Raw genomic sequence first — 57,671 nt, 5'->3', positions numbered from 1 at the left:
TGTCGGCGACCGCCGGTTGGGTCGGCCTCGTCGGCGGCACGCTGTCTGCCGTGTTCGTGTTCATCCTCGCCGAAACCGGAGTCCTCGACCTGCCCGGCCAGGGTGCCGCATTCCTCGCGGCCAGCACGGCGTTCGTCGTCGACATCGTCCTGTCGGTGATCGTCACCCTGTTCACCACGCCGAAGCCGGCTGCGGAGCTGCGCGGACTCGTCTACTCGGAGACCCCGAAGTCCGACTTCGAGGACCTCGGTGAACCGAAGGCGCCGTTCTGGAAGCGCCCCGTGCCCGTCGCGGGTGTCGCCCTGGTGCTCGTCATCATCCTCAACGTGACATTCGGCTGAAGGAGCCCGTGATTCCCATGAGCAATTCTAACGAACAGACCAAGACCGCTGGCGCCTTCGACGTCCGCAACTTCATCGGAGCGCTGTTGGCGATCTTCGGCATCATCCTCACGATCGCCGGAATCGTCGGCTTCACTCCCGACGAAACCGAGCGCACCGGCGGGGTCGATGCGAACCTGTGGACCGGGATCGGTCTCATCATCGCCGCGGCCGTCTTCCTCATCTGGGCGCGGATGCGTCCGCTCCGCATCGTCGAGACACCCGACGACGCCGCAGGCGCGGCTGGCACCGACTGACACCCGCCCTCTCCTTTTGAGGTCGGAACACACCTGCGACGTCGCGGGCCTCCGCGGGTTCGTCGCCGAGGATCTTCGCACCTTCGACCATGAAGTCCGCCACCGAGTCGACGTCTGTCCAGTCCGGCTGCGGTCGGGCGAAGAGCGGGCCCATCGTGGCCTGATCATGATCCGGCAGATCGTCGTCGACGGGCCCGGGTGCTACCGGTCGGGTGCCGATGAGAGTGAGTGCCGAGAACGCATCCGGATGGTCGAGAGCCGCCGTTGACGTCGCAGTTATCCACGCCGCTCCCCCACCCCTCCGAGTCCATCCTCACCTGAGGTTCCAGCATGAACCGTGGAGGTTCTCGTGGTCAACGCCTGCCCGGACCACGACAGCCAGCGGCCCCGAAGGATCATCGCTCAGTCGAAACGGGCAGCGCCCCGACCCGCGCTGACGGCGAAGATGTCCGGCGTCCGGTAGCCGTGTTCGGCGAATGCTGCGGTGACGGCGTCGCCGACTGCGTCGACCCGGTCCGCGTGGATGAGCGCGATCGCCGAACCGCCGAAGCCGCCGCCGATCATCCGCGCCCCGATCGCCCCCGCTCCCATCGCGGCCGCCACCGCCACATCGAGTTCGACACAGGAGACCTCATAGTCGTGTGCGAGGGATTCGTGGGAGGCCACCAGCAGGTCGCCGAGGGCACGGATGCGCGCGTCATGTTCGTCGCCGGTTGATCGCTCGTTGTCCTCGAGCAGTTCGACGGTGGATCGGACTCGCGCGTTTTCGGCGATGACGTGTCGCACGCGCTTGCGCTGCTCCTCGGTCAGCTCGCTCAGGTCGACATCGTCGGCGAGTTCCCGCAGGCTGTCGACGCCGAAAATCGCGGCGGACTCCTCACAGGTCTTCCGCCGGGCGCCGTACCCGCTTTCGCTGTGCGAGTGCGAGACCTTCGAGTCGATGACGAGGAGTCGCAGCCCCTCGGCGTCGAGGTCGAAGGGAATCTGGCGAGCGCTGAGGTCACGGCAGTCGAGGAAGAGCGCATGCCCGGCCTCGGTCATGATCGACGCAGCTTGGTCGACGATTCCTGTCGGCGCACCGACGAAGTCGTTTTCGGCTCGCTGTGTCAGCAGGACTTTCTCTCGGTCGTCGAGACCGAGGCCGAACACCTCGTCGAGGGCGATGAGCACCGCGACTTCGAGTGCGTGCGATGACGACAGTCCGGCACCGACGGGCACGGTGGATTCGATATAGAGGTCGACTCCGCCGACGATCGTGCCCGTGGTCTTCGCGATCTCGTCGACGACGCCCGCGGGGTGGCTCAGCCAGCCGGGCAGGGCACCGGGCGCGAGGTCAGCGGCCGCGAACTGGCCGGACAGACGCTGGCCGGTGTCATCGCGATGGTCGGAGACGATGCGGATGCTCTCCCCGCGCCGAGGCGGCTCCACGGTTCCCGTGTCCTCTATTGCCTCGGCGCGCCGCCCGGCCACGTCCACGCCTCGCCCGTCAGCACCGTTGGCGGGTCGCCGGCCGATGGCGACGTACACGGCCCGGTCGATGGCGATGGGCAGGACGAAGCCCAAGTTGTAATCGGTGTGTTCGCCGATGACGTTCACCCGCCCGGGTGCACGGAAGGATCCGAGCGGCCGGTACCCGAACAGGGCCTCGAACTCCTCGGCGAGGTGCTCGGGGGTCGGCGCGGCCACCGTCCTCGACGTCTCGGCGTTCATCGACCGGCCTCCGCCTCGGCGAGGGAATCCGCGGGTCCGGAGAGGGGTCCCGGGGGCACCGCGCGCAGCCTGGCTGCGGTCTCCTCGGCGGAGACGTCGCCGACGAAGGCACCCATCGCTGCCTCCGAACCGGCGAGGAACTTCAGCTTGTTCTCAGCCCTCCGCGGGCTCGTGATCTCGAGGTGGAGCCATTCGGCCAGGCGGTCGGCACTGTTGACCGGTGCCTGGTGCCAGGCCGCAATATACGGTGTGGGGCTCGGGTAGAGTCCGTCGATGCGTCTCAGCACCTCCGGATAGACGCGCGCCAGGTCGTCGCGTTCGGTCTCGTCGAGCTCGTCGACGCTTCCCACCTGGCGGTGCGGAACGACGTGGACTTCGATCGGCCAGCGGGCCGCGAAGGGCACGAAGGCCGAGAAGTGATCGGTCTCAAGAATCATCCGCTCCCCCGCCTCGCGTTCGAAGGCGAGCACATCGCCGAGCAGCGGTCGCCCGGTCCGGCGCAGGTGGTCATGCGCCCGCGCCGAGGTGATCGCGGTGTGCGGGGTGACATAGGGGTAAGCATAGATCTGTCCGTGCGGATGATTCATCGTCACCCCGATCTCCTCCCCGCGGTTCTCGAACATGAAGACCTGCTCGATGCCCGGCAGGGCAGAGAGTTCGCCGGTCCTGTCGGCCCAGGCGTCGATGACGGTGCGGGCACGTGCGGTGCCGAGTCCTGCGAAGGAGCCGGTGTGCTCCGAGGAGAAGACGACGACTTCGCAGCGTCCGTACCCCGGTCCCGACAGCGCAGAGGTCACGGTATCGGCGGAAGCGGCGGCCGCCTCGGCGAAAGTGGTGTCCACCTCCTGAGGGGACGGAACATCACCGAGGCCAGGCCCGAGGGAAGGGAAGCGGTTCTCGAAGACGGCGACGTCGAAGTCCGCGGCCGGGATCTCCGTGGGACGGTCGGGCGTCGACGGGCACAGCGGACAATCGGCGGCGGCGGGCAGGTGGGTGCGGGTCTGCCGGTGCGTGGCCACGGCGACCCATTCTCCGGTGAGGACGTCGAAGCGCAGGGTGCCGCTGTCGGGTCGCGAATCGTTCGGCCGGGGGTCAGCGACAAGCGTCGGCGCAGGTGAGTCGGGGTCCCGGAAGAACAGGATCTCACGACCATCGGACAGGTTCGCCTTTTGATGCGACGCCGGCATCAGACCTCCCAAAAGTTATCATTTTCGATCATAATGCTAACATCTGCCGACTCGGTTGGGCGCGGGCGGCGTACAATAACTGCAACCGCACCTCCCGCACTCGAGCCCCTTCGGAGACCTATGGCCGCCACCATCGAACTCGCCTGTGGCGAGTCAACGGCGGTCATCTCCCCCATCGGCGCGAGCCTGGTTCGCTTCAGCGTCGGCGATCGGCCGGTCGTGGTGCCGATGAATGCCTTCGACGGGGCCGTGCTCGCGCCCTGGCCGAATCGGATCGATGCCGGCCGTTTCGACTTCGCCGGCGACAGCCACTTGCTGCCGATCACCGAGCCCGAGAGGGATACTGCTCTGCACGGCCTCGTCGCCGACGTCGAATGGTCCGCGGTCGAGCGCACCGAGTCGACGGTCAGTCTCGAATACTCGCTGGAGCCGACAGAGGGGTATCCTTTCGCGTTCGATCTGCGGGTGGATGTCGAACTCGCCGAGGCGGAGCTGCGCATGGGCGCACGTGCCCTGAACACGGGGACGGCTCCTGCGCCGTTCGGTTTCGGATTTCATCCGTGGCTCTCGGCAGGGAATGGTGAGCTCGTCGACGAGGGTCAACTCGTCATTCCCGCTGCGCAGTGGTATGAGACCGACGAGCGGCTCATTCCCACGGCAGTTCGCCCCTTCGATGACGGCACCGCGGTCCCGGCCGACCACGTCTCCGATGATTCCGCGTGCATGGTGTGCAAGGACTTCCGTGCGCTGCGCCTCATCGGCGGAACGATCCTCGATGATGCGTACGGCTTGCCTCGGCGCGGGGACGATGGGTGGTCTCGAGCACGGCTGAAGGGTGCCGATCTGCGCGAGGTCGTCGTCGGGATGGGTCCCGGTTTCCGCACCTGGCAGGCGTGCACGGGCGACGGCCTGGATGAGGATCTGGCTCGTCGGGCGATTGCCATCGAGCCGATGACGTGCCCTCCGAATGCGTTCGCCGCCGGCGAGGACTTCGACGTCATCGCCCCCGGTGACGAGCTTGCCGTCGAGTGGAGCATCGCTTTGACCGGGGTCGACGACGGGATTGCCGATTCGGCTTCGTCCGTTTCCGACAATGCTCCCGCTGGCTCAGAGGACGCTTCGTCCGACCTCGCGGATGCTCCTACTGACTCCAACACCTAGCACCTCCCACCTCAGCCTGTGGCTCCGGGCCTAGTCAGCACTTCGTACTTCCTCCCAGAATTACAGTCACCCTGCCGCGAGTCAGTGAATCCTGATAGGTTGCGATGACAGGCAGATATCAGGCGAGCGCACCCAGAGTGCGTTCCATTCTCGAGAGGGACACCATGTCGACACCGCAGAACCCGAACGACCCGAACAGCAACTCGGCTGAGCAGAACCTCGACGGCCAGAACCCCGGCGCGGGAGACCAGCCTGAGAACGCCCAGCCCGACCAGCTAGGCCAGGACCATCAGACAGCGCAACAGGGTCAGAACGCACAGTTCCAGCCCGACCAGCCCACCTATCAGCAGGGCACCTACGATCCCAACGCCTATCAGGCACAGGGTCAGCAGTACCAGCAGGGCGGGTATTCGCAGCCAGGCGCGTATCAGCAGGATCCCTACCAGCAGGGCGCCTACTCGCAGGGAGCGGCACAGCAGCAGGCCTACGGCCAGCCAGCGTATGGTCAGGCTTCGCAGTCGACACCCCAGCAGGCCGGGTTCTTCAGGTCGCTGTTCGACATCCGCTTCGACAACTTCATCGCAGTCAAGTGGGCAGGCTTCATCTACATCATCGCGATCGTGGTCGCGGTCCTGTCCTACCTCGGGACCATCATCGCCGGCATCAGCACGGGAATCGCAGCAGGTACGGCCTCGGCATATATGACCGGCGGCCCGAGCTTCAGCATCTGGCCGCTGCTGATCGCCATCATCTTCGGCTGGATCATTCCGACGCTGTGGGTCATCGGCGTCCGTCTCGTGCTCGAGCTCATCGTCTCCAACATCAAGACTGCCGAACATACGAAGCGCATCGCCGATTCAATCAGCCGCTGACGCGGTGCGCCCTGTATTTCTGGCGCAGGAGCGGCTTCAATGTGCAGAAGTGGTGATCTCAATCAGTGCATATGAATCTTGAACCCGCGGATGCTGACACGGTGCATGAAAGCCCGTGAATTAGAGTGAGCCCCGCACCGAAATTCGATGCGGGGCTCAACCGTACCCCCGAGCAGATTCGAACTGCCGTTACCGCCTTGAGAGGGCGGCGTCCTAGGCCACTAGACGACGGGGGCCAGAACAACACTCCTGGACTGATCCAGACTGTGTCCGCTGGGCTACCAGGACTCGAACCTAGACTAAGTGAACCAGAATCACTCGTGCTGCCAATTACACCATAGCCCAATGTTTTTCAAGGTCATTCCCGAGGAGATTTCCCTGAGCAACGAGATATAACTCTACACAAGCACCCCGCCTCCGGACAAATCTCAGAGGGTCATTTTCAGTGTGACCTTCTTAACACATCACGCTCATCGCAATCGGTCTGCCGGCAGGCTCAACTCTCCCCTGCCGCCGGGCCCCGGCCTCAGCCGCGGGCGAGGGCGATGAGCCGGTCGAGGACTCGGTAGCCGTCGGCGCGCAGCCCGTTGTGTTCGTACTCGTTCGTCACCCACGGCTGCACTCCGGACAGGTGCTCGGCCGTGGCCAGCGAATATTCCACCGGCACGTAGGCGTCGTCGAAGTAGACTGCCGCAGCACCGCGCACCGCGGCGGCCCGCAGGGCGTCGACATCGTAGAGACTGGGCCACTGACGTGCAGCGACGAGCTCGGCCACCTCGGCGAAGGGGGCGAGTTCCGGGTCTTCGTGCAGCGACTCCGGCCCGGCGTGTTCGCCGGCCAGCAGGGTCGGGTCCTTGACCACGGCATCGGGCATCGCTCGCCTGGCCGCCCAATTCGTCACTGTGCCGTCGGCCCAGCAGGATTCGTGGATGACGGCATAGAGCGGATTGCGCCCCGAGAACGGCAGCGACGCGGCGAGGTCGTGCCGGAATGCTGCCGAATTGAAGTCGAGGTCGAGCAGATAGTGCAGCTTCTCCGGGCCATCGGAGGCACCGAGGAAGTGCCCGAGCAGACGGATCCGCTCCGGAGTCGCACGCGCACCCCCGGGCAGGGCGAGCCCGCCCCCGACGGATGCGAGCTCGACGAGACTGCGCATCTTCTCACGGTCACCGGGGAATGCCGCATAGTGCTGCTCGGACTTGCGGATCATGCCCTCCCACGTGCGTCCGTAGACGGTCGCCGGGTCGAGGCCGATCGCCGGCAGACCGCCGGTGAAGTACACCTCGTGAAGGGCATTCGAATGCGCGGAGATATAGCGCAGAGTCGTGAATCCGCCGAAGGACTGCCCCAGCAGGGACCAGGTGTCCGCGCCGAGGTGGGCGCGCAGGATCTCCGCGTCCTCGACGATCGAATCGGCGCGGAAGAACGACAGCGCCTCGGCGATCGCGGTCGTGTCCTCCCCCACTGTCTCAAGGCCGGTGATGGCCCCATCGACAGAGCCGATCGGGTTCGATCGTCCGGTTCCGCGCTGGTCGAGCATGACGACCTGGAACTCCTCGAGCGCCCGCTTCACCCAGCCGCTGGGTCCGCCGGCGATGCCCGGGCGCGGGGCTTCCACTCCGGGCCCGCCCTGCAGGTACACGAGGTAGGGTTTCCGGCTGTCCGCCTCGGTGGCGATGATCCGGGCGAACACGTCCACCGTGTCCGGCAGGTTCACCGTCGCCGAGGCGGCTGACGCGGCGTTCTCCCCCGCCGAGGCGGCGTCCCCGGCCCGTCCGAAATGGTCGAAGGGCACGGTGACCGTCACGTCACGGAAGTGCAGTCCCCCACGCGTCCAGTTCTTCTGCTCGACCATGGTCACAGCTGCGCCGCGAGTGCCTTGAGGCGGGTCAGCGAGGAGTCCTTGCCGAGGATCTCCATCGACTCGAACAGCGGCGGGGAGACCTTGCGTCCGGACACGGCCACCCGCAGCGGGCCGTAGGCCAGGCGCGGTTTGATCTCCATCTCGTCGACGAGCTTGGCTGAGAGCACCTCTTCGAGCTTGGACGTCGTCCACTCGTCGAGGCCGTCGAGGACCTCGATGGAGGCGGCGAGCACCTCGGGGGCGGAGTCCTTGAGCGTCTTCAGCCCGTCTTCGGCCATGGTCAGGTCGTCGTCGGAGGTGAAGAGGAACGCGAGCAGATCGGGAGCTTCGCCGAGCAGCTTCATGCGGGTCTGCACGAGCGGTGCCGCTTGGTCGAGGACCTGCAGCTGAGCATCCGTCGGGGACTCCGGGAGCACCTCGGCTGCCTGGAGGTAGGGCACCAGACGGTCACGGAAGTCACCCGGCTCGAGGAGGCGGATGTGGTCGGCGTTGATGGCGGTGGCCTTCTTCACGTCGAAGCGGGCCGGGTTGGGCAGGACATCGTGGATGTCGAAGGCCTCGGTGAATTCCTTGACGCTGAACACGTCGCGGTCGGGTCCGATGGACCAGCCGAGCAGCGCGAGGTAGTTGATGAGCCCCTCGGGGATGAATCCGTTTTCGCGGTGGAGGAACAGGTTCGATTCGGGATCGCGCTTCGACAGCTTCTTATTGCCTTCGCCCATGACGTAGGGCAGGTGGCCGAATTCGGGGGTCGCCTCGGCGATGCCGATGGCCTTGAGGTGTTCGTAGAGAGCGATCTGGCGCGGGGTCGAGGACAGGAGGTCCTCGCCGCGGAGCACATGGGTGATGCCCATGAGCGCGTCGTCGACGGGGTTGACCAGGGTGTACAGGGGCTGGCCGTTCGCGCGGACGACGACGAAGTCGGGAACGGTGCCGGCCTTGAAGGTGATGTCGCCGCGGACGAGGTCGGTGAAGGTGATGTCCTCATCGGGCATGCGCACGCGCCACACGGGTTCGCGGCCCTCGGCGCGGAAGGCGGCCTTCTGCTCGTCGGTGAGGTCGCGGTCGTATCCGTCATAGCCGAGTTTCGGGTCACGGCCTGCCGCCTTGTGACGGGCTTCGACTTCCTCGTTGGTCGAGTAGGACTCATAGATGTGGCCGCCGGCCTTGAGCTTCTCGATGACCTCGGCGTAGATCTCGCCGCGCTGCGACTGGCGGTAGGGTCCGTTGACGCCGCCGACCTCGATGCCTTCGTCCCAATCCAGGCCCAGCCATTTGAGGGCCTCGACGACCTGTCCGAAGCTCTCTTCGGAGTCACGTGCTGCGTCGGTGTCTTCGATGCGGAAGACGAACTTGCCGCCGGTGTGCTTGGCGTAGGCCCAATTGAACAGGGCTGTGCGGACCATGCCGACGTGCGGGGTGCCGGTGGGTGATGGGCAGAAACGAACTGTGACGCTCACGATTGTCCTTTGCGTGATCTTCTCGGGTGTGAGTCTGTGGTGTGCGCGGTGCTTACGCGTCCATGACGGGGTTCGACAGGACGCCGAGCCCGTCGATGGCGATGTCGACGCGGTTGCCTGACACGATCTGGCCGACGCCGGCCGGGGTGCCGGTGAGGATGACATCGCCGGGCAGAAGGGTGATCGTCTCGGACAGGTGCTCGATGAGGGTCGGGATGTCGAAGATGAAGTCGGCGGTGGTCCCGTCCTGCTTGATGTCTCCGTCGACCCAGGAGCGGATGTTCAGGTCGTCGACGTCGAGTTCGGTTTCGATCCACGGGCCCAGCGGGCAGGAGGTGTCGAAGCCCTTCGCCCGCGTCCACTGCTTGTCGGCCTTCTGGATGTCGCGCAGGGTGACATCGTTTCCGGCGGTATAGCCGAGGACGTGGTCGTTGGCGTTCTCGGCCTTCACACCTTTGGCCACCCGGCCGATGATGACGGCGAGCTCGGCCTCATAGCTCACGTATTCGCTGATGGCGGGCAGGCGGATGGGGTCGCCGGGGCCGATGACCGCGGTGTTCGGCTTGAAGAAGGTCAGGGGGGACACCGGCACCTCATTGCCGAGCTCGGCGGCGTGGTCGGCGAAGTTGCGGCCGACGCCGATGACCTTCGACCGCGGCAGGATGGGGCTGACCAGACGCACATCGTCGATCTTCAGCCTCTCCCCTGTCGATTGGGCCGGAGAGAAGAATGGGTCGGAGTCGAGAACGGCGAGTTCGAGACCCGACGTGTCCCAGCTGCCGTCGATGATCGGCGGGACTTCACCTTCGACGACTCCGTATTTGGGCTCGTCCTGATGGACAAATCTGGCGATACGCATGTGCCCCAGTCTAGTCAGTGCCTGGTGCCTTCCGCGCGTCGGTGCACCTCGAACCGTGATCGGGTCCCGGCAGATCCTCAGGCGGCGTCCCATGTGCGGGCCTGACCGCACTGCTGAGAGACTGGTGTCATGCCCGATCCGCACGACCCGCACACCTTCGATCTTGCCCGCGTCGGGGCCGGATTGCCCGCCGCCGCGCTCATCGAAGAGCTGAGCCTCGTCGAGGCGGCCCCCTTCCCGCGAGTGGTCGTGGAGGCTCCTCCCGGAACCGGTAAGACGACCGTGGTGCCGCCGATGATCGCCGAGCACGTGGCCTGGTTCTCCGAAGGTTCGGCTGGTGCCGAACTCCCGGGCCGCATCATCGTCACCCAACCGCGGCGGATGGCTGCCCGCGCCGCGGCCAGGCGGCTCGCATCGTTGACGGGGACCCGCCTCGGCGAGGTGGTGGGTTTCACCGTCCGCCGTGAGTCGCGGACAACAACCGCGACGCGCATCGAATTCGTCACCACGGGTGTGCTCCTGTCACGGCTGCTGCGCGATCCGGAACTGACCGGCGTCGCGGCAGTGATCCTCGATGAGGTGCATGAGCGGCAGTTGGATACGGATCTCGCGTTCGCGATGTGCCGGGAGTTGGCAGATCTGCGTGAGGACCTCGCTGTGGTCATCATGTCTGCGACCTTGGATGCGCGACTGTGGGCTGCGCGCCTCGGGGACGGGCCGCAGGCACCGGCGACTCTGCTGTCGGTGGCCGCCGAGACTCATCCCTTGGAGATCCGGTGGGCACCGGCGAAGGAACGGCCACTCGATGCGCGAGGCGTGACCTGGGATTTCCTTGATCATCTGGCGGCTACGACGGTGCGCGCGGTCGAGGAGAACGCCACCGGGGACGTACTCGCCTTCGCTCCCGGTGCACGTGAGGTCGACGAGGTGGCCTCCCGGGTGCGACGTCGAGTGGAGTCAGGCGGCCGGTCGGGTGCCGGTCTCGGTTCGGATTCTGCTGCGATCGAGGTGCACACTCTCACGGGCCGAACGCCTGCGAAGGAGCAGGATGCGATCCTGCGCCCGATCGATCCGGGCTCGGCCGGCGTGGGGCGGAACCGGCGGGTCATCGTCTCGACGTCGGTGGCCGAATCGGCGCTGACGATCCACGGAGTGCGCATCGTCGTCGATTCCGGGCTCTCCCGGGGGCCGCGCTTGGATACACGGCGGCGCATGTCGGGGCTGGTGACGATGCGCGAGTCGAAGGCTTCGGGCACGCAGCGTTCCGGCCGTGCCGCTCGGCAGGGACCGGGTGTTGCGTATCGCTGCATGTCAGAGTCCGATTGGGCGAGTCTGCCCGAGCACACTCCACCCGAAATCGCGACCTCCGATCTCACCTCCGCCGTGCTCGCGCTCGCCGTGTGGGGCGGCGACGAGGACCTGCTGCCCGAGCCGCTGCCGGCCGGACCGAAGCGGCAGGCGATCGACAACCTGGTCGCGTTGGGAGCCGTGGAGGCAGATCACGTCACGCAGACGGGGCGGGCGATCGCGGCGATTCCCGCCTCGGTGTGGTCAGCACGTGGTCTCCTCGACGGGGCAGCGCTGCTCGATCCTGCTCGTGCGGCCGAGGCGATCGCCGTCATCGAGTCCGATCAGCGGGCTCCCGGCGCCGATCTCTCCGCGCTGCTGCGGCACCTGCGACGCAGCAAGGACACCCGCTTCGCTCAGGACCGCAGACGGTTCGCGTCGATCGCCCGCGAGTTCGCCTCGAGCGGCGATGGCGGCGACACGGGAGACGACGGCAGGGCCGGTGGAATCGCCGACCGAGGCGAGCTCACCCGCGTTTCCGGCACATCCCTGACACCCGAGGACCTCGGACTCGTCACGGCGCTGTCGTATCCCCTGCAGATCGCACGGCTGCGCAGCGCCTCCGATTCCGAATACCTGCTCGCCTCAGGCACGGCGGCGAGCCTGCCCCGAGACTCCTCACTGCAGGGCAGCCCATGGTTGGCCATCGCCGAGGTGGGCCTGGCCGGATCGCGTGCGATCATCCGATCTGCCGTGTCCATCGACGTCGACACCGCGGAACTCGCCGGAGCCGGACTGCTGCACACGGTGGAGACCGCAACATTCGAGTCCGGGAGAGTCCGCGCGGTTCGGCGCAGCCGCCTCGGCGGGATCGAACTGACGTCCACCCCGATCCAGGCCGGCCCCGAACTCGCCCGCCGTGCCATCGCCGCATCGGTGCGTGAACGAGGTGCCCGCGAGGTTCTGCGTCCCTCCGAGGCTTTCGAGTCGCTGCGCGCCCGGCTCGGACTGCTCCGCGCGATCTACGGGGGCCCATGGCCGGAGGTGACGTGGGAGCACCTGTCCGCCACGCTCGATCAGTGGTGTCCTGATGCACCCGACCGCATCGCGAAGGGCTCCGATCCTGCCCGCGTGGACCTCGTCTCCGCCCTGCGCGGCCTGCTGCCGTGGCCCGAGGCTGTCCGGCTCGACGAGCTTGTGCCGACCCATATCGAGGTGCCCAGTGGGTCACACGTCCGCCTCGAGTACTCAGACCCTGATCTCATCGAGCCGCGGGCCGCGACCGGAGCGGACGACGAATCCCGAGCGGACGATGAGTCTGCGGCCGCATCCCAGCGCACTGAGATCCCGAGCCCGATCCTCGCGGTCAAACTCCAGGAGTGCTTCGGCTGGACCGACGTGCCGCGCATCTGCGACGGACGGGTTCCGGTCACCATGCATCTGCTTTCCCCGGCGCGCAGGCCCCTGGCCGTGACGACCGATCTCGCATCGTTCTGGGCGAACGCGTATGCCCATGTCAGAGCCGAGAACCGGGGTCGTTACCCGAAGCACCCGTGGCCGGAGGATCCACTGAACGCGCCGGCCGCGAGAGGCACGAAGCGCTCGGGCCGCTGAGCTGGAGCCCGATTCGGCCGTCTGGGACAATGGTGCGGTGACCTCCGCACTCTCGACCACGACTCCCGCCCCATCCACGGCGGCGACCGAGCGCACCGACGCGTCGTCGGGCCGCCTCGGTGCTGGCGTCGTCCCTGCCACAGTGTGGGTGTGGCGGGAATTGCGGGACAGTCACGAAACGGCGATCGCGCGGCGCACCGACGCACATATCGAACGGCGGATGCGACAGGAGACCCACCCGGTCGAGGACTTCCTCTTCACCTACTACCCGTTCAAGGTCGGGCAGCTGAAGAAGTGGCATCCCGGACCGGGGGTGCGCGTCGCGCTTGAGACGGCCGAAGATCGTCGGTATTTCGACCGTCGGTGGTATCGCATCGACGATGCGCAGAATTTCGCCGAGGTGGACCTCGAGTCCTGGCGCACCGACCGTGGGGACGGGGCGAAGTTCATCGCCTCCCTGCTGGCGTCGACATTGGGTCGGGAAGCGAACTTCGGGTGCTTCGGCATCCACGAATGGGCGATGGTCTACGGTCTCACCGACGAGCAGCGTCGCCATCAGCAGGTGCCGCTGCGGCTGAGCCACGCCGAGACCGATGCGGTGGTCGAAGGCCACCGCATCCAGTGTTCGCATCATGATGCGTTCCGTTTCTTCACCGCACCCGCCCGGCCGCTCAACACCTTGCAGCCGGACCGCGAGGGCATGATCGCCAACGAGCAGCCAGGGTGTCTGCACGCTGGGATGGATCTGTACAAATGGGCGATGAAGATCTCGCCGATCGCTGATTCGGACCTCGTCGTCGACTGCTTCGATCTCGCCCTCGATATCCGCACTCTGGACATGGAGGCCTCCCCCTATGACCTGCGCGGATGGGGCTACGGGGTCGTCGCGATCGAGACCGCCGCGGGCAAGGCCGAGTACATGGAGCGGCAACGCGCGTTTTCGGTCCGGGCGCAGGCGCTGCGGGCTCGGCTGCTCGATGCTTTGGCGGTCGCGGGAGTTCATCCACGCTGAGGTGTCGGCGGCACCCTATCATTTTGGCCGCCACAGAGCGGACACACTCGGTTCCCGCCGGGCACGCGCCCTATGATCGACGGTATGCGTGCCATCGTCTTCGATCAGTTCTCCGTCCGCCCCCAGCTTCAGGAGTTTCCCGCCCCCACGGCACCCGATGCCGGCGTCGTCATCGACGTCGAAGCCACCGGGGTGTGCCGCAGCGACCATCACGCTTGGGCCGGCCACGATGCGACGATCACCCTGCCCCACGTACCCGGGCATGAGCTGGTCGGTCGGGTCGCCTCGGTGGGTGGTGACGTGCGGGAATTCCATGTCGGCCAGCGAGTGACCGTTCCTTTTGTGTGCGGGTGCGGGAGCTGCCGGTGGTGCGTTTCCGGCAATGCGCAGGTGTGCCCCGATCAGACGCAGCCGGGATTCACGCATTTCGGGTCATGGGCGGATCAGGTCGTCATCCACAATGCCGATGCCAACCTCGTGGCCGTGCCCGAGGACCTGCCAGCCCCAGCCGTCGTCGGGCTCGGGTGTCGATTCGCCACGGCCTTCCATGGTCTGCGCGTGCGAGCTCGCCTTGCCGCGGACGAGACTGTCGCCGTCTTCGGCTGCGGCGGGGTGGGACTGTCGACGATCATGATCGCACGGGCTCTCGACGCGAAGGTGGTCGCCATCGACGTCAGCGATGCGGCCTTGGAATCCGCCCGTGAGTTCGGCGCCGCGCGGACCATCAACGCTCGCGATCTCAGTCCCGAGGAGCTGAGCGCCGAGGTGGTCGCGCAGTTCGCGTCGACCGATCCTGACGGGGTGGCCGTGACCGTCGATGCGCTGGGCCGGGAGGACACGATCCGGGCGGCGATCAGAGCTCTGGCGCCCTTGGGCCGGCACGTGCAGATCGGTCTGCTGCCCGACCAACCGATCGTCGATGTGCCGCGCGTGATCGCTCTCGAGCTCAGCGTGCTCGGCTCGCACGGAATGGCTGCGGCCGAGTACCCAGAGCTCGTGGACCTCGTCGTTCAGGGACGATTGCGACCGCAGGACCTCGTCAGCACTGTCATCGGCCTCGACGAGGCGCCCGCGGCGATGGAGGCGATGGGGTCACCCTCCGCCTCGGCGGGGATGACGGTCATCGACCTGGGCAGGTAAGTCGGCCGGTGGGTCGGCGGCGATCACGGCAATGCCTCACTGCGCGTCGAGCGACTCCCGCATGCTCGCGGCCAGGGATCCGATGAGCTCCTGATTCCCGCGGATGCCGGGTTCGAACGGCAGCCGCAGGCGGTCCTTGTCCTTGTCCCGGTAGCGCGGAATGACGTGCATATGGAAGTGGAAGACCGTCTGCCACGCATCGTCACCGCAGCAGTTGAGGAGATTGACGCCATCGGCTCCCCACGCGTCGAACGCGTGCTTGGCGATGCGCTGGGATTCGAGCGCCACCGCAGACAGATCCTCGGCCGGGATGTCCCTCAGGTCCGTGCTGTGACGTTTCGGCACGACGAGCAGATGCCCGTGAGACCCGGGTTGGATGTCCATGAACGCGAAGGTCGATTCGGTCTCGGCGATCGGCGCACTCGGTGCTTCACCTGCGACGATCTGGCAGAAGATGCAGTCGCTGCTCATGAGTTCCGATTCCTCCCCTGCTGTCAGTCGATTGTCCTGTCGGTGCTGGGTCGAGTCCCTCAGATCGTGCTGGCACGCCCTCAGACCATGGTGGCGAGGACGACGTTCGTGTCCTGACCGTCCCAGCGGCCCAGCAGCAGACCGGCGTCGGACTTCTCCGCCGGCGAATCGGGCGACAGGCGGTAGAGGATCTCGACGTCGCCGGCGCCCGGCAGCGGTCCCGTCCCGAAGGCGTGGGCCACCTCGGTGATCTCTTCTCCCCGGTTTCCCTCCTCGTCGACGCGGTACTGCTTCGCCGCGGGCGATGCGGTGGCGATGGTGTGGTCGAGGCGCTGCCGGAACAGCGGGTCGCCCATGCCGGCGTACACCCACCGCTTGCCGAGCACCGAATGCTCCATGTTCGCCACGAATGCTTCGTCGGCGCCCTCGAGCGGAGCCCCGCGGTAGGTCAGCGGCACCTGCAGCAGCTGGTCGCCGCTCTTCACGATGTGCACCTCGATGCCCACCTCGCCGGCGGGGTCGTCGAAGCGATACGCGGTGACGGCCTCGAGCGGATTCGCCGCGAGGTCGAGCTCGGCGACCCAGTCCTGCTTGGCCACCCAGTCGGTGACGACGTCGAGTTTGCCGGGATTGAGCTGAGCTGCGTAGATATCTGCCATGAGGGTACCTCCTGAAATCTGTTTGACGTCGGCGTCAGGTGTGGCTGATGGTGGCAAGGCTCAGGCCTTGCGGGTGCCGGGGATCCATTCTCCGTCCACGACCTCGTAGTCGGCGAAGACCGCCGGAGCCTCCTCGCGCATGACCTCACCGATCTTGTTGAAGATCAGGCGGATCTCCTCTTCGGCGCCCTTCGCAGTGCGCATCTCGACGACATGGCGCAGAGAGCGCAGGTTCGCGGTGTAGACGATGCCGGTGGCCAGCCCCTCGGGGGCGAAGCGGCGCATGAACGAGGTCATGTGCTTCTTGTGCGAGAACTTCGTGCCCTCCTCGTCGAGCTCGAAGTGCTCGGCCATCCACTTCTGGTGCTCCTCGAGGGTGTCGAGGACCTGGAGGCTGCGTTCCATGAGTTCGGGATCTTCGCGGGCCCACTCGGGGAACCAGAACGGGATGTCGGTGAGGCGGACGTAACGCAGCGATTCCTGCGAGAACGCCGACCCCGCGCGGTGGCGGATGAGCTCGTGGGTGAGCACGCGTGAGACGTTGTGGAGGACGAAGGTGAAGTTCGCGTGTTCGAGCACGGATCCGTGCTGGGACTTCACGACATTGCCGAGGTACTGCGCGGAATCGGTGCGCACCCGCGAGACGTTCGGGTTGAGTCCCGGCTCCCATGAGCGATAGCACATGCGTCCGGAGAACTCGAGGAGATCCTCGGCGTCGGGAGATTCCGCGTCCTCGACCCGGTCCGCCCAGGAGGTTCCGCCCACCTCGTCGAGGTAACTCCTCATCGCTTCCCAATCGATATTGGGTTTGGCGAGCAGTTCAACGGACGGTTCGACCTGGCGCATGGCTCTCCTTGTGCAGGGGACGTGATTGATTCCCAATCCTACAGACCGCCGCCGCCCGGATGGTCACCCGTCCGTCCTGAAACTCTTCTCGATTCGTCAGTCAGCGGTGGCAGCCGGAAAGCCCTCGCCGTTCATTCCCCGGCGGCCCGCGGCCGTGCGTGGTCGGTCATGGTTTCCGGAAGGAGGCTTCCCGGCCGGGTTCGCCGTGGCGATGCGGGCAGGCGCTCCCCTGCAGAAATCCGAGCCCATCGTCCAACGGTGACAGCGGACCGAACGAGTCCGTCGAGGATGCCTCGAACCAGCAGTTCGCTCCGGCGCTGATGCCGGCGAGGATCGTGCCGTCGGCAGCCGCTTCTCTCATCCGTTGGTCGACGCCGTGCCTCCGCCACAGGCTGAGCAGGTTCGCCGTCGAGCCACCGCCGACGTAGATGAGGTCCATGTCGAGCACCATCACCGGATCGTGGTAGTCCCACGGAGCCTGCCCGAACAGGGAGAGGACATGGGTTCGTGCCCGCGCCTCGAATGCCGCTTCGAACCGCTCGATGTAGTCGCGGCTGTCACCGGATGCCGTCGGGACGAAGCAGACATGCGGGAGGTCAGATGCGGTGCTTCGCCGACTCGCCATCAGCAGAAGTTCGTCATCAATGCCCGATTCACCGGTCTCGGACATCGAGAACCCACCGCCGCCGAGAGCGACGATCGTGCCGCGGAACTGCTCGACCGCCTCGGCGATCGGGCCGGGGCCCGCCGTCACGGCACTCGGTGCGTCCACTTCTCAGTCCCGAACTTCTCATCGACGAGTTCCTGAGCCCGCTTGAGCTCCTCCTCGGTGTAGGTGCCGTAAGTGGCCCCGTACCGGTTGGCGAAGGTGTCCGCCATGACATCGATGATGTCCTTGCGTGCCTCACCGGTCTGACTCCGCAGCGGATCGACGCGTTTCTTCGCACTCGCCACTCCCTTGTCGGAGATCTTCGCTTCGCCGATGCGCAGCACCTCGACCATCTTGTCCGCGTCGATGTCGTAGCTCATCGTCGCGTGGTGGAGCAGTGTGCCGTCGCGATTGCGCTTCTGTGCGGCACCGCCGATCTTGCCTCCGGTCGAGGAGATGTCATTGATCGGTTTGTAGAACGCCTCCACGCCCAGAGTCTTGAGAGCCGCGAGCACCCACTGGTCGAGGAACACATACGACTCCTCATAGTCGAGGCCGGCGACGAGAGCAGGCGGGACGAACATCGAATAGGTGATGCAGTTGCCGCCCTCCATGAACATCGCACCTCCGCCTGAGATGCGACGCACGACCTGAACGTCGTACTTCTCCACACCTTCGGGCCGCAGTTCGTTGACGTAGGACTGGAAGGCCCCGATGACGGTGGCCGTGTCCTCCCATTCCCAGAACCGCAGGGTCGGCTGTCTGCGACCTGCTGCGACTTCCTCGAGCAGGACCTGATCGAGTGCCACATTGAGCTGAGTGGGCAGCACCTCGCCGCGAATGACCTGCCAGTCGAAGTCAGTGAAGTTCGCCGCCGAACCCAGAGCCCGTCGCACGACGGTGGCGATATCGGCAGTGGAGAAGCCGTGCATCGCCAGATCCGTTCCGTAGCCGGCCAGAGCCTCGTCGAGGCGGCCGCGCAGTGCCGCATTATCGGCAGTGACGCTGGCGCCGACGAGGGCCGGCGCCAGGTCGAAATAGGCTTCCTCGGGTTCGAGGAAGAAGTCACCGGAGATCTTCACCTCGGTGATGGTCCTACCATCGGTGGTGACATCGGCGACGACGAGTTTGCCGCCGATGACCTTGTACTCGCCGTGGAAGTGCTGCGTCTCGTTCGTCATATCTGCCAACCTACTCCCCTGTCAGTGCGTTCCACATGAACCGGTAGCTCAGCGCCCGGGTGAACGCGGTCTGCTCATTGTCCGACGCGGCGGAATGTCCGCCTTCGGTGTCTTCGAAGAACCACACGTTCTCGATTCCCTGAGCCTGCATCCGGGCGGCCATCTTCCGTGCCTGCACCGGTCCCACCCGATCGTCCGACGTGGCTGTCCAGAACAGCACCGGCGGATAGTCCTGTCCGCCCTCGAGGAGGTGGTAGGGCGAGAATTCCCGGATGAACGCCCAGTCTTCGGCCACATCCGGGTCTCCGTACTCGGCCTTCCACGAATAGCCGGCGCTGAGCTTCGTGTACCGGGCCATGTCGAGCAACGGAACTCCGCATGAGACTGCTCCGAAGAGCTCGGGATACTGGGTGAGCATATTCCCGACCAACAATCCGCCGTTCGAACCGCCGGCACAGGCGAGCCTCTTCGGGCTCGTCACTCCGCGGGCGATGAGATCACGGGCCACGGCCGAATGGTCTTCATAGCAGCGCATGCGGTTCTCTCGCATCGCGGCGGTGTGCCACTCAGGCCCGTATTCGCCTCCGCCGCGGATGTTGGCGAGGACATAGACGCCTCGGCGGCCTGTCGGGATGACATTTCCGGTGGTGCTGCGGCTGAGCCAGCCGATGCCGACGACGGGTGAGTATCCGGGTGTGCGGCTGACTTCGAATCCGCCGTAGCCGTCGAGCAGTGTGGGATTGTCGCCATCGAGCACGAGGTCGTCGGATCCGACCTGGAAGTACGGGATCGTCGTTCCGTCGGCGCTGGTGGCAAAGTGCTGCTCGACGCTGAGCCCTTCGGCATCGAACATCGCCGGCGCCGATTTGATCACCTCGGCGGTGGACTTCTCGGAGTTCGTTCTCGCAGCTTCGTCCAAGGGACCCAAGGTGCCGTACGACAGCGTCGAGGGCGTGAGGAAGCCGGTGCTGATCATCCAGAAGTCGTTGGCGGTGGCCGGATCGTATTTGTCGACCGCGCCGAGTCCGACCATATGGTTGGCCGGCACCCCGGGCAGGGTGGACTCGACGAAGTCGTTGTTCAGGTCGAGGACCGTGAGTTTCGACTGCACGTCGGCGAGCAGCTCGAGCACGAGGTAGTCGCGGGTGAAGGTGAAGGACTGCAGGGAGGTGTGGGCGTCGGGGGTGAAGATCACGCGGGGAGTGATCTCGCCTGCCTTGACTGCATCGATATCGGCGATGGCGAGGCCGCCGGCGGCCACCTCGGTGGTGGACTTCCACGTCGATTGCGGACGGAAGAGCACGAGGTCGCGCTCGAAGCCGACTTCGACGTCGGTGGGGACGTCGACCCTGTTGAGCGCGTCGGCCCATACCGTCGGTTCGACCGACAGTGAACCGTCTGCGCTCGTGATGTCGGCGAGGTCGACGAAGCTCATCGTCGAGTTGAAGAAATCGATGGCGTCAATGATGACGGCGCGGTCGGTGGCCTCGGTGTCGGGACGGATGTCGCTGCCGACGAAAATCGCCACGTGGTCGCGTGGCACTTCAGCGACGATCGGAGCGTCGTCGACGCTCTGACCTCGGCGGAGCGCTCGGGCTTGGCGTGGGTAGGACGAGGTCGTCAGTGAGTCGGCGTCGGTTTCGGTGGCGACGAGCACGGTGTCGTCGTCGAGCCAGGCCAACCGTGTTTTGGCGGCGGGGATGTCGAAGCCGCCGTCGACGAAGACGCGGTCATCGAGGTCGAACTCGCGGACTCGGTGTGAGTCACCCCCGTCCGGGGACAGGAGAACGAGTGCGCGGCGGTTGTCGCTGCGGCGCACCATCGCTCCTGACCAGACCCAGGCGGTGTCTTCCTCTGCGGCCAGTTCGTCGAGGTCGAGAAGCACTTCCCAGTCGGGGGCGGCCGTGCGGTAGCTCTCCCATGTGGTGCGTCGCCACAGGCCCTTCGGGTTCGTCTTGTCCCGCCAGAAGTTATAGAAGTGGTTCCCTCGTTTGGTGACCATCGGGATGCGGTCGTCGGAGTCCAGCGCGGTGCGCAGTTCATCGGAGATGTCGTCGAAGAGGCCGTCGTGGAATCGCTCGAGGGTCTTAGCGTTCTGGTCCTTCACCCAGGCGATCTGCTGCTCGCCGTCGATGTCTTCGAGCCAGAGGTTTTCGTCGTCGGGCAGTTCGGCACTCGTCGTCGGGGCCGCTGTCGGTGAGTCTTCTTCGCGCATGGTCCTATCCTAGTGACCGTCGCTGACACAGCCACGTGGTGCCGCTGACGAGGAATTCTTCTCACGTGCAGTTCTCACCGCGGTCTGCGTCTGTGTTCGAGGATTGCGGCGCGGAGAAGTTCTTCGGTTGGGCTGATCGGCCGTTCGTCGGCATCGACGATGTCGATCCCGACACTCGACCCACCGATATCGATGGTTGCCGGCTGCGAGGTCCGGCGAATGTATCGCCATGGGATCATCACCGAAAATTCGGAATCGGCACTCGGCGGCGCGGCACGGTCGCTGCCGCCCAGCGCTCCGGCACGGCCGCTGTCGCTCGGCGGCGCGGCACGAGCCCCGTCAACCGGTGTCGCCGTCCTCTCTGCCGCTGCTTCCCCGGTATCTCGTCCCGGTTCGGAACCATGTTGTCGGTCGGGAAGTTGCTGCCGTTGCCGACCATGCTGCTGATCAGCAGGATCCTGTTCGTCGGGGCCATGCCTCGCACCACGACTGTCGTCCTGACCAAAGGCGCAGCCGGGATCGGGACCGCTGAGCGGTTTGGTTCGGATCCTGTAATGGTGGCCGGTCGGTGTGATGACCTCGAGGGCCTCGGCTGTCGCCTTGTGGCGCCACCCGCTGAGTTCCTTGAGATAGTTGCAGGCGGCGCACAGTCCAGAAGAGTTGTCCCAGTCTGTTTCCCCACCGGCCGAGGCCGCGTCGACATGATCGGCGTGCTGGATGGGTGCCTCGCACCAGGGCGAACGGCAGACGTCGTCGCGGAAGACGACCATGCGTCGAAGCAGTCCGGAGAATTCCCTGCGGCGGGAGTCCATCCGCACGAGCTGACCGTCTTCCGGCCGCGTGTACAGCCTGCGGATGAAGGTGGCGGCCTCGTTCTCAGCAACGACGTTCCTGGCGGCTTGGGCCGGGATCGGGCCGACCCCGGGGAACCATGCCGATTCTTCTCCGGGCCCGAACAGGCTGCTGTCCTGCATGATGAGGTGGACTTCGGTGGGCACGGCCACAGCGGCAGCCTGCCCGGTCAGTCGCTCGACCAAGAGATCTGCAGCGATCTGATTCTGACCACGGCCGCCGGCTTTGCCGGTGGCGATAACGGTCTGAGCCGACTTCTTGAGATTGGCGAATGCGGCAACGGCCTGCGGCATCGGCAGCAGAGCGGTCAGATAGGCCATGTTTCCCGGTGCCGGGCGCACGCTGACCGAGCGCTCTTCGACACAGCGTTCGAGGTGGTCGAGCGCTGCCTGCTGGTCGAGCTTCTGTGCCAGGGCCCGCACCTCGTTGCCCAGTCGTCTGACTCCCACCTCGGCCAGGCGTTCGGCCATCCGCTCGTCGAGCTCGTGCTTCTTCTCCCGCGGCAGCCAGTCGGATTCCTTGGCGACAGTGCGTGCCTTCTCCTCCGAGATGTCTCCGCCCTTCATCGCCGAGTAGACATTGGGCAGGTCCAGGAGCAGGGTCCGTGAGAATTTGAGCAGCGCGTTGCCGCGGTGTCGGGAGACCTTTCTGGCCAGGCCGATCTCCGCGCCGACCCCGAGTCCCTGCTTCTTGCTCGGGACACCGTCTTCGGCCTCCCGATTCTTTCGGTGCATATCGAACGTCAGGGTTTCGCGGGCCTGTGCGGCGGCGCATGCGGAGGTCAGTTCCTCAAGAGCCGTGATGCGATCGATCGCTTCTTCCTCGGTCGCGGCAGGAGGCATTTCGGACAGGCTGTCGCGCCACCGAAGGATCTCGGTGAGTGCGTCTGGAACCTGCTTTGCCTCCATGTCCAGAACACTACCTGTCGGCACTGACACGACATTTCCCGAACGTATCTGCCCTGGTCAGACCACTAGTCAGCTCAATTCTTCACCGGTCGTCTCTCGTGCCATGAAGCTCATCAGAACCACGGCGACGACGACTAGAGCTCCGGTGAGGACGAACGTCAGGGTCAGGCCGAGCACCGGCCACATGAACGCGCCGAACACGATCGGGGCGATTCCCGTGGCCAGACGCGACGCCGCAGAAGCCCAACCGAAACCAGAACCGCGCAGTCGGGTCGGGTAGAGCTCGGAGACATAGGTGTACAGGGTCGGGATCGCGATCTGGATGACGAAGCCGAAGCCGATGATGGCCGCTTTCGCCGTCCAGGTGAGTTCGGCACCGGAAGCTTCGATGAATACGGCAGATCCGATCAGGAGGATCGCGGCCACGATCGCCGAGACTCCGAGCACCCATTTGCGACCGAATCGTTCGACGATGAGCGCGCAGACGATCACGCCGAGGATGCCGACCGCGGTCATCGACCCGGTGACGAGGAACGCCGCCTGATCGGCCAGCCCCTGCTTCTTCAGGATTCCGGGCAGCCATGTCAGTGCCGCGTAGTAGACAAGGAGGACGGAGACGAAGAGCGACCAGGCGACGAGGGTCGTCTTGGCTGAGTGCTGCCACAGCTGCACGAGCTGACCGCTGGCCGCTCGCAGCTGCCCGCTGACTCTGGGCCCCGCGTCCGAGGTCGGCGTCGTCTGCGACGCGGCGGGGCTCGCCGTGCTCCGATCCGCGTCGGGCTCAGCCGTTGCCGGGGCTGCGTCGTCACCGGCCGCCGGCGTTGCGGCAGCCTCGCCGACCGGTTCATGGGTCCACTCGGTGACGTCGGCGCCGGTGCGCTCGACCAGTCGTCTGATGATCGCGTCGGCTTCGGCGTACCGGCCGACCGAGGCGAGATAGAGAGGTGATTCAGGAATCCCGAAACGCACGGCGACGGTGAGCAGGGCGGGAACGATCATGACGAGCATAATCAGCCGCCAGTCCCCGAAACCGAGCAGATAGGCGGAGACGAACGCACAGAGAGAGGCGCCGATCGGCCACCAACCGTCCATGGCGGTGAGCACGCGTCCGCGATGTCGGCTGGGCGTGAACTCCCCGACCAAGGCGTAGTCGACTGGGATGCATCCGCCCAGACCGAATCCCGCGAGGAAGCGGAAGAGGATGAACCAACCATATGCGGGGGCGAATGCTCCGGCGACCGTGAAGATCGAGAAGACGAGCAGAGTGAGAGTGAACGCCTTCTTCCGCCCGATGACATCGGCGATGCCGCCCCAGATGAAGGCACCCAGTGCCATGCCGATGAGATTGGCGGTCGCAATCCATGCGGCCTGGCCGAGGCTGAGACTCCAATAGTCGCTGAGCAGCGGAATGAGGAATCCGTTGAGAGCGACGTCCCAGGCGTCGAACATGAAACCGAGCCCGCCGATGATGAAGATGGCACCCTGGGTGCGCCACTTCCATGGCAGGTGAGCGATGACTTCGGAGGCTGTCGGAATCGACGCCGAGGTGGTCGTGTGCACGAGGCCACAGTACCGCAATTTACGCACAACTGAGTAAAACGTCCGCCGGCGCAATGGATAGCGGGTGGGCAACAAGGGACAACGGGTGAACGACGCGCGGAAAGCAGAAGGCGGGCCGCCGCGAATCACTTCGCAGCGGCCCGCCTCAAGAGCGTGCCCGGCTGACGTCCAGATCAGACACTGACGTCCAGTTCAGACAACGCCCGCCAGGCCAACGACGCCTATCGAATCAGGCCAGGCGCACCAGCCAGTTGTTCGTGTCCTCGACCCGTCCGTACTGGATGTCGAGCAGCGTCCTGCGCAGCTCCATGGTCTTCTCACCGGCCTCTTCACCATGGTCGATGGTGAAGTCCTCGCTGACGAGCTTGCTGATCGGCGTGATGACGGCAGCGGTGCCGCAGGCGAATGCTTCGACGATCTCGCCGCTGGCCGCACCCTCACGCCACTCCTCGATGGAGATCTGACGCTCTTCGGCCTCGAGTCCGAGCTGCGGTGCCAGTTCGAGCAGCGAACGACGGGTGACGCCGTCGAGGATCGAATCGCTCAGCGCCGGAGTGAGCAGCTTGCCGCTCTTCGTCACGAGCATGAGGTTCATGCCGCCGAGCTCGTCGATGTACTTGTTCTCGACCGAGTCGGTGAACAGCACCTGCTGGCAGCCCTTTGCGGCCGCCTCGTTGGTCGCCACCAGCGACGATGCATAGTTGCCGCCGCACTTGGCGAAGCCGGTGCCGCCCGCGCCGGCGCGCTTGAGCTTCGGCGAGAGCCAGATCGACACCGGCTTGACGCCGCCGGAGAAGTAGGGACCGGCCGGCGATGCGATGGCGTAGTAGTCGACTTCATGGCTGGCCCGCACGCCGAGGAACCGCTCCGTGGCGATCATGAACGGCCGCAGGTACAGGCTCGACTCATCGGCGTCCGACTCCGGCGTCGGAACCCAGGCCTGGTCGAGGCTGACCAGCTGCTTGAGCGAGTTGATGAAGTCCTCTTCGGGCAGCTGCGGCAGCGCGAGACGCTCGGCGGAGCGGTTGATGCGCGCGGCGTTGCGCTCGGGTCGGAACGTCCATACCGAACCGTCGGCATGACGGTAGGCCTTGAGCCCCTCGAAGATCTCCTGGGCGTAGTGGAGAACAGCGGCTGCCGGGTCGAGCAGCAGCGGCCCGTACGGCCGGACCTCGTGCCCCTGCCAACCGTCGTCGACCGTGTAACGGATGTGCGCCATATGGTCGGTGAAGTACTGGCCGAAGCCGGGATCCTTCTTGATGTTCTCGCGCACCAGCTCGGGTTGCGGCTGGAGGTTCTTAAGAACGGTGAAATCTGTCATGAAAACTCTTTTCTCACTTGTGATGAGTGACACTTTCAGGGTAGTCCATCACCCCGGCGCTCGTCGCACCGGGGTGATGTCGTCAATCCTGAAATCGGGTGTCGCTCGGTTGGGTTCATCCTCGCAGAGGTGACCCCATCGTCACCCATCCGCCCCTCGCCGAGGCGGTCGACCATGCCGACCGCGGCTTCCGGTCAGCCGAGGCGTGCCGCAATCGCGTCGCCCACCTCGGAGGTGGACCGCTTCGTTCCGTCGCGCTCGGCGAGGTCGGCTTCGACGGCCGTCTCGATCGCCTTGGCCACGGTCTCGAGTCCCAGGTGGGAGGCCATGAGCGCCCCCGAGAGGATCGACGCGGTCGGGTCCGCGATCTGCTGGCCGGCGATGTCCGGAGCCGAACCGTGGATCGGTTCGAACAGGCTCGGCGCCGTCCCTTCGACATTGAGGTTCCCCGAGGCGGCCAGACCGATTCCGCCGGTGACCGCGGCTGCGAGGTCGGTGAGGATGTCCCCGAAAAGGTTGTCGGTGACGATGACGTCGTAGCGCTCGGGATTCGTGACCATGTAGATCGTGCACGCATCCGTGTGCTCGTAGTTGACGGCCACCTCGGGGAATTCCTGCCCGACCTTCTCGACCACGCGACGCCACAGGTGACCAGCATGGACCATGACATTGTGCTTGTGCACGTAGGTGAGCTTCTTGTTCCGCGCCTGAGCCCGGGCGAAGGCGTCGCGGACCGCACGCTCGACGCCGTACCAGGTGTTGACCGAGACCTCGGTCGCGACCTCCTGCGGGGTGTCCGTGCGCACCGATCCGCCGGATCCGGTGTACGAGCCCTCGGTGCCCTCGCGGACGACGACGAAGTCGATCTTTCCGGGATCGGCCAGCGGGCTGGTCACTCCGGAGAACAGCTTCGAGGGACGCAGGTTCACTGCATGCCCCAGCCCGAAGCGCATCTTGAGGATCACTCCGCGCTCGAGCACTCCGGAGGGCACGGACGGATCCCCGCAGGCGCCGAAGAAGATGGCATCATGTCCACGCAGCGACTCGAGCTCGTCGTCGGTGAGCGTCTCACCGGTTTCGTGGAAGCGCTGGGCGCCGACCTTGTAGTCTGTGAGCTCGAGCTCGACGGGCTCGCCTGACACCTCGATGGCGCGGCGGAGGACTTTGAGGCCTTCGGGGACGACCTCGTTGCCGATTCCATCTCCGGGCATGACTGCGATTGAGAACTTCATGCTCACAGAATACGACCGCATCTCACGATGCAACTACGGCGTCTTACAATGTGAACCATCGTCAGCGGCGCTCACGGGCACGGCGGCGAAGCGACGTCAGCCACCCGAAAACGGCCCCTGCCCCAACGGGCCGCGCCTGCCGTCCCCGTGGCAGACCCCGCGATCCGTGTGCGGTCATGAACAATTTCACGTCTCAAACCCTGTTTTCGGCTACACATCCGGCGCCGCAGGGACGAAGATGGATACAGCACCCCAAACCCCGTGGGGGCCACGCTAAAACAGCCCCGAGAGAAAGTCGATCATTGACCGAGACCATCCGCAACGCCCGTGCCGCAGCCTTGCCCGCCAAACTCTCCCGGTCCTGGCTGCTCGTCAACGCTGCGAAGGAGGAGATCTTCACTCCCGCGCAGACGTCGGAAGCGGACTCCGTCATCTTCGACCTCGAAGCGTCCGTCGCCGACGACAAGAAGCTTGCGGCACGTGACAATGTCGTGCGCGCACTGAAGAACGGAATGTCGGCCTGGGTGCGCATCAACAAGATGGAATCCGAATTCTGGGACGATGACCTCGCCGCGATCGCCATGCTGCCCGGTCTGCGCGGAGTCATGCTCCCGGAGACCGAACGGCCCGAGCAGGTCTCCTATACCGCGATGCGGGCGAAGGCGGGTCTGCCGGTCATCGCACTTCTCGAATCGGCGCGTGGAGTGGAGAACGCCACGAAGATCGCCGAGGCGCCCGGCACCTTCCGCCTGGCCTTCGGCACGAACGACTTCCGCAAGGACACGGGCTTCTCCGGCGATCCGATGGCCCTGGCCTACGCCCGTTCGCGCCTGACGATCGCCTCCCGCATGGGCGGACTGCCCGGTCCCATCGACGGACCGTCGGCCGCCGATGCCGATGATGAGAAGGTCTGGGCCGATGCCGAGGTCACTCACATGATGGGCATGACCGGAAAGCTCGTGCTCACCGTCGACCAGGTCAACACCCTCAACGAGGCAATGAGCCCGAGCGAGGACGAACGCGATTGGGCCCGCCAGATGCTCGAAGCCGCCGAAGGCGGATCCGAGATCACCGACGGCTCCTACCTGCCCCGCCTGGCCCGTGCGAAGAAGATCGCGTCCCTGGCTGACACCTACGGCCTCTGGAACGCTTGAGTCGACAGCCGTCCTGGCTGCTGTGGGCAACACTGCCCGCCGTCCTGTTCATCATCGCCTTCGGACTGTGGCTGCACCTCGAACGCATCGGACCCACCCCGATCGATCAGGCCTGGCTGGAGCTCGTCGGCCTCACTGAGGGCTCGGTGCCGTACTGGATCGCCGTCGTCCTCGCCGAGGTCGGCGGCGGGACCGGTGTGGTCATCTGCACCACGCTGCTCACGGGCTTCTTCATCCTGCGCAGACGCCTGCGCTCGGCGATCGTCCTCGTCACGACGATGCTCGCCGGCATCGCCGCCTCGGAGATCCTCAAGGCCGTCGTCACCCGCCTGCGCCCCGGCGATCAGCTCTACGAATCCTTGGGCTTCTCCTACCCTTCGGGACATTCGATGGGCGCTGCCGCACTGGCCATGAGCCTGGCGATCATCGCCTGCCGCCGCCATCAGCTGCGCGGATCAGTCGCCCAGGCAGCAGAAGCTCAGGCACCGAGGATGGGCTTCTGCTGGTCATTCCTCCTCGCCGCCGTCTGGATCCTCGCCATGATGTGGTCGCGGACCGCGCTCCAGGTCCACTGGCTCACCGACACGATCGCCGGCGCCTTCATCGGCATCGCCGTCGCCGTTCTCGTCGACGAGTTCTGGACCCTGACAGCACAGAGGACCCGCTCACCCCGCTTCGCTCTCTGGCTTGCGGGGTGAACGGGTCCTCCGGCGTGAGGGTCTCAGTCCTCCTGGAGTGAGACGCCGGTGAAGGCCGAGGCGTTCACGGCACCGGCCACAGCCTTGACGACCTCGTCCGAGACGACCGAGTCCACGGCCAGGACGGACAGCGCCTCGTTGCTCGTCGACGCGGGCGAGACCTGCATTCCGGCGATGTTGACGTTGTTCGCGCCGAGTGCCAGACCCAGCTGACCGATGATTCCCGGACGATCCTCGTAGCGGAAGATGAGCAGGTTGTCCGTCAGCTCGATCTCCAGCGAGTAGCCGTCGACCTCGGTGAGCTTCTGCACGAGCTTCGGACCGGTCACGGTGCCCGACACCGAGATGCGCTGCCCGGTGCTCGTCGTCGCGGTCAGACGAGTGATGTTGCGGAACGATTCGCAATACGGATCCGTGACGAGTTCGACGCCGATTCCACGCTCTTCGGCCAGCAGCGGAGCGTTGACATAGGAGACCTGGTCGGACACGACGTCCTTGAACAGGCCCTTGAGCGCGGAGAGCTTGAGGACGGAGACGTCCTTGTCGGCGATCTCGCCGTTGACCTCGACCTTGAAGTGCGTGACCGAGGAGTCGGCCAGCGCGTTGACGACCCGGCCCAGACGCTCGGCCAGGGGAATGCCCGGACGCACATCCTCGTGGATGGCACCGCCTGCGACATTGACCGCGTCGGGGACGAGTTCCCCTGCCAGAGCCTTGCGCACGGACTTCGCCACGGCGACGCCGGCCTTCTCCTGGGCCTCATGAGTCGAGGCGCCCAGATGCGGGGTGACGTTGACGGCGTCGAGATCCATGAGCGCCGAGTGCTCCGGCGGCTCGACGTTCCAGACGTCGATTCCGGCGCCGCCGACCTCACCCTTGGCCACGGCCTCGGCCAGGGCCGCCTCGTCGATGATGCCGCCGCGGGCGACGTTGATGAACCGGGCGCCGGGCTTGGCGGCTTTGAGCTCCTCGGTGCTGATCATGCCGACCGTCTCCGGCGTCTTGGGCATGTGCACGGTGACGAAGTCGGACACGGCGAGCAGGCCGGGCAGGTCGAGGACCTCGACGCCCATCTGAGCCGCACGAGCCTGAGTGATGTAGGGGTCGTAGCCGACCAGACGCATGCCGAAGGCCTTCGCGCGCTCGGCGACGAGTCCGCCGATGCGGCCGAGGCCGACGATACCCAGAGTCTTCTCGTAGAGTTCGACGCCGGTGTACTTCTTCCGGTTCCACTCCCCCGCCTTCAGCGAGGTGTTGCCGGCGCCGAAGTACCGCGCGGATCCCAGAATGTGGGCCATCGTCAGCTCGGCTGCGGAGATGATGTTCGACGTGGGAGCGTTGACGACCATGACACCCGCCGAGGTGGCTGCGGGCACATCGACATTGTCGAGTCCGACTCCGGCACGGGCGATGACCTTGAGGTTGTTCGCAGCGTTGATGGCTTCGGCGTCGACCTGCGTGGCCGACCGGACGAGGATCGCATCGGCGTCCGCGATGGCGGGCAGGAGCTGGGATCGGTCGGCGCCCTCGGTGTGACGGATCTCGAAGTCTCCTCCGAGAGCTTCGATGGTGGCCGGTGACAGTTCTTCGGCGATGAGCACGACGGGCTTGGGCACTGATTTCCTCCTGTTGCGTCCGGGACGCGTCCACCTTATGAGACTTTCAGGAATCCTTCACAAGGTCTCAGATTCTGGGAACAATCGCTCAACAGACAGTGCTGCACGCTCAGAATCCGTGGCGCGCTCAGAACCCGTTCGGCGAATACGGCGCCCGGCCCAGGCTGAACATGGCGCTGGCCAGCACAGCGGATCCCGGCGTCTGCTCGTCGATGCGTCCCGCCCGGGCGAGGATGACGGGATCGGCGCCGCCGAGGTAGAGGGACCCGAGCTCGGCGATGCCGAGCCCGAGGTCAGCCGGTGTCGAATCGGAGGCGGGGGTCACCTCGGCGTTCTCACCGTCCGAGGTGATCGTGAAGCGTCCACCGGCGAGGTCGAGCGAATCGTCGATGTCGATCGTCAGTGTCCCGGGCACGTACCAGGGCCGGGCCTCGAGCGCGGCCTTGACGTCGAGGATGCGGATCCAGATGTTGTCCTCGCTCGCAACGGTCTTCACACGCCTGGAATCGGTGAGCAGCCACGGCAGCGGGGAGTATTCGGCGGACTCGCCGAAGGTCACTCGGGTCGACAGGTCGATGGCGGCGAGGAACGACCACAGCGAGGCGTAGGCCGCATCGGTGGCGGCCACGAAGTCGATGATGTCGACGGTCGGCGGGGTCTTCGACCAGCCGGCGAACTTGTAGGAGACATAGCCGTCGGGCTCGCCCTGCTCGTCGAAGTGCAGGGCCGCGCGGACGCCTCGATCCTCTTCGCCGGTTTCGGTGTTGAGTGCACCCGTGGCGCGTTCGATGTAGGTCTGCTGACGCTCCATGGCGCCGGGTGAGGTCCGCATGAACTCGCCGTAGATCTTCGGAGCCAGTTCACGCAGCTCGCTCGGCAGGCACATCTCGACGCGGCGATCGGGTTCGCGCACCATCTTGAAGCCGGGCGAGGTGTCGACCTCGATCGAACGCAGCCAGGTGGCCACACCGAAGCCGAAGCGCGAGTAGATTCCGCCTTCGGTCGCGGTCAGTGCGGCGAACGGGTAGCCGTTCGCCTTCGCCTCGGCGAGGTCCGTGGTCATCAGCGACCGCAGCAGACCGCGCCGGCGATGGGTCGGGCGCACCGTGATCCAGGTGATGAGGTGACCGGGCACCAGCCGTCCCCCGCCGACGTTGACGAGCTTCTCGAACCACGCGAAGGTCGCCACCGGGATCGAGGCGTCGAGGCCGTGCCCGAACTCCTGATCGGCATAGACGGCGGTGAGATTGCGCCCATCGGCGATCGCCCGCTCGACCCGGTTGAGCAGGGCCGCATCGGTCGACCGAGGGTCATGGAAGCCCACGCTCGTCGAGGCGAAATAGCCCTTCGTGCGCTCATCCGGTTCGCCGGTGGACGCGTCGATGGTCGGCTTGAAGTCTTCGAATCTGTAATTCGTCACACATCCACAGTAGTCCACATGGTCCGCCGTCGGGGGATTTTCCCTATCGATGTCGGGCGACCCCCGAGTTCCGCAACCGCTGATGGAATCGGCCGGCACGGCACCATGGGATCGCCGAGGTGAATGCGAAAGAGCCCCGGACACCGAGCGGCATCCGGGGCTCCTGTGTACAGGACCGAGTGATCAGACTCAGCGAGCGGCAGTGCCCTCGGTGTAGTCGTCGTCGGAGTCCTTGAGCCATGCGAACATCTTGCGCAGCTCGCGGCCGGTGGACTCGATCGGGTGCTGCTCTTCCTTGGCGCGCAGCTCCTTGAACTCCGGTGCGCCGTTCTTCTGGTCGTTCATGAAGCGCTCGGCGAACTTTCCGTTCTGGATGTCGTCGAGGACGCCCTTCATGTTCTCCTTCACCTCGGACGTGATGACCCGCGGGCCGGAGACGTAGTCGCCGTACTCAGCGGTGTCGGAGCAGGACCAACGCTGCTTGGCGATGCCGCCTTCGACCATGAGGTCGACGATGAGCTTGAGCTCGTGGAGGACCTCGAAGTAGGCGATCTCGGGCTGGTAGCCGGCCTCGGTCAGGGTCTCGAAACCGTACTGGACGAGGTGCGAGACACCGCCGCAGAGCACGGTCTGCTCACCGAACAGGTCGGTCTCGGTCTCCTCGGTGAAGGTGGTCTTGATGCCGCCGGCGCGCAGGCCGCCGATGCCCTTGGCGTAGGACAGGACGGTGTCCCAGGCCTTGCCGGAGGCGTCGACCTCGACGGCGACGAGCACGGGCACGCCGCGGCCGTCGACGAACTCACGACGGACCACGTGGCCCGGTCCCTTCGGGGCGACCATGATGACGTCGACGCCCTCGGGAGCCTTGATGTAGTCGTAGCGGATGTTGAAGCCGTGGATGAACACGAGGGTCTTGCCGGGAGCCAGCTGATCCTTGATCTCGTTGTTGAAGATCTCGGCCTGAACCTGGTCGGGTGCGGCGATGGTGATGACATCGGCCCATGCGGCCACCTCGGCGGGGGTTCCGACCTCGAGGCCTTCGGCCGCGGCCTTGTCGCGGCTGGGCGAGCCTTCCTTGAGGCCGATGCGGACTTCAGCGCCGGAGTCGCGCAGGCTCAGCGAGTGGGCGTGGCCCTGGCTGCCGTAGCCGATGACGGCGACCTTCTTGCCCTGGATGATCGACAGGTCTGCATTGTCGTCGTAATAGCGTTCTGCTGCCATAGTTCTAGCTCCTTATGCTTACGGGGTGATGTCCCCATTGTTTCACAGTTCGGTATTGCTGCTCACGTTTTGAGATGTCGAGAGTTCCACAAGTTGGAACGCGAAAATCTTCGCCGAGGCGGCCGCGCGGTCGGTCGTGACCGCGCGGTTCCGTATTCTTCGTCAGCTGCGCAGTGTTCGTCAGCTGCGCAGGGCACGGTCGGTGATCGACTTCGCTCCGCGGCCGATGGCCACGGTTCCCGACTGCACGATCTCCTTGATCCCGAAGGGTTCGAGGACCTCGCGCAGCGCTTCGACCTTGCCGAGCTCACCGGTGGCTTCGATGCTCAGGGAATCAGGTCCGACGTCGACGATCTTCGCTCGGAACATCTCCACCGCCGAGGCGACCTGCGGCCGTGTCGCAGCATTTGCCTTGACCTTGTAGATGATGTGCGCGCGACGCACCGAGGACTCGGGTTCGAGCTCGACGATCTTGATGACGTTGACGAGCTTGTTCAGCTGCTTCGTCACCTGCTCCAGGGGAACATCGTTGACGTCGACGACCACGGTGATCCGCGAGAGCTCTTCGTGCTCGGTGACGCCGACGGCGAGGCTGTGGATGTTGAAGCCGCGGCGGGCGATGAGCCCGGTGAACCGGGTGAGCACGCCGGGCTTGTTCTCGACGAGGACAGAGAGTGTGTGTCGGCTGTTGTTCATTCCAGGCCTCCTTCGATCTGAGCCACGGAACGCACCGTGCCGTCTTCGTTCGCTGCGGCCTCGGCGATGGCGGCCTCGGCTTCCTCTTCGCCCTCTCCGTCGAATTCGGGACGGATGCCGCGGGCGTATTCGATCTCGTCGTTCGACACGCCTGCCGCGACCATCGGCCACACCATCGCATCCGGTGGGACCGTGAAGTCGAGGACGACCGGTCGGTCGTTGATCGACAGCGCCTTCTCGATCGCGGCGTCGACGTCCTCGTTGCGATCCACGCGAATCGCCTCACAGCCGTAGGCTTCGGCCAGTTTGGCGAAGTCGGGGATCCGGATCGTCTCGTGGCCGGTGTTGAGGTCGGTGTTCGAGTAGCGGCCGTCGTAGAACAGGGTCTGCCACTGGCGGACCATGCCCAGCGACGAGTTGTTGATGATCGCGACCTTGATCGGGATGTTGTTGAGCGCGCAGGTGGCCAGTTCCTGATTCGTCATCTGGAAGCAGCCGTCTCCGTCGATCGCCCACACCACACGGTCGGGCTGGCCGACCTTCGCACCCATGGCCGCGGGCACGGAGTAGCCCATGGTGCCGAGTCCGCCGGAGTTGAGCCAGGACTTGGGGCGCTCGAATTCGATGAACTGAGCCGCCCACATCTGGTGCTGTCCCACTCCCGCCGCATAGACCGCCTCGGGGCCGGTGAGCGCGGAGATGCGGGAGATGACGTACTGCGGATCGCACAGTTCGCCGTGTGTCTCGTAGCCGAGCGGATAGGTCTGCTTGAGACGGTTGAGGAAGCGCCACCACGGTTCGCGCTGACGCTCCAGGGTCTTGGGGAACTTGCTGCGCATCTCTGCGAGCATCTCGGAGAGCACCTCGCGGGCATCGCCGACGATGGCCACATCGACCTCGCGGTTCTTGCCGATCTCGGCCGGGTCGATATCGGCGTGGATGACCTGGGCGTTCGGGGCGAACGAGTCGAGCTTGCCGGTCACGCGGTCGTCGAAGCGGGCACCGATCGCGATGAGCAGATCGGCCTTCTGGAAGGCAGTGACCGCCGGTACGCTGCCGTGCATTCCGGGCATGCCCAGGTGCAGCTGATGCGAGTCGGGGAAGGCTCCGCGCGCCATGAGCGTGGTGACCACGGGGATGTTCGTGGCCTCTGCCAGGCGCAGCAGCTCCTTCTCGGCCTCCGAGCGGATGACTCCGCCGCCGATGTAGAACACCGGGCGCGAAGCCTCGGACATCAGGCGTACAGCCTCGCGGATCTGCTTGGCGTGCGGCTTGAGGATCGGGCGGTAGCCGGGAAGCACCGGCTCTTCTGGCCAGACGAACGGGGCCGCGCCGGTCTGCGCATCCTTGGTGATGTCGACGAGCACGGGGCCGGGACGGCCGGTGGTCGCGATGTGGTGGGCGTTGACGAGCGCCGCCGGAATGTCCTCGGCACGGGTGACGAGGAAGCTGTGCTTGGTCACCGGCATCGTCATACCGACGATATCGGCTTCCTGGAAGGCGTCCGTGCCGAGCAGCGACGAGGCCTGCTGACCGGTGATCGCGAGCATCGGCACGGAGTCCATGTGCGCATCGGCCAGAGCCGTGATGAGGTTCGTCGCGCCGGGGCCGGAGGTGGCGATGCACACGCCGAGCTTGCCCGATGCGGCCGCATAGCCTTCGGCCGCGTGGCCGGCGCCCTGCTCGTGACGGACAAGGATGTGACGGATCTTGTCCGTCTCGAACAGCGGGTCGTAGGTGGGAAGGATGGTGCCGCCGGGAAGCCCGAATACCGTGTCGACCTCGAGCTGCTCGAGGCTGCGGACGATCGCCTGTGCGCCGGTGAGGACCTCCGGCCCGGTGTTGCGGCGAATGCTGGACGGTGTGGCTGTGACCGGTGCGGATCCGGGTTGAGTGCCCGAGCCTTTCGCGGTCGAGGGCTTGGCTGCCATCGATTCCTATCCTTCCTGGGTTTCCTTCTCATCTCCGCATGAAAAAAGCCCCTCCGGATTCGGTAGGGGCGCGCGGAACGTGTCGTCTCGACAGGCTACGGAAGATCCGCGCGCTGGGTAATAACGACGACAAGAAGGTGAGTCATGCCTCAATAGTTCCCCGCAGCACTCGAGGGTGTCAAACCTCGCAATCGTTCGTCCCAAAATTCGAGACTTGAAATGGTTGACATGCGAGATTCGTCGAGGCGGCGCTGCGTCGACACCTTCCCACCGGCAGTCGGTCGGACAGCGATAGTCAGCGCACCCGTTGAGATTCAGCGCACAGAGAAACGGGAAGTCCGTTTGCCGGATTCGTGGAATAGGTCACAGTCTGCGACTAGGCTGGATTCTCGTGCGCCCCCTCCTCCGTTTCTGGCCTGATCTCCGCTCCCGCATCGGCGTGTACGTCCTCGTACTCGTCCTCACTCTCCTGGCCAACGGAATCCAGCTCATCGTCCCGGTGATCACCGGCCACATCGTCGACGGCCCCATCGCCCACCGAGACCTGTCCGCCCTGTGGCTGCCGGTCCTCGGAGTGCTGCTCATCGGCATCGCCGAGGCTGTCGGGATGTGGGCACGGCGCATGGTCGTCGCTCCCGTCGTCTCGGCCTGGGAGGTGACGTGGCGTGCGCGTCTGTTCGATCGTCTACAGTACACCTCGGTGGCGATCCATGATTCCTGGGAGTCCGGCCAGCTGCTCTCGCGCGCGGTGAATGATCTGTCCCAGCTGCGTCGCTTCTTCGCGTTCGGGCTGCCCTTTCTCCTGTCCACACCGATCGTGCTCGCCGTCGGCACGGTGATGCTGATGATCATGCAGCCGGTGTTCGGTCTGATCATGATCATCATGGCGGTGCCGGCGATCATCGCGGTCGCCGTGTTCGAGAAGCACTATCGGGAGACCTCCCGTCGGTCGCAGGACACCATGGGCGAACTGACCACCGACGTCGAGGAGTCCATCCAGGGCATCCGCATCCTCAAGTCGTTCGGACGCTCCCCCTGGGCAGTCGAGCGCTTCGCCGAGATCTCCACTCGGCTGAAGTCGCTGGAGGTCCGCAAAGCGAAGCTCGACTCGTGGCTGTGGAGCGTGCTCCTGCTGTTGCCGACCCTGGCTCAGGCGGCGATCGTCGCCGTGGGCACCTGGGGTGTCATCGAAGGCTGGACGACGCTCGGCACGGTCGTGGCGGCGGTGACGATCTCGATGGTGCTGCGGATGCCTATCGAGATGCTCGGCTTCCTGCTCGCCGATGCGCTCATGGCGCTGACCGCCGCCGGTCGGTATTGGGAGGTCATCGACATCCGCCATGACATCACCGATACCGACGGCGGTGTCGACGATGCCCCCGAAGTCGGCCGCTACCGCGGGAGGCTGCGCTTCGACGATGTCGATTTCCATTTCGCCGATACGGAGCGGCTGACCCTGCGGGGCCTCGATCTCACCATCGAACCCGGTCAGACCCTCGCCCTCGTCGGGGCGACGGGCTCGGGCAAGACGACGCTGGCATCGCTGGTGCCCCGGCTCCAGGATGTCTCCGCCGGCACGGTGAGCATCGACGAGGTCGACATCCGGGACATGCCGGTCAACGAGCTGCGCCACCTCGTGTCCGTGTCCTTCGAGGATCCGATCCTGTTCTCGACCTCGGTTGCCGAGAACGTCGAGATGGGCGCCCCGGGGGCGAGCGAGGCGGAGATCTGGGAGGCCCTCGAGATCGCGGCGGCGAAGGATTTCGTCTCCCGCCTGCCCGAGGGACTGGATACGCAGGTCGGCGAACAGGGTCTGTCGCTGTCCGGCGGTCAGCGTCAGCGCCTCGCCCTGGCTCGCGCTGTCATCGGCCGTCCGCGCATCCTCGTCCTCGACGACCCGCTCTCGGCCGTCGACGTCGACACCGAGGATCGGGTGCAGCGGGCCCTGCGGGAGATCCTGCCGGATTCGACGACTCTCATCATCGCCCACCGCCCCTCCACTGCGGCGCTGGCCGATGTGGTGGCTGTGCTCGACGAGGGCCGGATCGCGGCGCTGGGCACCCACGAACAGCTGCTCGAGTCCTCGAAGCTCTACCGCGAACTCATGGGGGCGAGCGCGAACACCGCGGCGCACACGCATCCGGGGGCGGCCGCCTCGGCGACGGAAGGAGGGACACCATGAGCATGCCCCGTCTCGACAGCGACGACGAGATCGAGTCGCTTCCGCCCGATATCGCGAAGAAGGCCCGCGCCCTGCTGATGTCGCTGGTCAGGCCGCATTCGGCCATGATCATCTTCCTCGCCGTCATCGTCGTCCTCACCGCGGCCCTCATGGTCATCGGGCCGGTGTTCATCGCCGATGCCCTCGATCAGGGCGTGCCCGCCGCCATCGACGGAGACATGGGTCCGCTCATCCGGGCGGTCACGTTCTTCGTGGTCTCCGCGGTCGCCTCGGCGATTCTGGCGTTCACCTCGACCAGGCTCGTCGGGATCACTGCACAGAAGATCCTCTTCACTCTGCGCGAGCGGATGTTCACTCATGTGCAGCGTCTTGACCTGGGCTATCACGAGAAGTCGACCTCGGGTCGGCTCGTGTCCCGGCAGACCTCGGACATGGAATCGGTGCAGCAGTTCCTGTCGTATTCCCTGTTCGAGACGGCGCTGGCGGTGCTGCAGATGCTGTTCATCGCCGTCACGCTCGTCGTCCTCGATGTGCCCTTGGCGATCGTCGTCTTCGCCGGTTTCGTGCCGCTGTTCTTCATCACGAAGGCCGCGCATTCGACTCAGCGCAGCGCCTACCGGCGGACGCGGACGTCGATCGCGAAGGTCATCGTCCACTTCGTCGAGACGATGGGCGGCATCCGCGCCGTGCAGGCGTACCGCCGTCAGCCCGAGCGGCGCGGGACGCTGAGCGATCAGGATGCGCGGTATCGAGATGCGAACACCGATGCCCTGCGTGGGGTGGCCTGGTTCGCCGGATGGACGCGGCTGATCGGCAACATCACCCAGACGGTCATCATCGTCGTCGGTGCGTGGCTCGTCATCGAAGGATGGACGCAGATCGGCGTGCTCGCCGCGTTCATCCTCTACCTGCGCCGTTTCTACGGCCCGCTCGACGAACTCGTCCAGGCGTTCAATCTCTACCAGTCCGCCTCGGCGGCGTTGGAGAAGATCGCGGCGGTCCTCGACACCGACCCCGAGGTGGTCGAACCGACCCAGCCGAAGGCTCTGCCTGCGCACGCGAGCGGTGGCGCACCGCCTGCGGACAATGACGCCGCACCCACACGACCCGCCACTGGACGTTCCCTCGATCTCGACGGCGTCCGCTTCGCCTACGCCGACGGACCCGATGTCCTCCCCCGCTTCGATCTGCACATCCCGGCAGGGCAGATCGTCGCGCTCGTCGGCGCCACCGGCGCGGGCAAGTCGACCCTGGTCAAGCTCGTCACCCGGTTCTATGACCCCAGCGTCGGTCGGATCACCCTCGACGAGGTGGATCTGCGTGACCTCGATGACGGACAGCTGCGGTCGTCGGTCGTCATGGTCACCCAGGAGTCGTTCCTCTTCGCCGGCACGATCGCCGACAACATCCGCATCGGCAATCCTGGTGCCAGCGACGAGGCAGTCGTGGCGGCCGCGACCGCCGTCGGCTTGGATGCGTACATCCGTCGACTGCCCGAGGGATATGCCACGGATGTGAAGAAGCGCGGCGGCCGGTTGAGTTCGGGACAGCGTCAGCTCGTGTCCTTTGCCCGGGTGTTCCTCGCCGATCCGGATGTCGTCGTCCTCGATGAGGCGACCGCTCACCTCGACATTCCGTCCGAGCGGCTGGTGCAGAACGCTCTGGCCACGGTGCTCGAGGGCAGGACCGCGATCATCATCGCCCACCGCCTGTCCACTGTCGAGATCGCCGATCGCGTGCTCGTCATGGAATCCGGTCGGATCATCGAGGACGGCACGCCGGACGAACTCATCTCCGGGACGGGCAAGTTCGCCCAATTGCACCAGGCCTGGCGCGACTCCCTCGTGTGAGGTCACTCGCTGATCAGCGGCACGAACCGATACCACCCGTGACGAGTGATCGTCAGCTCGTCGGCACCGGGCCCGTCACGGATGATTCGGAGCATCTCCCCTGCGACGGGAATGACCATGGTGGCGCCGAGGGCCAGCTGATCGACGAGCTCGGCGGGCAGGGATTCCGCCCCGGCGGAGACGAGAATCCGGTCGAACGGGGCCTCGGCCGGGAGACCGAGGGCACCCGGAACGGCTGCGTGGATGGCCACCTCGGCGAGGGCCTCCCGGTCTGCGGAATCGGCAGTGACGGCGTCGATGGCCGCCCGCGAGGTTTCGACGAGCTCGGGATGGCGTTCGACCCCGAGCACCCGCCCGGCCGGACCGACGAGGACGGCGAGCAGCATCGAGGACCACCCGGAGCCTGATCCGAGGTCGAGGACGGTCTCACCCGGCTGCGGATCGAGCAGTCGGAGCATGTCCGCGACGGTGCTCGGCTGCGAATTCGTCTGTCCGTGCCCGATCGGCAGGGGCACATTGTCGGAGGCGTTCTGTCGTTCCGCCACCGGCAGGAACGGTTCGCGCGGAACACGGGCGAACGCCTCGGCGATTCGATCGTGCGTCGCTTCCGATGTCATTGCTCCTCCGATCGACGGCGGTCTTCGGTACCTCCCATTGTGCCGATCCGCGCTGAGGGCACAATGGCGCCACCGAGTATCGTTGTGCCGTGACTCAATCCGATCTCGCCCGCGCCCAGAGCCTCATCACCTCGATTCCCGACTACCCCGAACCGGGAGTGATCTTCCGCGACATCTCTCCGCTGCTCGCCGATGGCCCGGCGATGCGGGCTGTCACCGAGGCGCTCATCGAACCGTTCGCAGGTCAGTTCGATATCGTCGGCGGGCTCGAGGCCCGCGGCTTCCTCTTCGCCGGTGCCATCTCCGCGATGACGGGAGTCGGAATCCTGCCGATCCGCAAGGCCGGCAAACTCCCCCGCCCGGCTGCCGCCGTGTCCTACACCCTCGAATACGGCACCGCCACGATCGAAGGCCCCGATGTCCTGACGAAGGGCGAGCGCGTCCTCCTCATCGATGACATCCTCGCCACCGGCGGGACGCTCACAGCTGCTCAGTCCCTCGTCGCCGACCTCGACGCCGAAGTCATCGGCTCGGCAGTGGTCCTCGAACTGAGCGAACTCGGTGGTCGCGAACATACGGGTGAGGTGCACACCCTCTTCGTGGAGTGAAGCCTGCGCCTCACAGATGGACGATGTCGATGGCCCCACCGTGACCGACGAACGCCTGCGCGAAGACGGGGTCGGAAACCTCCGTCAGTGGGATCACCGTGACGGTGATCGGTGCAGTGCAGACAAGGCCCAGATCGCCGCCGCGGAGTCCACCGGCAAGAGGCGCGCACAGGACGAGGGGCGAAGCTGAAGGCAGGTCAGCCGCTGTCTGTCAGGACCGCCACTGACGATCACTGGCACGTGTCGTACAGTGCTCGCAGCTGATCCTCAAGAGTCTGCGCGGAAGAGGTGGCCTGCGAGTCTGGCTCCTCACCATAGTCGCATCCGCCCACATTGACCCATCCTGGATTCCACTGACTGTTCGGGCCCGTGGTGAGATTCCAGTGGAAATCCCAGGGCTGAGGGTTGACAGTATCGATGCGTTCGATCTTCTCTCTCAGCTGACCGACCGCTGCCGGCCCGTCATGGACTTCAACGCGGTAGCTCGACACCTGGTCGTCTTCGATCCTGATCTCATCGGTCTGGCCGAGAATCGGACTGATTGCCGTCTCCAGACGATTCTGCGCCTGTTCCGAGTACGGGAAGGCCACCATCCACTCAGCCCGGGATGGAGCCTTTGTTCTCAGCTCAAAGCTCTCGGAGCCGAGTTCTGCCCGCACCACACTGAGTGTCCTGAAGGGGCCACTCTGCACAGCCGTCAGGCGCAGCGAATCGTCAAAGGGGTTCTGCTCGGACTGTTGATCCCACTCGATTCGGTCGGCGGACAGTTCTGACGCGAGCGCAAGAAGATGCGGTGTTCGCTCCTCCATGATGTCGCTGCTCGTGGAGTCTCGCATCTCGATGACCTGGTGCGAAATCACGAGCGTGAGCTCTTGGTCATAGCGATCGAATTCGCTGCCAGTCTCCTGATCGAACGTGGCGGCGACCTCGACAGCCTGATTGTGAGTCGCATCGGTGGACATCGTGACGGTGTGTGCCAGCAACCGACCCGAATCGAAGCCGTTCTGGTAAACAGTTCTGACATCTTCGACCCCCGGTTTCGTCGACAGGACCCCGCCGATGTCATGTGCGCGGTCGCTGAGGTCCGGCCCGAAACACCCGGACAAGCCGACAGTCAAGGCGAGTACAGCTGCGCCCGCTGCGATCGTCTTGCGAAAACCTGCTCTTCGTCCCACCATGTCTCGAACCTATCGGACGCACACACGCTTCCGTGGTCATCACGTGTGCCAGTCTCGACACCGAGCGCTCCGAGCCGAATCGAAACAGGGAGAAACAGGCCGAGACTGGGAATGATCGCCACCGACCCTGTCGTTATAGGGTCGCAGGGGGCTCACCTTCAGATTCCCGTCCCCGCGGAGGTCTCCCACAAGGATGTCTCCCACGCACCATTCCAGCCCGTGACGAAAGGCGTACACCATGACGGTTCCCACACTCACTCTCAACGACGGCAAGACGATCCCCCAGCTGGGCTTCGGCGTCTTCAAGGTCGACCCCGACGAGACGGAACGCATCGTCACCGACGCCCTCGAGGTCGGCTACCGTCACATCGACACCGCCGCCGTCTACGGCAATGAAGCAGGCGTGGGCCGGGCCATCGCGAAGTCCGGAATCGCCCGTGACGAACTCTTCATCACGACCAAGCTGTGGAACGACCGCCACGGTGCGGAGGAATCCAAGCGCGCTCTCGGTGAATCCCTGGAGAAGCTCGGCCTCGACCACGTCGACCTCTACCTCATCCATTGGCCGACCCCTGAGAACAGGAACTCCGTCGAGACCTGGGAAGCCTTCCCCGGCTACCGCGATCAGGGTCTGACCACCTCCATCGGAGTCTCGAACTTCGACCACCGTTTCCTGCCCGAGATCCTGGAGACCGGCATCATCCCCGCCGTCGACCAGATCGAGGTCCACCCGCAGTTCCAGCAGGTCGAGACCCGTCCGCTGCTCGCCGAGCACGACATCAAGATCGAAGCCTGGGGTCCGCTGGGCCAGGGCAAGGTCGACTACGCGAACACCGTCATCGGTGAGATCGCCGCCGCCCATGAGAAGTCCTGGGCCCAGGCGATCATCCGCTGGCACCTGCAGAAGGGCCACGTCGTCTTCCCCAAGTCGAACAACCGCGACCGCATGGAACAGAACTTCGACGTCTTCGACTTCGAACTCACCGACGCCGAGGTGGCAGCCATCGACGCGCTCGAAAACGGCGGCCGCGTCTCGGCCGATCCCGCCGAGGTGAACTGACCCAGTCGGGTTGAGCAATGCGAAAGCCGCCGGAGAGTTCTGACTCTCCGGCGGCTTCGTCGGTCTCAGGGCGCTGCCCACACGCCGGCGGTCACGCTGTCGGCCGGCCGTCGACGCCGAGGACGACGGCGTCGATGAGCACCGGTCCGTCGGCCTGCAGCGCCTCACGGTAGGCGGTCTCGAACTCTTCCCGCGTCGTGGTCCGGCTGGCCGGGACTCCGTACCCCTGCGCCAACGACACGAAGTCGATCGTGCCCAAGGTCAGTCCCGGCGTATCGGGAACGCCCATTCGCTCGGCGAATCCGGAGAGCGCACCGTAGCCGGAGTTGTTGACGATGACGAAGATCGTCTTCGTGCCCAACTGGGCAGCCGTGTACAGAGCCGTGAGACCGTAGTTCGCGGACCCGTCGCCGACGGTGGCGACAATGGTCTTCTCCGGGGCACCGATCGCCAAACCCAGCGCGACCGGCAGACCGAAGCCCAGTCCGCCCGAGGCCGGGAAGTGGTACATCCCGGGCCGGTCGATGACGATCCGCTCGAGGTAGTCGAGATCGAGGGTGGTCGTCTCATTGACGTAGACGACGGAGTCGTCGACGTGATCGTTGAGGACGTCGAGCACCTCGGTGCCGGACATTCCCTGCTCCGACTCGGCAGGTGCGGTGACGACCCGAGACCCACGGTCGCCTCGGCGAGTTCCTCGGTCCGTCGTCGCCTCTGCGAGGTCGGCGAGCGCGGTCGCGACGTCCGCGATGACGGCGCGCCCGAACGCTGCCCGTGTCGCCTCCCGCGGATCCTGGGTGATCTGGATGACCTCGGTGCCCGGCTCCAGGTAGTTCGCCGGTTCCCAGCGGTGGTATCGGAAGGCGGCGGCTCCGATGACGAGGACGACGTCGTGGCCGGCAAGCCGGTCACGCACTGATTTGATACCTGGGACGAGGACGCCGTCGAAGTTCGGGTGCGTGGTCGGGAACGGACAGCGAGTCGGCGAGGGAGCGACGAAGACCGAGGCGTTCAGGCGTTCGGCCAGCACCATGGCATCCTCATAGACCGTCGAATCAGCGACGGCGGCGGCATCGACCTGCGGCCCGAGGACGAGGGCAGGGTTCTGTGCCCCGTCGAGGACGTCCGTGAGCTCGCGAAGCAGCGAGGTCGACATCGTCCCCGCCGTCGCCACCGACCGCTGCGCCAACAGTGCGTCGTCGGGAAGCGCCGACTGGTCCCAGTCGTCGAGTGGGACGGACACATAGACGGGACCGCTGGGCTGGGTGGCCGCCTCGAGGACCGCCTGCGACAGGGTGCGGGGCACGTCGAGGGCCGACAGCGGCTCGTGCGAGTACTTCACCAGCGGGGCGGGCAGCGTCGAGGCATCGACGCTGGCGAGCATCGTCTCCTGTCCGACGGTGCGGCGCACCTGCTGACCGGCGAGGACGACCAGCGGAACGTGCCCGTAGTGGGCGTTCGTCAACGCACCCATGCCATTGCCCGACCCCGAGGCGGCGTGCAGATTCACCAGCGCCGGGGCTCCCGTGGCACGTGCGTATCCTTCGGCCATGCCGACGACGACCTGCTCATGCAGACCGAGGACGAATCGGAAGTCGTCGCCGAGACCGGCGAGGAACGGCAGCTCGTTCGAACCGGGGTTGCCGAAGATCGTCGTCATCCCATGGGCACGGAAGACCTCCAGGCTCGCATCGAGGACTGTCTTCCCGCTGTCGTCTCTGTCGGATTGGTCGGCCATTGTGCCTCTGCTTTCGTTCATCGTTCTCGCGCGGAGGGGCCGAACGGGTGCGGCGTCCCTCTCCGCCCACCATAGCGGTCGGTGCATCAGCCGAGCACGCGGATCGACTCTCCTGCGATCCAGGCGGCGATGTCCTCGACCGCCTGAGTGAAGAAGATCCGATACGTGTCCTCCGTGACGTATCCCAGGTGCGGGGTGAGCACGGTGCGCGGTGTGCTGCGCAGACGGTGGTCGACCGGCAGCGGCTCCTCGTCGTGGACGTCGAGTCCGGCGCCCCGGATTCCGCCCGCCTCCAACACGGTGATGAGCGCGTCGGTGTCGATCAGCCCCGCACGTGAGGTGTTGACGAGGATGCTGCCCGGCTTCATCGCCTCGAGCTCGGCAGCGCCGACGAGTCCCCGGCTGCGGTCGCTGAGCTTGTAGTGGATCGTCACCACGTCGGCGGTGGAGAACAGCTCGTCCTTGCTCACGGAGCGCACGCCCAGGCCGTCGGCCCGTTCGGCATCGAGGTTCTGGCTCCACGCCACGACCTTCATGCCGAAGGCAGCGCCGACCCGCGCGACCTTCGTTCCCAGGCGTCCCAGACCGACCACGCCGAGGCGGTGCCCGTCGAGGTCTCCCCCGACGCTCGACTGCCAGCCGCCGCCTCGGACGGCGGCATCCTCGGCCGGGATGCTGCGCAGGACGGAGAGGATGAGTCCCCAGGTCAGCTCCGGTGTCGCCGAGGTGGTCGACTCGGTCCCGCAGACCACGATCCCCAGCGCACGCGCCGCCTGCACGTCGATGGAGGCGTTGACCCGCCCCGTGGTCACGAGCAGACGCAGATCCGACAGACGTTCCAGCCGACCGGCGGTGAAGGCGGTTCTCTCACGCATCGCCACGACCACCTCGGCGCCGGTGAGGACCCGCACCAGATCATCGTCATCGACGATGGGGCGCGAGATGAACTCGACCTCGGCGTCGAGACGGGACCAGTCCGCGAAGTCCGCGGCCACCTGCTGATAGTCATCGAGTACGACGATGCGCATGTCATTCCCCTCGGTCTGTCCGCGAGTCCGTGCGACGACTGCGTCGCTCCATCACCATCTGAACAAATCCTCGTGCAGACACGATCAGCGCCCCGCAGCCGAGACCCAGAGCACCAGCCGCAAGCCATGAACTGTAAGTCAGACCCGCGAAGATGAATCCAGCCACCGCAATGAGCCCAACCGGCCATGTCGGCAGATTTCGATGTCCCAGGACATCGCTCACCGCGACCGCGGCAACGGCCCCGATAACCACGATGGCGACATCTATCCAAATCACGAGACTAATCATATCGTCAAATTTTTTAGGATGCCTTGCTGAAATTGTCCAAATGTCGGATACCCTGAATGTAGTACACGTCACATCTGACCACCGTCGACCACAAGGGTTCCACCTGGAATGAAGACTTTCCCCAACCTGAGCAAACGACAAAGGAGTCTCAGTGCTTAGGTTCATGTCCATCCGAGCACTGACCTACCTGATTCTGGCATTCGTCGCCTCCAGCTTCGCCTACCTTCTGGCCGCAGGCCTGATGCATCCCGAAGCAATCCTCTACCCGCCTATCGCGAAGGAACCAGTCCCCCTCGAGACCGCACAGCAGTACTTGGATGCTCGCAACATCAATCCGGATGTGCCGCTGTTCCAGCGGTATGCGAACTGGCTCGGCGGATTGGTCCGCGGTGACCTCGGCGTCACCACAGGCACCAATAAGGCGATGGTCCCGGTCTGGGAAGAGCTGCTCAACCGTGTGCCCATCAGCCTGCGCCTGGTGCTGCTCGGTACGATCATCGGAACCGTTCTCGGCGTCGCCCTCGGAATGGTCTCGGCTGTTCGCCGCCGCTCGATCGACGACCGGGCCTTCACCTTCGGTTCGTTTCTCATCCTGGCCCTGCCGACACCGGTGATCATCCTCATCGTCCAACAGATCAACCAAGGTGTCCTCGACCTCACCGGCTGGGGCCTGCCGGCTATCAACCCCATCAATCCTCTCCTCGAGCCCGGGTCATGGGACGCGATCTCCTATCAGATCAAGGCTCTGGTGATGCCGACGATCGTTCTCACCGCAACTGCCGCAGCTTCGTATTCCAGATATATGAAAGTCACGGCCCTTGACGTGCTCGGCAGTGACTATCTGAGAACGGCTCGCGCGAAAGGGCTTCGCCGCGGCCAAGCGATGACACGCCACGGTCTGCGCATGGCTCTGATCCCCATGGGACAGTACTTCGCGTTTGCAGTCGGGGCGGCTTTCGCCGGCTCGCTGTTCGTTGAGCTCATGTTCAACTGGCAAGGCATCGGCCGCTTCGCCATTTCCTCGATTTCGCTGGCCGACGTGAACGGAACGGTGGGAGTTGTGCTCTACACAGCCGTACTGACCCTGCTGTCAGCAACCCTTGCAGATTTCCTGCAGGGCGTCCTCGATCCCCGTGTGAGGTGAGAGCATTGAGTAAAGATAGTTCAGGAGTCTGGAACACGACGCTCGACACACCCGATCCGACACATGTGCCAGATCCGGACCGGACCGACGAGAATGTTCACGTGCCGGCACCCCTCGGACGGGCGGCTCTCATCCGACGCAGGTTCTTCCGCAGCTCGGGTGCCTGGATCGGACTGACGACTTTCGTGCTGCTGATACTCGTCGCGATCTTCGCGCCGATGATCTACCAGTACGGGCCGTTCGAACGCGATCTCGCGAATTCACTGACCGGACCGACGCAGTACCATTGGTTCGGAGTCAACGAAAACGGACTCGACATCTTCGCCCGGACCATGCAGGGACTGAGAATCTCGCTGGTCATCGGTATCGGCACCGCCATCCTCACCTCGCTCCTCGCAATACTCGTCGGCACCGTTGCCGGCTACGTCAGCAGCAAAGGAAAATGGGGCGCGATTGCCGACGGGTTCCTCGTCAACCTGACGAACCTCTTCCTCGTCGTCCCCGCGCTTCTGCTGATGATGCTCTTCAGCCCGGCGCTCCAGCAGGCATCGTGGCTGTGGATGATCCCGCTGCTGTCTCTGTTCGCCTGGATGCTCACCGCTCGTGTCCTGCGCGCCATGACCCAGCAGCTGGTCAGGACCGAATACGTCGAAGCCGCCAAGTTCATGGGAGTCAATCCTGTCGTCAACATCCTGCGTCACATCATTCCCAATATCGCCAGCTGGATCATCATCGACACGACGCTCGGCGTCAGTGCTGCGATCCTCGGCGAAACCGGTCTGTCGTTCATCGGCTTCGGCATTCAGTACCCGCAGGTCTCGCTGGGAACCGTGCTCCAGGACTACAACATCTCAGCTCCGTACACCTGGATCCCGCCCGCAATGGTGCTCGCGGCGCTCGTCATCTCCATCAACATGATGGGCGAGGCGCTGCGAGACGCCCTCGACCCGACCAGCGATTCCAGCAGACTCTGAGGCCGATGACAATGACTGACACTGTGCTCACAGTGAACGATCTGAGCGTATCGTTCCCGTCCGAAACCAACACCGTTCATGCGGTCCAGAACCTGTCCTACGAGGTCAGGAAGGGCGAGGCCCTGGCGATCGTCGGGGAATCCGGTTCGGGCAAATCCGTCAGTTCGCTGGCCGTGATGGGGCTGCTGCCGGCCAACGCGAGCGTCTCTGGTCGCATCGACCTGCTCGGCCGCAACATGTTCGAGCTCAATGACAGACAACTGTCCACCCTCCGCGGAAACACGGTTTCGATGGTGTTCCAGGACCCGTTGTCGGCTTTGACTCCCGTCTACGAAGTCGGTCGACAGATCTCCGAGGTCGTTCGGATCCATCATCCCGAGGTATCACAAGCCAAGGCTGATGCGCGCTCGGTCGAACTCCTCGACTCAGTCGGCATCCCGGATCCGAGCAGGCGCGCCAAACAGTATCCGCACGAGTTCTCCGGCGGAATGCGGCAACGAGCCATGATCGCCATGGCGATCGCCAATGAACCCGAACTCATCATCGCCGACGAACCGACAACCGCCCTGGACGTCACTATCCAGGCGCAGGTGATGGACCTGCTCAAGTCGGCACAGGAAATGCTTGGTGCCGCCACCGTTCTCATCACGCATGACATGGGCGTGGTGGCCGGGTTCGCCGAGCGCGTCTTGGTCATGAAGGAATCGCGGATGGTTGAGGAAGGGGATGTCGAGGAGATCTTCTACAGCCCCAGGGAGAAGTACACCCGAGATCTCTTGGCCGCAGTGCCGCGTATCGATCTCGACGATCCGAGCGAATCGAAGAGCATCGCGGGTTCGGCGATGGCCAAAGTTGCTGAGGTCTCCGAGACCCTCCTCCCTCGGGAGAAGCGTCCCGTCGTCCTCGAGGTGACCGACCTCGAACGCATCTTCCCTATCACCAAGGGTGCGCTCATCCGTAAGAAGATCGGCGAGCAACGGGCCGTAGACGGCATTTCGTTCGACATCCGTGAAGGCGAATGCCTTGCTCTGGTCGGTGAATCCGGATCGGGTAAGACCACTACCCTGCTGGAGATCATGCAGCTGCGCAAGCCGCAGAAGGGCGCGATCAGGATCAACGGCAAAGACACTTCTTCGCTCACTCGCGCAGACCGAGCGACGATGCGCAGCGACGTGACGGTAGTGTTCCAAGACCCGATGGCTGCACTGGATCCGAGGATGCCGATCAGCGACATCCTCAAGGAGCCGATGCAGGTTCAGGGGTACAGCAAGGAACGTATGAATGAGCGGGTCGATTGGCTGCTGACGACCGTCGGCCTCACGCCCGAACATGCTTCTCGGTATCCGGCACAGTTCTCCGGCGGTCAGCGACAGCGTGTGGGGGTGGCTCGCGCACTGGCCTGCGAGCCGAAACTCATCGTTCTCGACGAGCCGACCAGCGCCCTGGACGTCACTGTTCAGGCCGGAGTGCTGAAGATGCTTGCCGACCTCAGGTCCCGATTGGGCGTGAGCTTCCTATTCGTCTCCCACGATCTGTCGGTCGTCCGTCACATCTCCGACCGCATCGCGGTGATGAAGTCCGGAAAGCTGGTCGAAATAGGAGACACCGCAAACGTCTTCGACGACCCGCGGCACGAGTACAGCCGCGAGCTGCTTGCTGCAGTTCCGATCCCTGATCCGGCCAAGGCCCGGGCTCGCCGCAGCACCACGATCGATGCCGAGGCGTTCTCCGGTTTTGGTGAGTCCCGATGACGAGAGAACTCATCGCTCTTGCCGGCTGTCACTCGCCCCCGGCCGTTCGACTGCGCGCCCGAAGAACCGTAAAGGAGCATCCACCAAGCAACGTCTCAAGAGCTTGACCACCATGTGAGTTCGTGGTGAGGACACCACCGGCTCAGCTTCTCAGCCCCGCACCGGCCGAATACCGTCGCAAGGCGGCGGCCTCGAAATCAAAGGAGATGCAGAAAATGATTCTCAGAAAGAAGTTCACCTGCGGAGTTGCCGCCATGGCAATCGCGGGTCTCGCGCTGGCAGGGTGTTCTCAAGCACCCGAAGGCGGCGGCAAGGACGGCGATGACAAAGCGCTCGACGCCAGCGCCAATGAGATCAATGCGAAAGACCGCGGTGAGGTCGGCGACGGAGGCGACCTGCGACTGACGAACAATGCGTTCCCCGCGAATTGGAACATCCTCAATCTCGACGGGTACGAGACCAATACCAACGACATGATGGATATGATCTATCCCGATCTATACAGCTACACGGCCGATGGCGAGGTCGTCCCGAACAAAAATTACACGAAGCGTCTCGACGTGGTCTCTGAGGATCCACTCGTCGTTGAGATCGAACTCAACGAGGGGATGAAGTGGTCGGACGGCACTCCGATTGACTACAAGTCCATTGAAAATGTCTTCAAGACGATGGACGGGTCGAAAAAGGACTACAACATCGTGTCCTCCGAGGGCTATGACCAGGTCAAGAAGATCGAGAAAGGCGACAACGACCTCACTGCCAAGGTGACGTTCAAAGAACCTTACGCGGACTGGAAGGGGCTGGCCGACGTTGCCCCCGACTCGCTCGTCAAGGATGCAAAGACCTTCAACGATGCGTGGGTCGATGGTCCGAAGGTCACTGCGGGACCCTACAAGGTCAAGAAGATCGATTCGAAGAACAAGACCGTCCAGATGGAGCCCGACGACAACTGGTGGGGAGACAAGGCTCCCCTGGATTCTGTCCTCATCACCACGATCGAAGATCCTTCGGCAGCGGCCTCCAGCTTCCAGAACGGACAGCTCGATGCCATTGAGACCACGGTTCCTGCCCAATACTCCGTCGTCAAGCCGATGATCGACAATGGTGCTGAACTGCGCCGCGCATCAGCACCAGACTGGAGCCACATCACTCTCAACGGTGAAAAGGGCGGACCGTTGGCTGACGAGACTCTGCGCCAGGCTGTCTTCAAGACTCTCGACCGTGAAGAGATCTTCCTTTCGGTCAACTCGACGATGCCTTACCCGAAGGACACCGAGCAGCTCAACAACCGCATGCTCATGACCAATCAGAACGGGTACAAGGACACCTCTGACGGTCGCGCCGATGCTGACGCGGGCGCCGCAAAGAAGATGCTCGAAGACGCCGGCTACGAGTACGACGACTCGGGCAAGGCGATGAAGGACGGCGAGCCGATCACACTCGAATACGTCTACAACGACGGTTCGAAGACGAACGAAGCAGTCCTGCCCGTTGTCCAGGAGAACCTCAAGGAGATCGGTGTCACAGTCAAGGAGCACAAGGTTCCGCCGACGGATCTCTTCGCCAAGTACATCGATCCCGGCAAGTACGATATGACGCTGTTCGGGTACTCAGGCAACCCGTTCCTCTCCAGCGGCGACTCGATCTGGAAGACCAATGGCGGCCAGAACTTCAGCAACATCGGTGATAAGGAAGTCGACAAGCTACTCAACAAGGCAGCGACTTCCACCGATGAAGACGAGCGAGCAGATCTGATGAATCAGGCAGACGATAAGCTTTGGGACGTCGCCGGCGTCATCCCGCTGTGGCAGTCCTACGACTTCTTCGTCGTCAACCCCGACCTCGCCAACTACGGCGCCTTCGGCTTCGAAAGCCCCGACTGGACGAAGATCGGATACGTCAAGGGATCTGACAAACTCAAGTGATCCTCAGGTGATTCTCGTCTGAGTGGCTGGGGCCGCTGCCGACAGGCAGCGGCCCCAGTTGCTTCCTCCGTTCCCTTTCCCTGCTTCGGCAGTGCCAACGGAAAACGCACAGAAGCGCCGAGGTGGCGCAGACGAATCGTCTGCGCCACCTCGGCGCTGGTGTTGGTTCTGCCGCGGACGACGGTCAGCGGCTGATCAGGACATGCTCAGAAGCAGACCGCGCCCTTCGACGCCGACTGCACGAGCTTTGCGTACTTGCCGAGCACACCGGTGAGGCGGTGGTTCTCGGGCAGCGTCCAGGACTTGCGACGCTCGGCCAGCACCTCTTCGTCGACGTGGAGCTCGATCGAGCGAGCCGCGATGTCGACGGTGATCTTGTCGCCGTCCTCGACGAGCGCGATCGGACCGCCGTCGACCGCCTCGGGGGCGATGTGGCCGATGCACAGACCTGTCGAACCGCCGGAGAAGCGACCGTCGGTGAGCAGCAGGACGTCCTTGCCGATGCCCGCGCCCTTGATGGCGCCGGTGATCGCGAGCATCTCACGCATTCCGGGTCCGCCCTTGGGGCCTTCGTAGCGGATGACGACGACGTCGCCCTTCTTCAGCTCGCCGTTGAGCACGGCGTCCATCGCCGGCTGCTCCTGGTCGAAGACGCGAGCGGTGCCTTCGAAGACGTCGGCGTCGAAACCGGCGGACTTCACGACGGCACCTTCGGGGGCCAGCGATCCCTGCAGCACGGTCAGGCCGCCGGTGGCGTGGATCGGATTGCTCAGCGCACGCAGGATCTTCCCGTCGGGGTCCGGCGGGTTGATCGACTCGAGGTTCTCGGCCACGGTCTTGCCGGTCACGGTCAGGCAGTCTCCGTTGAGCAGACCCGCGTCGAGGAGGGCTTTCATGATCACGGGCACGCCGCCGATCTTGAAGACGTCGTTCATCACATACTGGCCGAAGGGCTTGACGTTGCCCAGGTGCGGGACCTTGTCGCCGATGCGGTTGAAGTCGTCGAGCTCCAGCGTCACTCCGGCCTCGTGCGCGATGGCCAGCAGGTGGAGAACCGCGTTCGTGGAACCGCCGAAGGCCATGACCACGGCGATCGCATTGTGGAGCGATTCGCGGGTGATGATGTCCTTCGCGGTGATGCCCTGCCGCAGCAGGTTGACGACCGCCTCGCCGGACTTGCGGGCGAACATCGTGCGGTTGCGGTGGATGGCCGGCGGAGCGGCCGAACCCGGCAGCGACATGCCCATCGCCTCGGCGGCCGAGGCCATGGTGTTCGCGGTGTACATTCCGCCGCACGCGCCCTCGCCGGGGCAGACGGCGCGTTCGATGGCGTCGACGTCCTTCGGGGACATGGTGCCCGCGCGGCAGGCGCCGACTGCCTCGAAGGCGTCGATGAGGGTGACTTCCTTCTCCGAGCCGTCCTCCATCTTCGCGGTGCCGGGCATGATCGAACCGTTGTAGAGGAAGACGCTCGACAGTCCCAGGCGGGCGGAGGCCATGAGCATTCCCGGGATCGACTTGTCGCAGCCGGCCATGAGCACGGAGCCGTCGAGTCGTTCGGCGCTCATCACGGTCTCGACGGAGTCGGTGATGACCTCACGTGAGACCAGCGAGTAGTGCATGCCTTCGTGGCCCATCGAGATTCCGTCCGAGACGGAGATGGTGCCGAATTCCAGGGGGAAGCCACCGGCCTCGTGGACGCCTTCCTTGGCGGCCGAACCGAGACGCTGCAGCGACATGTTGCAGGGGGTGATCTCGTTCCACGAAGTCGCGATCGCGACCTGCGGCTTCACCCAGTCGTCGTCGCCCATGCCGACGGCGCGCAGCATTCCGCGCGCGGCGGTGGCCTCGAGGCCATCCGTGACATCGCGAGAACGGGGTTTGATGTCGGGAGTGGTGTTATCTGTATCGATGCTCATGCAGGCATGCTACGCCCGATTTCAGCATCCGCACGCCGGACTCTCGCATGATGGAACCACTTGTGGGGACCATGCGAGAGTCCGGCCGCAGAGCCGTGTCGGGGTCCTGCTTAGGTCAGATCCGCGTGACCTATTGACCGCACCTCGGGCCCGCGATTCGCTGGGCCTCGGGCCCCAGCTCACGGCATCTCAGGCCTTGATGAGATTGACCGGCTGCTCACCGTCGTTGATCCGCCTGACCTGCTCGGCGAGGATCTTCACGACCCGTGGCTCGAACGCCGAGGTGTCGCCTCCGACATGGGGTGTGATGAGGGTGTTCGGGGTGCCCCACAGCGCGTGGTTGCGCGGCAGCGGCTCCGGGTCGGTGACGTCGAGTGCAGCATGGAGTCGCCCGGTGGCAAGCTCTGCTACGAGTGCGTCCGTATCGACAACCTTGCCGCGGGCGACGTTGACGATGAGCGCATTGTCGGGAAGCAGGCTGAGGAACCTCTCATCGACCAGGCGGTGGGTGCCCTCGTTGAGCGGAGTGATGAGCACGACCACCTCGGTGTGAGGCAGAAGTTCCGGCAGCTCGTCGACGCCGTGGATCTTCCCGCGCTCGTCCTCACGTGCGGTCGAGGCCACTCGGGTGAGCTGGACTTCGAAGGGGCCGAAGCGGTCGGCGATGGCCGAGCCGATCTCGCCGACGCCGATGATCATCACCCGTCGGTCCTGCAGCGAGCGGTAGCGGTGGTGCTCCCATACCCGCGAGACCTGCGAGCGGACGGCGTCGTCGATTCCGCGCAGGCTGGCGAGAGTCAGCGCCAGGGCGAGCTCGGCGGTGCCTCCGGTGTGCACGCCGGAAGCGGTCGCCACCTGAATTCCGCGTTCGGGCAGGTGGGCGACGGGATCGAATCCGGTCGTCTGAGTGATCACCATGCGCAGGTTGGGCAGCTCGTCGAGCAGCTCGATCGTCGGCCCGGAATCCATGTACGGCAGGATCACGACGTCGACATCGTCACGACTGAGCTTGGCCGACCGTTCGGCGTCGGAGAAGACGACGAGGTCGACGTTCGCGCGCTGGTGAGCAGGTATCCGAGCGATCACACGGTTGCGGAGCTCGGAGTTCGGGAAGGCGATTGTGGTGATGGACATGCCCTCATTGTGGCACGCAGCCTCAGACCATGCCGAGACGTTCGTCACTCTGAGATGATCGGCCTCAGTTCTCGGGCAGGGCCCGTCTCAGTTCGCAGGCAGCGATTTCCCGATCCGAGTGAAGACGGCCTCGATCACCTCGAGCTCGGCGTCGCTGACATGGTCGAAGAAGACCTCGCCGACATAGCTCTTGTGCTGAGAGCCGGCGGACAGGAACGCCCGCGCTCCTGCCTCGGTCAGCGCCACATTGTGGGCACGCCCGTCATCGAGACACTGGGTCTTCGTCACCAGCCCCGCCTCGACGAGGACCTTGATCCGATAGTTCAGCCGCGACGGCGAGAAGACGAGCTTCTTCGCCAGGGCGCTCATCGTCAGCGTCCGCTCCGGCGCTTCCCACAGCAGGAGCAGAGTGTTGTAGTCACTGACATCGAGGCCCGCATCGTCCTTGAGCTGGATCTCAAGAGCTTGACGCAGGCGCTGCGAGGTCTCGAAATAGGTCCGCCACGCGTTCTGTGCCAGCGCCTCCTTCCCGAGCCCGAATCTGATCTCCGTCATCTCAGCCCTCGAGCAGCTGTGCGAACGGAGTGACGTTGGCCGGGTCGAATTCGTCGACGATTCCGCGATTCGCCGAGGACCCCGGGGACGCCCCTGCCCCTGCACGATCGCGCGGATCGGGGCCGGCCACCTCGGCGAGGTCGTCGTTTCCGGACCCGCTGATCGTTGCGGTCAGGGACACGAGCTCCTCCCCCGCCTGACGGATCCGTGCGGTCAGCGCCCGGCCGCCTTCGACGGTTCCCCAGTCGTCGGTCGCGGCGAAGACCGTCGTGGGCACGACGATGCCCTTGAGGTAGGACAGCATCGGCCGCAGCACGGCGTCCCCGGCCAGGGAATGCCGGGCGGTGCCGCCGGTGGAGGCGATGAGCACGGGCTTGCGGCTCAGCGCCTTGTCGTCGACGTGCTGCCAGAACAGGGTGTGCAAGCCGACGGGTGCGGCCTTGTACACCGGTGCGACGGTGACGATGGCGTCGGCCGCGGCGATGGTTGCGAAGGCCGTCTCCAGCGCTTCGGAGCGGAACCCGATCAGGGTCATATCCGTCAGCGCGGTGGCAAGGCTGCGGACGTTGATGACGTCCGTGGTCACGTCGATGCCCACTGATCCCCCCGCCGAGGCGGCCTGACCGAGGATCCGGTTAGTGAGCTTGAGCGTGGTCGAATCCTCGCTGAGCGAGGTGGTCACGGCCACGATGTTCATCGTCTTCGTGCTCATCAGCGGTCGGCTCCTTCCCGTGTCGCGTTGTGGGCGTCGTTCTGGGCCGCTTCGGCAGAGCGTGCCTGGCGGCCCTCGAAGGCACGCGATCCTTCTCCGCCGCCGGGGATCGGATCCCGGCCTTCGCGGTGGCGCATGACCAGCGACCCGTGCGTCGGGGCATCGGGGACGTCGGCCGGGCGGCCCTTCGCGAACTCCTCGCGGAGAACGGGGATGACCTCTTCGCCGAGGAGGTCGAGCTGCTCGAGCACCGTCTTCTGCGGCAGTCCCGCATGGTCGATGAGGAAGAGCTGACGCTGGTAGTCTCCGGCCCAGTCGCGGAAGCTCAGGGTGCGCTCGATGACCTGCTGGGGTGACCCGACGGTCAGCGGAGTCTGCGTCGAGAAGTCCTCGAGGCTGGGCCCGTGGCCGTAGACCGGGGCATTGTCGAAGTAGGGACGGAACTCGCGGACGGCGTCCTGGGAGTTCTTGCGCATGAATACCTGACCGCCGAGGCCGACGATCGCCTGGCTGGCTGTGCCGTGACCGTAGTACTCGTAGCGCTGACGGTAGAGCTGAACCATCCGCGCGGTGTGCGAGGTCGGCCAGAAGATGTTGTTGTGGAAGAACCCGTCGCCGTAGTAGGCGGCCTGTTCGGCGATCTCGGGGCTGCGGATCGAACCGTGCCACACGAACGGCGGGACCTCGTCCAGAGGGGTCGGGGTGACGGTGAAGCCATTGAGAGGAGTGCGGAACTTGCCTTCCCAGTCGAGGTTCTTCTCACGCCACAGACGGTAGAGCAGGTTGTAGTTCTCGACCGCCAGCGGGATGCCGGCACGGATGTCCTTGCCGAACCACGGGTAGACGGGGCCGGTGTTGCCGCGGCCCATGATCAGGCTGATGCGACCGTCGGAGAGGTGCTGCGCGTAGGAGTAGTCCTCGGCGATGCGCACGGGATCGGTCGTGGTGATGAGCGTCGTCGCCGTGGAGAGTTCGAGTGTCTGCGTCTGCGCGGCGATGTTGGCCAGCAGGACCGGCGGATTCGCCGGCGCCACGAAGGGCGGGTTGTGGTGCTGACCGGTGGCGAAGACGTCGAGTCCGACCTCCTCGGCCTTCTTGGCGATCTCGACGGTGTTCTTGATCCGCTGGTGTTCGCTGACGGTGGTGCCGTCAGTGGGGTCGGTGGTGACATCGCCGATTGTGAAGATTCCGAATTCCATGGCGCCTCCTGCGTCTGAGCTCCTGCGGCATGAGCGGCCGCCCTGCTGATCGAACTCACTTCAATTTTGAAGTAACTAGTTGAAAGCTTAACAGACGTGGTCTCAGAAGTATTCCCGGGGGCGGAGAATGAAAACAGAACGGCTCCCGCCCGTAGGCAGGAGCCGCTGTCAGTCCGGCAGCAGAGCCGCCTCAGATCCAGAGCGCGGGGTCCTCGAGGACGAAGTCCGGGTGTTTCACCGAGCCGTCATCCGCAGATGCCGTCGCCGGGGCGGCGCCGTCCTTCTTCTTCGGGCGCACGGTCGCGGGAATGCCCACAGCGCTCGAGTCGGCCGCCACGTCCTTGACGACGACGGCATTGGCTCCGACCGCGGAGT

Annotated in this window: 47 protein-coding genes, 2 tRNA genes and 1 pseudogene (1 of these 50 only partly in view); 18 read left to right on the top strand and 32 right to left on the bottom strand. The window is 65.1% G+C overall.

Going from position 1 to position 57,671, the window contains the following annotated elements; genetic code table 11:
* On the top strand, window positions 1-341 hold part of the coding region annotated (locus tag ACTIIH_RS06035) for a sodium:solute symporter family transporter (protein ID WP_441451117.1) (this coding region is incomplete at its 5' end). The annotated region extends 591 nt beyond the left edge of the window; 341 of 932 annotated nt are visible.
* Window positions 342-358: 17 nt separating this feature from the next.
* A complete protein-coding gene (locus ACTIIH_RS06030; protein WP_441090705.1) occupies window positions 359-637 on the top strand; it encodes a hypothetical protein in 279 nt (92 codons plus the stop codon).
* Window positions 638-1,039: 402 nt separating this feature from the next.
* On the opposite strand, the gene galK is transcribed toward ACTIIH_RS06030, so the two are convergent.
* Window positions 1,040-2,347: a galactokinase gene (gene galK, locus ACTIIH_RS06025; protein ID WP_441451116.1), complete on the bottom strand. Its 1,308-nt coding sequence runs from the start codon at window positions 2,345-2,347 to the stop codon at window positions 1,040-1,042.
* Window positions 2,344-3,534, bottom strand: coding sequence for a galactose-1-phosphate uridylyltransferase (galT, locus tag ACTIIH_RS06020; protein ID WP_441451115.1), 1,191 nt, complete (start codon window positions 3,532-3,534; stop codon window positions 2,344-2,346). Before galT ends, galK begins: the two co-directional genes overlap by 4 nt.
* Before the next feature lie 120 nt (window positions 3,535-3,654).
* Here galT and ACTIIH_RS06015 point away from each other — a divergent pair, with 120 nt between their 5' ends.
* Complete coding sequence (locus tag ACTIIH_RS06015; protein ID WP_441451114.1) at window positions 3,655-4,695, top strand: aldose 1-epimerase family protein; 1,041 nt, start codon at window positions 3,655-3,657, stop codon at window positions 4,693-4,695.
* Between the two features lie 164 nt (window positions 4,696-4,859).
* On the top strand, window positions 4,860-5,567 hold the full coding sequence (locus ACTIIH_RS06010) for a DUF4282 domain-containing protein (RefSeq protein ID WP_441451113.1): 708 nt from the start codon (window positions 4,860-4,862) through the stop codon (window positions 5,565-5,567).
* Window positions 5,568-5,730: 163 nt separating this feature from the next.
* Here the strand turns inward: ACTIIH_RS06010 and ACTIIH_RS06005 are convergent.
* The 5 genes from ACTIIH_RS06005 to ACTIIH_RS05985 form a co-directional block, all read right to left on the bottom strand.
* Window positions 5,731-5,803: transfer RNA gene (locus tag ACTIIH_RS06005), tRNA-Glu, on the bottom strand.
* Between the two features lie 37 nt (window positions 5,804-5,840).
* Window positions 5,841-5,912 (bottom strand) — tRNA-Gln (locus ACTIIH_RS06000).
* 181 nt (window positions 5,913-6,093) lie between these two features.
* A complete protein-coding gene (locus ACTIIH_RS05995; RefSeq protein WP_441451112.1) occupies window positions 6,094-7,422 on the bottom strand; it encodes an alpha/beta fold hydrolase in 1,329 nt (442 codons plus the stop codon).
* A gap of 2 nt (window positions 7,423-7,424) precedes the next feature.
* Window positions 7,425-8,837 (bottom strand): glutamate--tRNA ligase, encoded by a 1,413-nt coding sequence (gene gltX, locus ACTIIH_RS05990; protein ID WP_441451118.1) that lies wholly within the window; start codon window positions 8,835-8,837, stop codon window positions 7,425-7,427.
* 106 nt (window positions 8,838-8,943) lie between these two features.
* On the bottom strand, window positions 8,944-9,750 hold the full coding sequence (locus tag ACTIIH_RS05985; RefSeq protein WP_441090699.1) for a fumarylacetoacetate hydrolase family protein: 807 nt from the start codon (window positions 9,748-9,750) through the stop codon (window positions 8,944-8,946).
* A gap of 129 nt (window positions 9,751-9,879) precedes the next feature.
* Between ACTIIH_RS05985 and hrpB the strand changes: the two genes are divergently transcribed.
* The 3 genes from hrpB (at window position 9,880) to ACTIIH_RS05970 (ending at window position 14,803) form a co-directional block, all read left to right on the top strand.
* Window positions 9,880-12,651, top strand: coding sequence for an ATP-dependent helicase HrpB (gene hrpB / locus ACTIIH_RS05980; protein ID WP_441451111.1), 2,772 nt, complete (start codon window positions 9,880-9,882; stop codon window positions 12,649-12,651).
* A 37-nt stretch (window positions 12,652-12,688) separates the two neighbouring features.
* On the top strand, window positions 12,689-13,663 hold the full coding sequence (locus ACTIIH_RS05975; protein WP_441451110.1) for a 3-methyladenine DNA glycosylase: 975 nt from the start codon (window positions 12,689-12,691) through the stop codon (window positions 13,661-13,663).
* 84 nt (window positions 13,664-13,747) lie between these two features.
* Window positions 13,748-14,803, top strand: coding sequence for a zinc-binding dehydrogenase (locus ACTIIH_RS05970; RefSeq protein WP_441451109.1), 1,056 nt, complete (start codon window positions 13,748-13,750; stop codon window positions 14,801-14,803).
* Between the two features lie 36 nt (window positions 14,804-14,839).
* Here the strand turns inward: ACTIIH_RS05970 and ACTIIH_RS05965 are convergent, their stop codons facing one another.
* From ACTIIH_RS05965 to ACTIIH_RS05920, 10 genes are all read right to left on the bottom strand, one after another.
* Window positions 14,840-15,274 carry an HIT family protein gene (locus tag ACTIIH_RS05965; RefSeq protein WP_441451108.1) on the bottom strand — a complete coding sequence of 145 codons (435 nt, stop codon included), beginning with the start codon at window positions 15,272-15,274 and terminating at the stop codon, window positions 14,840-14,842.
* Between the two features lie 80 nt (window positions 15,275-15,354).
* On the bottom strand, window positions 15,355-15,933 hold the full coding sequence (locus tag ACTIIH_RS05960; RefSeq protein ID WP_441451107.1) for a maltokinase N-terminal cap-like domain-containing protein: 579 nt from the start codon (window positions 15,931-15,933) through the stop codon (window positions 15,355-15,357).
* A gap of 60 nt (window positions 15,934-15,993) precedes the next feature.
* Window positions 15,994-16,779, bottom strand: coding sequence for an FAD-dependent thymidylate synthase (gene thyX / locus ACTIIH_RS05955; protein ID WP_441090693.1), 786 nt, complete (start codon window positions 16,777-16,779; stop codon window positions 15,994-15,996).
* A gap of 166 nt (window positions 16,780-16,945) precedes the next feature.
* Window positions 16,946-17,551 carry a Type 1 glutamine amidotransferase-like domain-containing protein gene (locus tag ACTIIH_RS05950; protein ID WP_441451106.1) on the bottom strand — a complete coding sequence of 202 codons (606 nt, stop codon included), beginning with the start codon at window positions 17,549-17,551 and terminating at the stop codon, window positions 16,946-16,948.
* Entirely contained in the window at window positions 17,530-18,609 is a 1,080-nt protein-coding gene (locus ACTIIH_RS05945; protein WP_441090691.1) for a lipoate--protein ligase family protein, read from the bottom strand. The genes ACTIIH_RS05950 and ACTIIH_RS05945 overlap by 22 nt, the downstream gene beginning before the upstream one ends.
* A 10-nt stretch (window positions 18,610-18,619) precedes the next feature.
* On the bottom strand, window positions 18,620-20,824 hold the full coding sequence (locus tag ACTIIH_RS05940; protein ID WP_441090690.1) for a prolyl oligopeptidase family serine peptidase: 2,205 nt from the start codon (window positions 20,822-20,824) through the stop codon (window positions 18,620-18,622).
* 74 nt (window positions 20,825-20,898) lie between these two features.
* Window positions 20,899-22,584, bottom strand: coding sequence for a DUF222 domain-containing protein (locus ACTIIH_RS05935; protein WP_441451103.1), 1,686 nt, complete (start codon window positions 22,582-22,584; stop codon window positions 20,899-20,901).
* Between the two features lie 69 nt (window positions 22,585-22,653).
* Window positions 22,654-24,144 (bottom strand): MFS transporter, encoded by a 1,491-nt coding sequence (locus ACTIIH_RS05930; RefSeq protein ID WP_441451102.1) that lies wholly within the window; start codon window positions 24,142-24,144, stop codon window positions 22,654-22,656.
* A 229-nt stretch (window positions 24,145-24,373) separates the two neighbouring features.
* Window positions 24,374-25,465, bottom strand: a complete 1,092-nt coding sequence (locus ACTIIH_RS05925; RefSeq protein ID WP_441451100.1) for a branched-chain amino acid aminotransferase — start codon at window positions 25,463-25,465, stop codon at window positions 24,374-24,376.
* A 194-nt stretch (window positions 25,466-25,659) separates the two neighbouring features.
* Entirely contained in the window at window positions 25,660-26,697 is a 1,038-nt protein-coding gene (locus ACTIIH_RS05920; protein WP_441451098.1) for a 3-isopropylmalate dehydrogenase, read from the bottom strand.
* Between the two features lie 302 nt (window positions 26,698-26,999).
* Between ACTIIH_RS05920 and ACTIIH_RS05915 the strand changes: the two genes are divergently transcribed.
* Entirely contained in the window at window positions 27,000-27,851 is an 852-nt protein-coding gene (locus tag ACTIIH_RS05915; protein WP_025779420.1) for an HpcH/HpaI aldolase/citrate lyase family protein, read from the top strand.
* Entirely contained in the window at window positions 27,848-28,549 is a 702-nt protein-coding gene (locus tag ACTIIH_RS05910; protein WP_101553627.1) for a phosphatase PAP2 family protein, read from the top strand. The genes ACTIIH_RS05915 and ACTIIH_RS05910 overlap by 4 nt, the downstream gene beginning before the upstream one ends.
* Window positions 28,550-28,572: 23 nt before the next feature.
* Here ACTIIH_RS05910 and serA read toward each other — a convergent pair whose 3' ends face one another.
* The 5 genes from serA to ACTIIH_RS05885 form a co-directional block, all read right to left on the bottom strand.
* Entirely contained in the window at window positions 28,573-30,165 is a 1,593-nt protein-coding gene (serA, locus tag ACTIIH_RS05905) for a phosphoglycerate dehydrogenase (RefSeq protein ID WP_101553626.1), read from the bottom strand.
* Window positions 30,166-30,292: 127 nt separating this feature from the next.
* The gene (locus tag ACTIIH_RS05900; RefSeq protein WP_025779415.1) at window positions 30,293-31,585 is read right to left on the bottom strand and encodes a GNAT family N-acetyltransferase; all 1,293 of its coding nucleotides are present in this window, start codon (window positions 31,583-31,585) and stop codon (window positions 30,293-30,295) included.
* A 189-nt stretch (window positions 31,586-31,774) separates the two neighbouring features.
* Window positions 31,775-32,806: a ketol-acid reductoisomerase gene (ilvC, locus tag ACTIIH_RS05895; RefSeq protein WP_101553625.1), complete on the bottom strand. Its 1,032-nt coding sequence runs from the start codon at window positions 32,804-32,806 to the stop codon at window positions 31,775-31,777.
* A 180-nt stretch (window positions 32,807-32,986) separates the two neighbouring features.
* A complete protein-coding gene (ilvN, locus tag ACTIIH_RS05890; RefSeq protein WP_441451094.1) occupies window positions 32,987-33,502 on the bottom strand; it encodes an acetolactate synthase small subunit in 516 nt (171 codons plus the stop codon).
* On the bottom strand, window positions 33,499-35,433 hold the full coding sequence (locus ACTIIH_RS05885) for an acetolactate synthase large subunit (RefSeq protein WP_441451092.1): 1,935 nt from the start codon (window positions 35,431-35,433) through the stop codon (window positions 33,499-33,501). The genes ilvN and ACTIIH_RS05885 overlap by 4 nt, the downstream gene beginning before the upstream one ends.
* A gap of 391 nt (window positions 35,434-35,824) precedes the next feature.
* Here ACTIIH_RS05885 and ACTIIH_RS05880 point away from each other — a divergent pair, with 391 nt between their 5' ends.
* Window positions 35,825-37,615 (top strand): ABC transporter ATP-binding protein, encoded by a 1,791-nt coding sequence (locus ACTIIH_RS05880; protein WP_441451090.1) that lies wholly within the window; start codon window positions 35,825-35,827, stop codon window positions 37,613-37,615.
* Window positions 37,612-39,465 (top strand): ABC transporter ATP-binding protein, encoded by a 1,854-nt coding sequence (locus tag ACTIIH_RS05875; RefSeq protein ID WP_441451088.1) that lies wholly within the window; start codon window positions 37,612-37,614, stop codon window positions 39,463-39,465. Before ACTIIH_RS05880 ends, ACTIIH_RS05875 begins: the two co-directional genes overlap by 4 nt.
* 2 nt (window positions 39,466-39,467) lie before the next feature.
* Here ACTIIH_RS05875 and ACTIIH_RS05870 read toward each other — a convergent pair whose 3' ends face one another.
* Window positions 39,468-40,082: a protein-L-isoaspartate O-methyltransferase family protein gene (locus tag ACTIIH_RS05870; protein WP_441451086.1), complete on the bottom strand. Its 615-nt coding sequence runs from the start codon at window positions 40,080-40,082 to the stop codon at window positions 39,468-39,470.
* 89 nt (window positions 40,083-40,171) lie between these two features.
* Here ACTIIH_RS05870 and ACTIIH_RS05865 point away from each other — a divergent pair, with 89 nt between their 5' ends.
* Window positions 40,172-40,690, top strand: a complete 519-nt coding sequence (locus ACTIIH_RS05865) for an adenine phosphoribosyltransferase (RefSeq protein WP_127364631.1) — start codon at window positions 40,172-40,174, stop codon at window positions 40,688-40,690.
* A gap of 16 nt (window positions 40,691-40,706) precedes the next feature.
* The gene (locus tag ACTIIH_RS05860) at window positions 40,707-40,880 is read left to right on the top strand and encodes a hypothetical protein (protein ID WP_170286848.1); all 174 of its coding nucleotides are present in this window, start codon (window positions 40,707-40,709) and stop codon (window positions 40,878-40,880) included.
* 40 nt (window positions 40,881-40,920) lie between these two features.
* Here ACTIIH_RS05860 and ACTIIH_RS05855 read toward each other — a convergent pair whose 3' ends face one another.
* Window positions 40,921-41,652 (bottom strand): hypothetical protein, encoded by a 732-nt coding sequence (locus tag ACTIIH_RS05855; protein WP_145997913.1) that lies wholly within the window; start codon window positions 41,650-41,652, stop codon window positions 40,921-40,923.
* Window positions 41,653-42,106: 454 nt separating this feature from the next.
* Between ACTIIH_RS05855 and ACTIIH_RS05850 the strand changes: the two genes are divergently transcribed.
* Window positions 42,107-42,928: an aldo/keto reductase gene (locus ACTIIH_RS05850; RefSeq protein WP_101553619.1), complete on the top strand. Its 822-nt coding sequence runs from the start codon at window positions 42,107-42,109 to the stop codon at window positions 42,926-42,928.
* A gap of 91 nt (window positions 42,929-43,019) precedes the next feature.
* Here ACTIIH_RS05850 and mdlC read toward each other — a convergent pair whose 3' ends face one another.
* Both mdlC and ACTIIH_RS05840 read right to left on the bottom strand, forming a co-directional pair.
* Window positions 43,020-44,666: a benzoylformate decarboxylase gene (gene mdlC, locus ACTIIH_RS05845; RefSeq protein WP_441451082.1), complete on the bottom strand. Its 1,647-nt coding sequence runs from the start codon at window positions 44,664-44,666 to the stop codon at window positions 43,020-43,022.
* 86 nt (window positions 44,667-44,752) lie between these two features.
* Window positions 44,753-45,694: a D-2-hydroxyacid dehydrogenase family protein gene (locus tag ACTIIH_RS05840; protein ID WP_441451080.1), complete on the bottom strand. Its 942-nt coding sequence runs from the start codon at window positions 45,692-45,694 to the stop codon at window positions 44,753-44,755.
* 440 nt (window positions 45,695-46,134) lie between these two features.
* On the opposite strand from ACTIIH_RS05840, the gene ACTIIH_RS05835 reads away from it, so the two are divergent.
* From ACTIIH_RS05835 to ACTIIH_RS05820, 4 genes are all read left to right on the top strand, one after another.
* Window positions 46,135-47,127, top strand: a complete 993-nt coding sequence (locus ACTIIH_RS05835) for an ABC transporter permease (RefSeq protein WP_241241434.1) — start codon at window positions 46,135-46,137, stop codon at window positions 47,125-47,127.
* Between the two features lie 101 nt (window positions 47,128-47,228).
* Window positions 47,229-48,101: an ABC transporter permease gene (locus ACTIIH_RS05830; protein ID WP_240811917.1), complete on the top strand. Its 873-nt coding sequence runs from the start codon at window positions 47,229-47,231 to the stop codon at window positions 48,099-48,101.
* 5 nt (window positions 48,102-48,106) lie between these two features.
* Window positions 48,107-49,852, top strand: coding sequence for an ABC transporter ATP-binding protein (locus ACTIIH_RS05825; protein WP_240811916.1), 1,746 nt, complete (start codon window positions 48,107-48,109; stop codon window positions 49,850-49,852).
* A 215-nt stretch (window positions 49,853-50,067) separates the two neighbouring features.
* Window positions 50,068-51,777, top strand: a complete 1,710-nt coding sequence (locus ACTIIH_RS05820; RefSeq protein ID WP_101553612.1) for an ABC transporter family substrate-binding protein — start codon at window positions 50,068-50,070, stop codon at window positions 51,775-51,777.
* Between the two features lie 206 nt (window positions 51,778-51,983).
* On the opposite strand, the gene ilvD is transcribed toward ACTIIH_RS05820, so the two are convergent.
* The 6 genes and pseudogenes from ilvD to ACTIIH_RS05790 all read right to left on the bottom strand — a co-directional run.
* Window positions 51,984-53,696 carry a dihydroxy-acid dehydratase gene (ilvD, locus tag ACTIIH_RS05815; protein WP_441451077.1) on the bottom strand — a complete coding sequence of 571 codons (1,713 nt, stop codon included), beginning with the start codon at window positions 53,694-53,696 and terminating at the stop codon, window positions 51,984-51,986.
* A 189-nt stretch (window positions 53,697-53,885) separates the two neighbouring features.
* Window positions 53,886-54,830, bottom strand: a complete 945-nt coding sequence (locus ACTIIH_RS05810; protein WP_441451075.1) for a 2-hydroxyacid dehydrogenase — start codon at window positions 54,828-54,830, stop codon at window positions 53,886-53,888.
* 87 nt (window positions 54,831-54,917) lie between these two features.
* Complete coding sequence (locus tag ACTIIH_RS05805) at window positions 54,918-55,385, bottom strand: MarR family winged helix-turn-helix transcriptional regulator (RefSeq protein WP_441451073.1); 468 nt, start codon at window positions 55,383-55,385, stop codon at window positions 54,918-54,920.
* A 1-nt stretch (window position 55,386) separates the two neighbouring features.
* On the bottom strand, window positions 55,387-56,097 hold the full coding sequence (locus ACTIIH_RS05800) for an NAD(P)H-dependent oxidoreductase (protein ID WP_441451071.1): 711 nt from the start codon (window positions 56,095-56,097) through the stop codon (window positions 55,387-55,389).
* Entirely contained in the window at window positions 56,097-57,296 is a 1,200-nt protein-coding gene (locus ACTIIH_RS05795; protein ID WP_441451069.1) for an LLM class flavin-dependent oxidoreductase, read from the bottom strand. Before ACTIIH_RS05795 ends, ACTIIH_RS05800 begins: the two co-directional genes overlap by 1 nt.
* Window positions 57,297-57,486: 190 nt before the next feature.
* Window positions 57,487-57,671: pseudogene (locus tag ACTIIH_RS05790) on the bottom strand (serine O-acetyltransferase); the annotation flags it as partial.

Origin of the sequence: Brevibacterium sp. (assembly GCF_052105255.1) — a bacterium.
In the GTDB taxonomy this organism is placed as follows: Bacteria; Actinomycetota; Actinomycetes; order Actinomycetales; family Brevibacteriaceae; genus Brevibacterium; species Brevibacterium linens_B.
This window is presented reverse-complemented; position numbering and strand designations above follow the sequence as displayed.

Bases quoted from the DNA above. Each gene is read 5' to 3' on its own strand.
- ilvD (WP_441451077.1), bottom strand. From the start codon at position 53,696: ATGAGCATCGATACAGATAACACCACTCCCGACATCAAACCCCGTTCT.
- ACTIIH_RS05945 (WP_441090691.1), bottom strand. From the start codon at position 18,609: ATGACGAACGAGACGCAGCACTTCCACGGCGAGTACAAGGTCATCGGC.
- ACTIIH_RS06030 (WP_441090705.1), top strand. From the start codon at position 359: ATGAGCAATTCTAACGAACAGACCAAGACCGCTGGCGCCTTCGACGTC.
- ACTIIH_RS05870 (WP_441451086.1), bottom strand. From the start codon at position 40,082: ATGACATCGGAAGCGACGCACGATCGAATCGCCGAGGCGTTCGCCCGT.
- ACTIIH_RS05825 (WP_240811916.1), top strand. From the start codon at position 48,107: ATGACAATGACTGACACTGTGCTCACAGTGAACGATCTGAGCGTATCG.
- ACTIIH_RS05940 (WP_441090690.1), bottom strand. From the start codon at position 20,824: ATGCGCGAAGAAGACTCACCGACAGCGGCCCCGACGACGAGTGCCGAA.
- galK (WP_441451116.1), bottom strand. From the start codon at position 2,347: ATGAACGCCGAGACGTCGAGGACGGTGGCCGCGCCGACCCCCGAGCAC.
- ACTIIH_RS05795 (WP_441451069.1), bottom strand. From the start codon at position 57,296: ATGGAATTCGGAATCTTCACAATCGGCGATGTCACCACCGACCCCACT.
- galT (WP_441451115.1), bottom strand. From the start codon at position 3,534: ATGCCGGCGTCGCATCAAAAGGCGAACCTGTCCGATGGTCGTGAGATC.
- ACTIIH_RS05885 (WP_441451092.1), bottom strand. From the start codon at position 35,433: ATGGCAGCCAAGCCCTCGACCGCGAAAGGCTCGGGCACTCAACCCGGA.
- ACTIIH_RS05860 (WP_170286848.1), top strand. From the start codon at position 40,707: ATGGACGATGTCGATGGCCCCACCGTGACCGACGAACGCCTGCGCGAA.
- thyX (WP_441090693.1), bottom strand. From the start codon at position 16,779: ATGCGCCAGGTCGAACCGTCCGTTGAACTGCTCGCCAAACCCAATATC.
- ACTIIH_RS05810 (WP_441451075.1), bottom strand. From the start codon at position 54,830: ATGTCCATCACCACAATCGCCTTCCCGAACTCCGAGCTCCGCAACCGT.
- ACTIIH_RS05850 (WP_101553619.1), top strand. From the start codon at position 42,107: ATGACGGTTCCCACACTCACTCTCAACGACGGCAAGACGATCCCCCAG.
- ACTIIH_RS05840 (WP_441451080.1), bottom strand. From the start codon at position 45,694: ATGCGCATCGTCGTACTCGATGACTATCAGCAGGTGGCCGCGGACTTC.
- ACTIIH_RS05965 (WP_441451108.1), bottom strand. From the start codon at position 15,274: ATGAGCAGCGACTGCATCTTCTGCCAGATCGTCGCAGGTGAAGCACCG.
- ACTIIH_RS05820 (WP_101553612.1), top strand. From the start codon at position 50,068: ATGATTCTCAGAAAGAAGTTCACCTGCGGAGTTGCCGCCATGGCAATC.
- ilvN (WP_441451094.1), bottom strand. From the start codon at position 33,502: ATGAACAACAGCCGACACACACTCTCTGTCCTCGTCGAGAACAAGCCC.
- mdlC (WP_441451082.1), bottom strand. From the start codon at position 44,666: ATGGCCGACCAATCCGACAGAGACGACAGCGGGAAGACAGTCCTCGAT.
- ACTIIH_RS05920 (WP_441451098.1), bottom strand. From the start codon at position 26,697: ATGAAGTTCTCAATCGCAGTCATGCCCGGAGATGGAATCGGCAACGAG.
- gltX (WP_441451118.1), bottom strand. From the start codon at position 8,837: ATGGTCCGCACAGCCCTGTTCAATTGGGCCTACGCCAAGCACACCGGC.
- ACTIIH_RS05935 (WP_441451103.1), bottom strand. From the start codon at position 22,584: ATGGAGGCAAAGCAGGTTCCAGACGCACTCACCGAGATCCTTCGGTGG.
- ACTIIH_RS05985 (WP_441090699.1), bottom strand. From the start codon at position 9,750: ATGCGTATCGCCAGATTTGTCCATCAGGACGAGCCCAAATACGGAGTC.
- ilvC (WP_101553625.1), bottom strand. From the start codon at position 32,806: ATGGCAGCAGAACGCTATTACGACGACAATGCAGACCTGTCGATCATC.
- hrpB (WP_441451111.1), top strand. From the start codon at position 9,880: ATGCCCGATCCGCACGACCCGCACACCTTCGATCTTGCCCGCGTCGGG.
- ACTIIH_RS05875 (WP_441451088.1), top strand. From the start codon at position 37,612: ATGAGCATGCCCCGTCTCGACAGCGACGACGAGATCGAGTCGCTTCCG.
- ACTIIH_RS06010 (WP_441451113.1), top strand. From the start codon at position 4,860: ATGTCGACACCGCAGAACCCGAACGACCCGAACAGCAACTCGGCTGAG.
- ACTIIH_RS05995 (WP_441451112.1), bottom strand. From the start codon at position 7,422: ATGGTCGAGCAGAAGAACTGGACGCGTGGGGGACTGCACTTCCGTGAC.
- ACTIIH_RS05805 (WP_441451073.1), bottom strand. From the start codon at position 55,385: ATGACGGAGATCAGATTCGGGCTCGGGAAGGAGGCGCTGGCACAGAAC.
- ACTIIH_RS05855 (WP_145997913.1), bottom strand. From the start codon at position 41,652: ATGTCCACCGATGCGACTCACAATCAGGCTGTCGAGGTCGCCGCCACG.
- ACTIIH_RS05925 (WP_441451100.1), bottom strand. From the start codon at position 25,465: ATGACAGATTTCACCGTTCTTAAGAACCTCCAGCCGCAACCCGAGCTG.
- ACTIIH_RS05970 (WP_441451109.1), top strand. From the start codon at position 13,748: ATGCGTGCCATCGTCTTCGATCAGTTCTCCGTCCGCCCCCAGCTTCAG.
- ACTIIH_RS05960 (WP_441451107.1), bottom strand. From the start codon at position 15,933: ATGGCAGATATCTACGCAGCTCAGCTCAATCCCGGCAAACTCGACGTC.
- ACTIIH_RS05800 (WP_441451071.1), bottom strand. From the start codon at position 56,097: ATGAGCACGAAGACGATGAACATCGTGGCCGTGACCACCTCGCTCAGC.
- ACTIIH_RS06015 (WP_441451114.1), top strand. From the start codon at position 3,655: ATGGCCGCCACCATCGAACTCGCCTGTGGCGAGTCAACGGCGGTCATC.